52 protein-coding genes and 6 tRNA genes (1 of these 58 running past the window's edge) are annotated in these 57,671 nt (G+C 44.2%); 27 read left to right on the top strand and 31 right to left on the bottom strand.

The features are described 5' to 3' along the window. Together J6I44_RS11460 and J6I44_RS11455 are read left to right on the top strand one after the other, a co-directional pair. Nucleotides 1–1,288 carry the 3' portion of a zinc-dependent metalloprotease gene (locus J6I44_RS11460; RefSeq protein ID WP_265766267.1) on the top strand. Its footprint begins 1,214 nt before the window's first position, so 1,288 of the gene's 2,502 nt are visible here — the last part of the coding sequence; its start codon lies beyond the left edge, outside the window; it ends in the stop codon at nt 1,286–1,288. A 387-nt stretch (nt 1,289–1,675) separates the two neighbouring features. After that, the gene (locus tag J6I44_RS11455; protein ID WP_265766266.1) at nt 1,676–2,776 is read left to right on the top strand and encodes an META domain-containing protein; all 1,101 of its coding nucleotides are present in this window, start codon (nt 1,676–1,678) and stop codon (nt 2,774–2,776) included. Between the two features lie 40 nt (nt 2,777–2,816). On the opposite strand, the gene J6I44_RS11450 is transcribed toward J6I44_RS11455, so the two are convergent. After that, nucleotides 2,817–3,965 (bottom strand): aminotransferase class V-fold PLP-dependent enzyme, encoded by a 1,149-nt coding sequence (locus tag J6I44_RS11450; RefSeq protein WP_265766265.1) that lies wholly within the window; start codon nt 3,963–3,965, stop codon nt 2,817–2,819. A gap of 196 nt (nt 3,966–4,161) precedes the next feature. Here J6I44_RS11450 and J6I44_RS11445 point away from each other — a divergent pair, with 196 nt between their 5' ends. After that, on the top strand, nt 4,162–6,483 hold the full coding sequence (locus J6I44_RS11445) for a TonB-dependent receptor (RefSeq protein ID WP_265766264.1): 2,322 nt from the start codon (nt 4,162–4,164) through the stop codon (nt 6,481–6,483). Further along, the gene (locus J6I44_RS11440) at nt 6,483–7,382 is read left to right on the top strand and encodes a DUF4249 domain-containing protein (protein ID WP_265766263.1); all 900 of its coding nucleotides are present in this window, start codon (nt 6,483–6,485) and stop codon (nt 7,380–7,382) included. The genes J6I44_RS11445 and J6I44_RS11440 overlap by 1 nt, the downstream gene beginning before the upstream one ends. Here the strand turns inward: J6I44_RS11440 and J6I44_RS11435 are convergent. After that, nucleotides 7,360–8,037, bottom strand: a complete 678-nt coding sequence (locus J6I44_RS11435; RefSeq protein ID WP_265766262.1) for a WbqC family protein — start codon at nt 8,035–8,037, stop codon at nt 7,360–7,362. The genes J6I44_RS11440 and J6I44_RS11435 overlap by 23 nt on opposite strands. A 367-nt stretch (nt 8,038–8,404) precedes the next feature. Continuing rightward, nucleotides 8,405–9,388: a putative RNA-binding protein gene (locus J6I44_RS11430; RefSeq protein ID WP_265766261.1), complete on the bottom strand. Its 984-nt coding sequence runs from the start codon at nt 9,386–9,388 to the stop codon at nt 8,405–8,407. A 195-nt stretch (nt 9,389–9,583) separates the two neighbouring features. Here J6I44_RS11430 and J6I44_RS11425 point away from each other — a divergent pair, with 195 nt between their 5' ends. From J6I44_RS11425 to J6I44_RS11415, 3 genes are all read left to right on the top strand, one after another. Next, nucleotides 9,584–10,936, top strand: coding sequence for a Na+/H+ antiporter NhaC family protein (locus J6I44_RS11425; protein WP_265766260.1), 1,353 nt, complete (start codon nt 9,584–9,586; stop codon nt 10,934–10,936). Nucleotides 10,937–11,229: 293 nt separating this feature from the next. Next, the gene (locus J6I44_RS11420) at nt 11,230–11,610 is read left to right on the top strand and encodes a response regulator (RefSeq protein ID WP_265766259.1); all 381 of its coding nucleotides are present in this window, start codon (nt 11,230–11,232) and stop codon (nt 11,608–11,610) included. A 260-nt stretch (nt 11,611–11,870) separates the two neighbouring features. Further along, complete coding sequence (locus tag J6I44_RS11415) at nt 11,871–12,341, top strand: aminoacyl-tRNA deacylase (RefSeq protein ID WP_265766258.1); 471 nt, start codon at nt 11,871–11,873, stop codon at nt 12,339–12,341. 279 nt (nt 12,342–12,620) lie between these two features. On the opposite strand, the gene J6I44_RS11410 is transcribed toward J6I44_RS11415, so the two are convergent. From J6I44_RS11410 to J6I44_RS11370, 9 genes are all read right to left on the bottom strand, one after another. Further along, a tRNA-Leu gene (locus J6I44_RS11410) sits at nt 12,621–12,705 on the bottom strand. 147 nt (nt 12,706–12,852) lie between these two features. Continuing rightward, a complete protein-coding gene (locus tag J6I44_RS11405; protein WP_265766257.1) occupies nt 12,853–13,398 on the bottom strand; it encodes a tetratricopeptide repeat protein in 546 nt (181 codons plus the stop codon). Nucleotides 13,399–13,482: 84 nt separating this feature from the next. Then, nucleotides 13,483–13,752 (bottom strand): hypothetical protein, encoded by a 270-nt coding sequence (locus J6I44_RS11400; protein WP_265766256.1) that lies wholly within the window; start codon nt 13,750–13,752, stop codon nt 13,483–13,485. A 5-nt stretch (nt 13,753–13,757) separates the two neighbouring features. Continuing rightward, the gene (locus J6I44_RS11395; RefSeq protein ID WP_265766255.1) at nt 13,758–14,402 is read right to left on the bottom strand and encodes a deoxynucleoside kinase; all 645 of its coding nucleotides are present in this window, start codon (nt 14,400–14,402) and stop codon (nt 13,758–13,760) included. 2 nt (nt 14,403–14,404) lie between these two features. Continuing rightward, nucleotides 14,405–14,893 carry a 2-amino-4-hydroxy-6-hydroxymethyldihydropteridine diphosphokinase gene (folK, locus tag J6I44_RS11390; protein WP_265766254.1) on the bottom strand — a complete coding sequence of 163 codons (489 nt, stop codon included), beginning with the start codon at nt 14,891–14,893 and terminating at the stop codon, nt 14,405–14,407. Next, nucleotides 14,878–15,240, bottom strand: coding sequence for a dihydroneopterin aldolase (gene folB, locus J6I44_RS11385; protein WP_265766253.1), 363 nt, complete (start codon nt 15,238–15,240; stop codon nt 14,878–14,880). Before folB ends, folK begins: the two co-directional genes overlap by 16 nt. A 6-nt stretch (nt 15,241–15,246) precedes the next feature. After that, nucleotides 15,247–16,698 (bottom strand): chromosomal replication initiator protein DnaA, encoded by a 1,452-nt coding sequence (gene dnaA, locus J6I44_RS11380; protein WP_265766252.1) that lies wholly within the window; start codon nt 16,696–16,698, stop codon nt 15,247–15,249. 398 nt (nt 16,699–17,096) lie between these two features. Further along, the gene (gene prmC / locus J6I44_RS11375) at nt 17,097–17,963 is read right to left on the bottom strand and encodes a peptide chain release factor N(5)-glutamine methyltransferase (RefSeq protein ID WP_265766251.1); all 867 of its coding nucleotides are present in this window, start codon (nt 17,961–17,963) and stop codon (nt 17,097–17,099) included. 15 nt (nt 17,964–17,978) lie between these two features. Beyond that, nucleotides 17,979–18,371, bottom strand: coding sequence for a hypothetical protein (locus J6I44_RS11370; protein WP_265766250.1), 393 nt, complete (start codon nt 18,369–18,371; stop codon nt 17,979–17,981). Nucleotides 18,372–18,570: 199 nt separating this feature from the next. Between J6I44_RS11370 and J6I44_RS11365 the strand changes: the two genes are divergently transcribed. From J6I44_RS11365 to J6I44_RS11345, 5 genes are all read left to right on the top strand, one after another. Further along, nucleotides 18,571–19,386 (top strand): hypothetical protein, encoded by an 816-nt coding sequence (locus tag J6I44_RS11365; RefSeq protein WP_265766249.1) that lies wholly within the window; start codon nt 18,571–18,573, stop codon nt 19,384–19,386. A 250-nt stretch (nt 19,387–19,636) separates the two neighbouring features. Then, complete coding sequence (eno, locus tag J6I44_RS11360) at nt 19,637–20,923, top strand: phosphopyruvate hydratase (protein ID WP_265766247.1); 1,287 nt, start codon at nt 19,637–19,639, stop codon at nt 20,921–20,923. A 90-nt stretch (nt 20,924–21,013) separates the two neighbouring features. Continuing rightward, nucleotides 21,014–22,147, top strand: a complete 1,134-nt coding sequence (recF, locus tag J6I44_RS11355) for a DNA replication/repair protein RecF (protein ID WP_265766246.1) — start codon at nt 21,014–21,016, stop codon at nt 22,145–22,147. A gap of 13 nt (nt 22,148–22,160) precedes the next feature. Further along, nucleotides 22,161–22,463: a DciA family protein gene (locus J6I44_RS11350; protein WP_265766245.1), complete on the top strand. Its 303-nt coding sequence runs from the start codon at nt 22,161–22,163 to the stop codon at nt 22,461–22,463. A 51-nt stretch (nt 22,464–22,514) separates the two neighbouring features. Further along, the gene (locus J6I44_RS11345; protein WP_265766244.1) at nt 22,515–23,522 is read left to right on the top strand and encodes a CdaR family protein; all 1,008 of its coding nucleotides are present in this window, start codon (nt 22,515–22,517) and stop codon (nt 23,520–23,522) included. A gap of 85 nt (nt 23,523–23,607) precedes the next feature. Here the strand turns inward: J6I44_RS11345 and J6I44_RS11340 are convergent, their stop codons facing one another. From J6I44_RS11340 to rplM, 8 genes are all read right to left on the bottom strand, one after another. Beyond that, a complete protein-coding gene (locus tag J6I44_RS11340; RefSeq protein ID WP_265766243.1) occupies nt 23,608–24,852 on the bottom strand; it encodes a 4-hydroxy-3-methylbut-2-enyl diphosphate reductase in 1,245 nt (414 codons plus the stop codon). A gap of 220 nt (nt 24,853–25,072) precedes the next feature. Continuing rightward, nucleotides 25,073–28,594 (bottom strand): chromosome segregation protein SMC, encoded by a 3,522-nt coding sequence (gene smc / locus J6I44_RS11335; protein ID WP_265766242.1) that lies wholly within the window; start codon nt 28,592–28,594, stop codon nt 25,073–25,075. Nucleotides 28,595–28,672: 78 nt separating this feature from the next. After that, on the bottom strand, nt 28,673–29,242 hold the full coding sequence (frr, locus tag J6I44_RS11330; RefSeq protein ID WP_265766241.1) for a ribosome recycling factor: 570 nt from the start codon (nt 29,240–29,242) through the stop codon (nt 28,673–28,675). Nucleotides 29,243–29,310: 68 nt separating this feature from the next. Continuing rightward, complete coding sequence (gene pyrH, locus J6I44_RS11325) at nt 29,311–30,036, bottom strand: UMP kinase (protein ID WP_265766240.1); 726 nt, start codon at nt 30,034–30,036, stop codon at nt 29,311–29,313. Nucleotides 30,037–30,166: 130 nt separating this feature from the next. Next, on the bottom strand, nt 30,167–31,000 hold the full coding sequence (tsf, locus tag J6I44_RS11320; RefSeq protein ID WP_265766239.1) for a translation elongation factor Ts: 834 nt from the start codon (nt 30,998–31,000) through the stop codon (nt 30,167–30,169). Nucleotides 31,001–31,045: 45 nt separating this feature from the next. After that, nucleotides 31,046–31,882 (bottom strand): 30S ribosomal protein S2, encoded by an 837-nt coding sequence (gene rpsB, locus J6I44_RS11315; RefSeq protein WP_265766238.1) that lies wholly within the window; start codon nt 31,880–31,882, stop codon nt 31,046–31,048. Between the two features lie 159 nt (nt 31,883–32,041). Beyond that, on the bottom strand, nt 32,042–32,428 hold the full coding sequence (gene rpsI / locus J6I44_RS11310; RefSeq protein ID WP_265766237.1) for a 30S ribosomal protein S9: 387 nt from the start codon (nt 32,426–32,428) through the stop codon (nt 32,042–32,044). A gap of 6 nt (nt 32,429–32,434) precedes the next feature. Then, on the bottom strand, nt 32,435–32,878 hold the full coding sequence (rplM, locus tag J6I44_RS11305; protein WP_265766236.1) for a 50S ribosomal protein L13: 444 nt from the start codon (nt 32,876–32,878) through the stop codon (nt 32,435–32,437). Between the two features lie 303 nt (nt 32,879–33,181). On the opposite strand from rplM, the gene J6I44_RS11300 reads away from it, so the two are divergent. The 5 genes from J6I44_RS11300 to J6I44_RS11280 all read left to right on the top strand — a co-directional run bounded on the left by J6I44_RS11300 (nt 33,182) and on the right by J6I44_RS11280 (nt 41,468). After that, nucleotides 33,182–35,434, top strand: coding sequence for a TonB-dependent receptor (locus tag J6I44_RS11300; RefSeq protein ID WP_265766235.1), 2,253 nt, complete (start codon nt 33,182–33,184; stop codon nt 35,432–35,434). 12 nt (nt 35,435–35,446) lie between these two features. Then, on the top strand, nt 35,447–36,325 hold the full coding sequence (locus J6I44_RS11295; protein ID WP_265766234.1) for a DUF4249 domain-containing protein: 879 nt from the start codon (nt 35,447–35,449) through the stop codon (nt 36,323–36,325). 54 nt (nt 36,326–36,379) lie between these two features. Then, the gene (locus tag J6I44_RS11290) at nt 36,380–37,267 is read left to right on the top strand and encodes a hypothetical protein (RefSeq protein WP_265766233.1); all 888 of its coding nucleotides are present in this window, start codon (nt 36,380–36,382) and stop codon (nt 37,265–37,267) included. Nucleotides 37,268–37,387: 120 nt separating this feature from the next. Further along, on the top strand, nt 37,388–40,105 hold the full coding sequence (acnA, locus tag J6I44_RS11285; RefSeq protein WP_265766232.1) for an aconitate hydratase AcnA: 2,718 nt from the start codon (nt 37,388–37,390) through the stop codon (nt 40,103–40,105). Between the two features lie 193 nt (nt 40,106–40,298). Then, nucleotides 40,299–41,468: a histidine kinase dimerization/phosphoacceptor domain -containing protein gene (locus tag J6I44_RS11280; RefSeq protein WP_265766231.1), complete on the top strand. Its 1,170-nt coding sequence runs from the start codon at nt 40,299–40,301 to the stop codon at nt 41,466–41,468. Between the two features lie 3 nt (nt 41,469–41,471). On the opposite strand, the gene J6I44_RS11275 is transcribed toward J6I44_RS11280, so the two are convergent. From J6I44_RS11275 to J6I44_RS11260, 4 genes are read right to left on the bottom strand one after another with little or no spacing between them, the layout of a single operon-like run. After that, on the bottom strand, nt 41,472–42,635 hold the full coding sequence (locus tag J6I44_RS11275) for an FAD-dependent oxidoreductase (RefSeq protein ID WP_265766230.1): 1,164 nt from the start codon (nt 42,633–42,635) through the stop codon (nt 41,472–41,474). Beyond that, nucleotides 42,628–43,326 (bottom strand): class I SAM-dependent methyltransferase, encoded by a 699-nt coding sequence (locus J6I44_RS11270; RefSeq protein ID WP_265766229.1) that lies wholly within the window; start codon nt 43,324–43,326, stop codon nt 42,628–42,630. The genes J6I44_RS11275 and J6I44_RS11270 overlap by 8 nt, the downstream gene beginning before the upstream one ends. Before the next feature lie 2 nt (nt 43,327–43,328). Next, the gene (locus J6I44_RS11265) at nt 43,329–44,483 is read right to left on the bottom strand and encodes a type III polyketide synthase (RefSeq protein ID WP_265766228.1); all 1,155 of its coding nucleotides are present in this window, start codon (nt 44,481–44,483) and stop codon (nt 43,329–43,331) included. A gap of 55 nt (nt 44,484–44,538) precedes the next feature. After that, complete coding sequence (locus J6I44_RS11260) at nt 44,539–45,897, bottom strand: MATE family efflux transporter (RefSeq protein WP_265766227.1); 1,359 nt, start codon at nt 45,895–45,897, stop codon at nt 44,539–44,541. Between the two features lie 225 nt (nt 45,898–46,122). On the opposite strand from J6I44_RS11260, the gene J6I44_RS11255 reads away from it, so the two are divergent. Beyond that, nucleotides 46,123–46,827: a hypothetical protein gene (locus tag J6I44_RS11255; protein ID WP_265766226.1), complete on the top strand. Its 705-nt coding sequence runs from the start codon at nt 46,123–46,125 to the stop codon at nt 46,825–46,827. A 110-nt stretch (nt 46,828–46,937) separates the two neighbouring features. Here J6I44_RS11255 and J6I44_RS11250 read toward each other — a convergent pair whose 3' ends face one another. From J6I44_RS11250 to J6I44_RS11220, 7 genes are all read right to left on the bottom strand, one after another. Further along, nucleotides 46,938–50,837: a sensor histidine kinase gene (locus tag J6I44_RS11250; protein WP_265766225.1), complete on the bottom strand. Its 3,900-nt coding sequence runs from the start codon at nt 50,835–50,837 to the stop codon at nt 46,938–46,940. A gap of 42 nt (nt 50,838–50,879) precedes the next feature. Continuing rightward, nucleotides 50,880–51,854 carry a 2-hydroxyacid dehydrogenase gene (locus J6I44_RS11245; protein ID WP_265766224.1) on the bottom strand — a complete coding sequence of 325 codons (975 nt, stop codon included), beginning with the start codon at nt 51,852–51,854 and terminating at the stop codon, nt 50,880–50,882. 2 nt (nt 51,855–51,856) lie between these two features. Next, nucleotides 51,857–52,282, bottom strand: coding sequence for a hypothetical protein (locus tag J6I44_RS11240; RefSeq protein ID WP_265766223.1), 426 nt, complete (start codon nt 52,280–52,282; stop codon nt 51,857–51,859). A 4-nt stretch (nt 52,283–52,286) separates the two neighbouring features. Next, nucleotides 52,287–52,700, bottom strand: coding sequence for a ribosome silencing factor (rsfS, locus tag J6I44_RS11235; RefSeq protein WP_265766222.1), 414 nt, complete (start codon nt 52,698–52,700; stop codon nt 52,287–52,289). A gap of 6 nt (nt 52,701–52,706) precedes the next feature. Beyond that, nucleotides 52,707–53,162 carry a LytR C-terminal domain-containing protein gene (locus tag J6I44_RS11230; RefSeq protein ID WP_265766221.1) on the bottom strand — a complete coding sequence of 152 codons (456 nt, stop codon included), beginning with the start codon at nt 53,160–53,162 and terminating at the stop codon, nt 52,707–52,709. A gap of 14 nt (nt 53,163–53,176) precedes the next feature. Continuing rightward, entirely contained in the window at nt 53,177–53,707 is a 531-nt protein-coding gene (locus J6I44_RS11225) for a hypothetical protein (RefSeq protein ID WP_265766220.1), read from the bottom strand. Nucleotides 53,708–53,912: 205 nt separating this feature from the next. After that, nucleotides 53,913–53,998, bottom strand: a tRNA-Ser gene (locus J6I44_RS11220). 111 nt (nt 53,999–54,109) lie between these two features. Here J6I44_RS11220 and queA point away from each other — a divergent pair. The 9 genes from queA to J6I44_RS11175 all read left to right on the top strand — a co-directional run. Beyond that, entirely contained in the window at nt 54,110–55,156 is a 1,047-nt protein-coding gene (gene queA, locus J6I44_RS11215; protein ID WP_265766219.1) for a tRNA preQ1(34) S-adenosylmethionine ribosyltransferase-isomerase QueA, read from the top strand. A 1-nt stretch (nt 55,157) separates the two neighbouring features. Beyond that, nucleotides 55,158–55,841: a 2-C-methyl-D-erythritol 4-phosphate cytidylyltransferase gene (gene ispD, locus J6I44_RS11210; RefSeq protein ID WP_265766217.1), complete on the top strand. Its 684-nt coding sequence runs from the start codon at nt 55,158–55,160 to the stop codon at nt 55,839–55,841. 11 nt (nt 55,842–55,852) lie between these two features. Then, complete coding sequence (ispF, locus tag J6I44_RS11205) at nt 55,853–56,335, top strand: 2-C-methyl-D-erythritol 2,4-cyclodiphosphate synthase (RefSeq protein WP_265766216.1); 483 nt, start codon at nt 55,853–55,855, stop codon at nt 56,333–56,335. Then, nucleotides 56,328–56,948 carry a DedA family protein gene (locus J6I44_RS11200; RefSeq protein WP_265766215.1) on the top strand — a complete coding sequence of 207 codons (621 nt, stop codon included), beginning with the start codon at nt 56,328–56,330 and terminating at the stop codon, nt 56,946–56,948. The genes ispF and J6I44_RS11200 overlap by 8 nt, the downstream gene beginning before the upstream one ends. A 160-nt stretch (nt 56,949–57,108) precedes the next feature. After that, a tRNA-Thr gene (locus J6I44_RS11195) sits at nt 57,109–57,180 on the top strand. Between the two features lie 49 nt (nt 57,181–57,229). Beyond that, nucleotides 57,230–57,312: transfer RNA gene (locus tag J6I44_RS11190), tRNA-Tyr, on the top strand. Nucleotides 57,313–57,317: 5 nt separating this feature from the next. After that, nucleotides 57,318–57,390: transfer RNA gene (locus tag J6I44_RS11185), tRNA-Gly, on the top strand. 22 nt (nt 57,391–57,412) lie between these two features. Continuing rightward, a tRNA-Thr gene (locus J6I44_RS11180) sits at nt 57,413–57,484 on the top strand. Between the two features lie 60 nt (nt 57,485–57,544). Beyond that, on the top strand, nt 57,545–57,671 hold a 127-nt coding region (locus tag J6I44_RS11175; protein ID WP_265766455.1), incomplete at its 3' end, for a GTP-binding protein.

The following is a 57,671-nucleotide window of genomic DNA, read 5'->3' as shown; positions in this document are numbered from 1 at the left end:
GTACCACAATGTGATGAACCTGCTGCGCAACTGGTATTTTGTGCAGACAGCTGCCGTCAATCCCAAGGCTCGTTCCGTACAGTTTGAGGATGAGGTGATGGGCGAGTTGGTTCGTTTTGTATCTTCGCACGAGGTTGGCCACACGCTGGGCTTGCCACACAATTGGGGCTCAAGCTATGCGTATCCCGTGGATTCTCTTCGGTCGCCATCCTTTACTTCTACGCATGGAACGGCGCCATCCATTATGGATTATGCGCGCTTTAACTATATCGCCCAGCCCGGAGATGGCGTTGAGAACTTCCATCCGGCCATTGGCGAATATGATAACTGGTCCATCAAATGGGGCTACAGCTGGTTCCCGGAAGATATGAGTCGACAAGAGCGTGAAGCCAAGCTTAATGAATGGACCCGTGAGCGTGCTGACGATCCGGCCTATTTTTATGGTCGTCAGACTGGAAACAAAATTGATCCGCGTTCTCAAAATGAGGATCTCGGAAATAACGCTATGGAAGCCAGTAAATTAGGGCTTGCCAATCTGGAACGCATTACCGGCAACCTGATGGAATGGACGGAGCGAGATGGCACCAATTTCGAGGAGCTCCAGGAATTGTATGGCAATATTATAAGCCAGTGGAGCCGCTATATGGGGCATGTCACCAAAAATGTAGGCGGCGTCTATGAAAATCATAAGACTTACAACCAGGAAGGGGCAGTTTATGAGGCAGTTCCTAAAGAAACCCAACAAAAGGCGGTGGACTTTTTAGCTGATCATGCCTTTAAGGTTGACCAATGGATGTTGAATGATGAGATTTTAAGCCGCATCAACCAGTCTACCGTGGTTGATAATATTCGCAGCGCCCAAGTGCGGGTGCTCAATGATCTGACGGATCCTCAGCGGCTGGCACGTCTTGTTGAGTTCAATGCTCGTAATGAAGGTGAAACGTACACGGCCTTCGAAATGATGGATGATGTACGTAACAGCATCTGGAGCGAAGTCGATGAGAATACCGCAATTGGTGTTCACCGCCGGAATCTGCAGCGCGCCTACATAGAGCGGATGGATTATCTCATGACCGAAGAACTTCGGAGTATTCCGAGTGCATTTAAAGAATACTATGGGTGGACGGATGTGGATGTCAGCCAGTCGGATATTCGACCTATTGTTCGCGATCAGCTTGAAACGCTTTTGGATGAGGTTCAGCAAGTGCGGGTGAGTGATCGTGCGACAGAAGCCCACCTGGCAGATGCGGTAGTGCGCATTGAACAGATTCTGAATCCCGAGGAATAACGTTAGCGCAACTAAGAACAACCTTTTATTCAAGCCCCGGCAGCAGTCGGGGCTTTTTTATTATAGTGGAACCCCTTGTATGGTTTTTAACAAGGCTCAGCTAATAGTAGATTATCATATTAGCCTAAAGATAGAGGCTCAATTCTGGAGGGAATTAATAGATTTTGCTCAAAATGCTGTATATAGCACACATAATGAGTTATGTGTTCCTCCTTGCGTGTCCCGATAATTCGGGGGAGAAGGAGGAGGGGAGGATCGACCTATCTTATTAATTTGAATGGAAATGATATTTACTTGTCTGGAGTTCATCCCATATCTTGCGGAACAATATGGATTAAAAACTATCAAAGAGTATCTACAGAAATATTAATTTTTTAATCAAATCATATGCAGAGAATACTAATATTGTTGGTTTTTATATCGGGAGCAGTAATACTTGGTGGCTGTAGTGGCCAGTCCGAGGATACCACAAGTACCCAAACCATTCAATCGCTGGAAGGCGCCACCTACAGTGGAATCATTCCATGCGCCGATTGCCCGGGTATACTGTACGAAATAAGCTTTGATGAGACTCAAAAATACAGCGCTTCCTCTATCTATATTGGCGAGAGCAATCGTCCCTTTACAGAAAGCGGCTCTTGGAGCGTTGAAAACGATACCCTTATTGTGTTAAAGGGCGATTCAGGCGACCAAGCCCGCCAGTTTGCACTGGATGACAGTAGCCTGGTTATGCTGGACCAAGAAGGCAACCGAATTACGGGATCCCTGGCGGATCATTACGTACTCGACCTAAAAGATGCCTCTGACAAGGATGATTCCATGAAATGGGCAGAACTTCGGGAGCAGGGCGTTGATTTCAGGGCTGCCGGCAATGAGCCCTTCTGGGGATTAGCAATCGATTACGATAGCGAGATGAATTTCCACACGTTGGGCGGCGACTCCATCCAGGTACCCGTCCCGGATATGGAACAGGATACGGCTTCGGCGGCGCGTACCCTGGTCACGGAAACAGAATCTGGTGTATTGACAGTAGCGCTACATCCAACCGGCTGTATAGACAATATGTCGGGGGAGGTTTTTACACATGGGGTCGTGGTTGATTATGACGGCACGTCCTATCGCGGATGTGGAAATGTTATCAATGACCGCTATTCGTTGCACGATTTTTGGACTTTACACGCCCTGAAAGGGAAGGAGGTAAGCAAGCAGGATAGCTTGCGTAAAGTGCCCGACTTGCAATTTGACCTCAAGAACAACAAGGTGTATGGCAATAACGGCTGCAATCAAATTAACGGTAACTTGGTAACCGTCACAGATGATAGTTTATCATTTGGACAGATGATCTCAACGAAGATGGCTTGCCCCGGTGATATGGAGGCCCGCTTTATGGATGCCCTGCAACAGGTAAACAGCTATACCATTGAACAGGGCCAGCTGCTGTTACTATCCGATAACGACACGCTGATGACTTTCCATAGAGCAGAGTAAGGGGTAATTGACAGGGTCTGCCTCTGTGGTGGACCCTTTATCATACGGCAGAAAGGACTTCCTGCAGGGCGGTGATATCTGCTTTGTTGTTATAGACATTGGGTGCAATGCGGAGGGCCGACCCGCGCAGGGAAAGGTGGATATTTCTTTTTTCCAGTTGAGGCTGGAGCTCTTCGGTCGTAAGGTGCTCGGGCAGACGAATTCCAAACAGGTGATGTCCCCGCCATTCCGGGTCCTCAATTTGGTAGCCCTTATCTGACAAGGATTGAACCAAATCGGAGGTTAACCGTTCGCAATAGTTCTGGATATTTGCAGGCTCCCAATCAATAATTTGCCTCAGGGCTTCAATCATCATGGGTACGAGGATGAAATTGCTGCGTTCCCCCACATCGAATCGCAGGGCCCCGGGCTGGTACTGCTCTTCATAATTGACAAGCTGACTGAAATTTTCACTGTTCTGACGAACAATCCAGCCTTCTTCGAGAGGAGTACCTTGCTGCATTCGCTCACTAAAATAGCCGAAGGCCATTGAATAAGGTCCCATAAGCCACTTATAACCGGCACAAATGAGTGCATCCGGTTGAATAGCTTGGACATCCAAGGGCAGGGCGCCGACCGATTGGGTTCCGTCGACCAGCAGGTAGGCGTCCGAGGAGCGCGTCTGTTCCGCAATTTCTTTGAGCTTAAAAAGCGTACCGTCAGTCCAGTGGACATTTCCAAGGGCTACCGCGAGGGTATTTCTTCCGATAGCAGAATGGATACGTTCATTCCAGCCCTTTCCACGTTCTTCAAAGGTATTTGGCGGATCAATCATCCTGAGGGTACAGTCATGCTGATCACAGAATCTCTGCCAGGGATAGAAATTACTTGGAAATTGTTGGCCCGCAAGAATAATCTCGTTTCCTTTTTGGGGATCAATATTTTGAGCTACGGTAGCCATTCCATACGAGACGGCCGGCATTAAAGCTACCGACTGCGAACTTTCTGCGCTGATGAGATCAGCAAAAAGTGACCGTAGCCGGTGACTATCTTCAAAAAAGTCATCAGGCTTTATCTCCCAGGGATGGTTTTTCCGCTGAATGCCCTGTATGCCTGCTTCCTCTACGTGTTTTAACTGCGGCGACAAATAAGCACAGTTAAGATAATGTTGATTGGCTGGCAGGTTGAAAAGATGTCGTTGACAATCCATGGTGTCTGTAGAAGATTACATGTTGAAAGTAAGACGGTTAAGCTATCGGTTACAGATCTATAAATACCCTTAGAGAGGTTTTTACTTTACAATTTTTAACCGTGCAGCTTTTAACTAAAATGGACTATTTGCGAATCTGCAAATTGAAAAGTAATATAACTGTTCATTCGCAAAAGCTGAATTTCATTCAATTTTAATGCCAAAAGCGCTACTTTGCGTATCATTATTCATCATTGCTGTCCAACCTTTATTTGCCCAGAAATATACCATCAGCGGATACGTCAAAGATGAAGTAACCGGTGAGGTCTTGATTGGAGCCAATATCTACAATGTGGACAACCAAAATGGGGCATCCACCAATAATTATGGATTTTTTAGTTATACCACTTCCAGGGATAGTGTTGAACTGCTCGTTTCGTATGTGGGGTATCAGTCAGAACGCATTATATTAGATCTGGATAAAGATGTAGAGCTTAATATTGGTTTAACAGCCGGTAAAGAGTTGGACGAAGTGGTAGTTACAGCCGACCAGCCCATCGAGGAGGAGACACGGATGAGTACCGTTACGGTACCGGTTGAGCAAATTAAGTCGATGCCGCAAATTCTTGGTGAAGTGGATGTTTTGAAAGCGTTGCAGATGGTTCCGGGCGTGCAATCGGGTACCGAAGGAACCAGCGGATTATATGTGCGGGGTGGCGGTCCCTCGCAAAATTTGATCCTGCTTGACGGTGTGCCGATCTATAATGCGTCTCATCTATTTGGATTTGTTTCTGTATTTAATGCCAATGCTATCAACAATGTAGAGCTTATCAAAGGTGGATTCCCGGCCCGGTATGGAGGACGCCTGTCGTCGGTGGTTGATATTACCATGAAAGAAGGGAATAAAGAGAAACTAAAAGGTTCGGGATCGGTTGGATTGCTTGCTTCTAAACTTACGCTTGACGGTCCGCTGGGAGACAATACGACTTTTTTGGTATCGGGACGTCGAACTTATATTGATCTGTTGGCACGTCCGATAATTAAGTCACAGTCAAATGGGGATGGAGTGGCCGGTTATTATTTTTATGATGTTAATGCAAAAATTAACCATCGCTTTTCCAATAATGACCGCCTTTACATGAGCAGCTATTTAGGAAGGGATAAGGCATATTCGCGCGACGAGAGTAATTATACCAGTTCGGGAACCACATATTATTCAAAGGACGAATTTGGACTCAAATGGGGCAATATTATTACATCCCTGCGGTGGAATCACATTTATAATCCGCAACTATTTAGTAACGTAACACTCACCTACAGTCGGTACAAATTTAATGTATTTAATACTACTATTGATGAAGAATCTTCGGATGCAAATACGAATCGCGACGAATCCAGCACGAGGTATTTGTCCGGTATCAATGATTTTGCAGCAAAAGTTGATTATGATTTCATTCCCTCTCCAAAGCATAACATAAAATTTGGAGTTAGTGCCACGCATCATCAGTTTAATCCCGGGGTTTTCGCCTATTCATCAAGCTTTGAGTCTGATACCACACTGGGAAAACAGGAAACTTCTTCCACGGAGCTATTTGCTTATGCTGAAGATCAGATGGAACTAACCGATCGCCTTAAGGTAAATGCGGGACTTCACGCATCTGCTTACAGCGTAGATGATGAGCTTTATTATTCTATTGAGCCCAGGGTTTCTTTTAACTATTTGTTGCCAAACCGCATCGCCCTGAAAGGGTCATATGCTCGTATGTCGCAGTATGTGCACCTGCTAACGAATAGTGGGATTGGTTTGCCCACCGATCTTTGGGTGCCAGCCACGCAAAATGTAAAGCCACAACGAGCACAGCAGGCAGCATTGGGAGTGGCCAAGACGATTGAAGATTTTGAAGTCAGCGTGGAAGGATATTACAAAACCATGCAGAACCTGATTGCTTATGAGGAAGGGGCGACATACTTATCCATTGAAGAAAGCTGGCAGGATAAAGTGGTTTCTGGTGAAGGAGAAAGCTATGGCGCTGAGTTGTTCATACAAAAGAAAGTGGGAAAATGGAGCGGCTGGCTGGGTTATACCTTGTCGTGGAATAATCGACAGTTTGATGGTATCAATTTTGGGGAACCATATCCTTATAAATATGATCGCCGCCATGATATTAATGCGGTGGGGAGTTACAGCCCACGTAAAGGGCTGGAGTATTCGGCAAATTGGGTATATGGAACGGGTAATGCAGTGACGCTGCCGACGGGTCGGTATCCCGGAGCCGGCAATAATGGGTCCGTCAAACATTATGAGGGTCGCAACAGTTTTCGGATGCCATCCTATCACCGGTTGGATCTGAATGTAAGCTGGACCAAAGAAAAAAGTTGGGGACAACGGACCTGGACGATAGGTCTCTACAATGGTTACAATCGCAAGAACCCGTTTTTTATTGATATTCAATCCCGGGGTCCTAACGAGGGCCGGCAGTTTGTGCAATACAGCTTGTTTCCAACCATTCCATCTGTAACCTATAGCCTTAAGTTTTAATGATGCGTAAGATAGTTGGCATGTTGATATCAGTTACTTGTTTATGGGGATGCGAGAATGTGGTACAATTGGATGTCCCAAACAAGGAAAATCAGTTGGTGGTAAACAGCCTTTTTCATCCAGATAGTACATTCGGGGTTTCTTTATCACAGAGTCAGTTTGTATTGGATAATGGCGAATTTAAAAAAGTTTCTGGTGCGACGGTTAAGTTGACAGACGAAGAAGGGGATGAACTAACGACTATGCAAGAAGGAGAATCAGGGATTTATACATCTGATCTGAAACCCCAGTCGGGCCGTTCATATCAAATAAAAGTTTCTAAAGAAGGATTCCCATCTGCTACCGCTACAGGTAACGTTCCGGCTGACTCAGCAATGATGACAAAATATGAAGTAAAGCGAAATTCCAGTTCTCAAAGATTTATTAACCTGTCTATTTGGCTTGATGATTCCAATTCTGAGGACTATTACCAACTTTATGGAAAGCAGAAAATTACTTTATATGGTGAAGAGATAGATACGACAACCTATGAGCACGAATTATTTTTTTCTTCTGATGATCCGGTCTTTGGCGAAGAAGTAAATGGGCAGCGACGTCTATTATTGGATGATGTTTTATTTAATGGTAAAACGTACAAAATAAATCTGTCTACAACCGTGGGAAGCACACAGTGTTCTCCTATGTCTGAGATATGCGATCAGGAAACCGAAGTAATACTATATATCAGAAAACTGAGCGAAGCTTATTTTAAATATATGGAGACACTCTCTTTACAGGATAATTTAAGTGAAAATCCCTTTGCTGAGCCTGTGCCAGTATATGACAATATAGAAAATGGAGTTGGAATTTTTGGCGGATATAAGGTCAGCGAATACCCTATTGAGGTTCCTGAGAATTGAGTTGGTCGGTTATTTTAAAACTCTCCGGTCCAAACTGAAACAAGATATCTAAGATGGAGCACCAGGGCTCAAAGTTTTCGAAGTGCTGATGATATTCAGGATGTTCAAATTTAGGCTCGGCCTTCTGTTCGGCCTGCCACTGGTAGTGGCGGCTGTCATGCTCCTGGAATAAGGTGTCGGCTCCCAAGCTTTCAACCAGTGCATTAGGGTTGGAAGTATATTCCTCAACTTCGCTGGCTAATTCATACTCAATGTTGATATCCATAAATCGAAAGAGCCGACTTTGTATATGGAGCACAAAGTCCATCAGGTAGGTAAAGTCATAAGCTGATTTAAATTCGGCCTTAATTTCCGGTTCATAGAAATCATAATAAATGCTGTTGCGATAATTATATTCAATAGTACGCAGCAGTGGCGTCACCCAATCCTCGGAGTGATCCATCCGAACCTCACCCACGGCGTTCTTACGATCTTCGGTACGCAAGGGGATATTGATCCACCGGCTGCCATTGGGAACGCGAATTTTAGCGCGGTGAATACGGCTCTTGCGGGACCACTGTTCAACATCCAGCAGGATAATTCGATTGGCCTGCAACATGATTGATAAATCATATAGATTGGGGGCAAACTGTGGGAAAAGGAGTGCCAGCTTCAAGGAAAAGTAAGTTATATTAAAAGGCCGTTTATGAGCCTTCCAATATATGATTAATTGAATTGTTTAACCAAGCTGATGACATAGATGAAAATCCATAAACCCTTCCCGGAAATGGGAAGGGAATATGGAGTGTATCTTGGTTGGATACTATGACGTAAGTTCGATACAACAAATCACGTAAAGTTTCGGTTTGTTACCCTTTGTTGATCCACTCCTGTCCTCTCCCTACTTAGGCAGGGAGAGGGACGCTTTAATGATTAATTGAATCTGATAAGGCGTCTCTTCCCCTAATTACTTAGGGGAAGAATAAGATGGGGTCCGACAAAGACCGTTATAGTTTTAAAGTTTTTATCTCAAATTCAGGTTATTATATGTTACCTCGGCCTCGACTGCGGCTTCGTCCACCGCTACGGCCTTTGCTTTTTTTGTTGCCGCGTGATCTTTTTACGGTGCCACGCTTCCGCTGGTTGTCAGATCGTTTCTTAACGGCTTTTCGACCACGTCGACTTTTTGCTTTGCGAACGGATCTTTTTTTCCGGTTCTGGGAGCGTTTCTGCACCTTTTTTATACTTCGACGCTTGTTTGCCTTTTGGACAGATCTTCGTTGCCTGGGGCTAGATCGTTTAACCCGTCGAGATTTTCGCTGTGATTGAACTCTTCTGTTAGAGTTAGATTTAAACCGAGCCCTTGATCGTTTTTTACGATCATAAGAAGCTTTTTTACGGTGTCGCTTTTTCATCCTGTGCGCTTTGCGCTTGTAGCGTTTAATTCGCTTTTTATATCGTCTTTCAATGTTTGCATATCGGCGGTAGTCATCATCGTCATAGTAATCATCATCGTATCTTTTTCGATGTCGACGCTGTTTATACCATTTGCGATACTTTTTAAACCGGGGGTGTGCTCTTCGCTTCCAGTGGCGTGGTAACCGGCGCTCCGGGGCGTGCAAAAAGGCCAGGCTTAAACCACTCAGCCAGATACGAACCGAATAGGAGGGAGCATAATAGTCATCGTAGGCGAATCGATGGCGATGGTACCAGTCGTGCCCCCGCAAGCGTATGATCAATGAGCGATCCCTGTATCCATCTTGGTAACCAGTCTCATAAATTCGGGCATCACGTACCATATCGGCATAACGATGATCATAATAGTAGGCGTCGTTCACTCCGTCCATATAGCCCTTTAGATAGGCCGAACGGTAGGAACGATGGTAGGAGTGGGAGCTGAAATCCAGCTGAAAGTGTACAAATGGACGGAAAGATTGATAATCTAATTCAAAATGTACTGATTGAGCCTGTATTGGCAGGTTGCAGATGAGCGTAAAAGATAATATCGTCAGTATTTTCTTGAGCATGGTGCCTCCGGTCTTATTCCTGTTAAACACTGCTTATTAATACCAACTATCTTAGGGGCTCCCAATCGCATATTAATGTTAAATGTCAATTTAGCATGATTAATTAGGGATAGAGGCTCAGAAAAGCTCAATTCAAATTGGCAGCCGTCTTAAATTTCATTATCATCCGTTTCGATTTAAGAAAATAGCCTCTTTATGTTCGACTGGATTGTCATTTTACCCCCTATTGCTGCCATAGCTATTGCGCTTTGGCGTAAAGAAGTCATACTTTCGTTGCTTGTTGCCCTCTTTTTATCGGAATGGATTATCGCTTCTCTGCATCCGGGATTAGCCTTTACACAGCTTTTGGAACGGATTGTGTCCGTATTTGAAAGTTCATCAAATACGAGTGTCCTTCTTTTTAGCCTCATGGTGGGTATTTTGATTGAGTATATCAAAGATTCTGGTGGAGTCAGTGCGGTTGTCCGGCATCTTTCACAGATAGGACTCACACGAACCCCAAAGCAGGTAGGGCTGTTAACCAGTATTACCGGGCTGCTTATATTTATTGAAACGAATCTCAGTATTTTAACGGCTGGTATTCTTTCACGGGGACTTTTTGACAAATTTAAGATGAGCCGGGAACGTCTGGCATACATCGTTGATTCCACCTGTGCGCCGGTAGCCGTACTTATCCTGCTAAACGGCTGGGGCGCTTACTTGCTGGGGCTTATTGGCAATTATGAGATTGAAAGTCCGGTATCCGTACTGGCCTCTACCATACCGCTTAACTTTTATGCAATACTATCTCTGGGTATGGTTTTTTATACCGTGTTAAGTGGAAAAGTCTATGGTCCCATGCGTAAACAAGAGACCTACGATACTGAAACAGATCTGGAGGATACTGAATCTCCAACCAAAGCACGATATATGCTTATCCCCTTAAGCATAATGACGGGAGGTATCCTATTCTTTTTATGGTTAACCGGAGATGGAAATATTATGCAGGGGGAAGGGGCAACTTCCGTTCTGTGGGCCACTTCTCTTGCTATTGCCGTTGGTTATCTGCTTCTTCGGATTGATAAAGTTTATACTCATAAAGAACTGGTTGACCTTTCGTTTAAAGGGATGGGCAACCTGTTGCCATTGGTAACCATTGTGCTCTTGTCTATTGCACTGGGGCTAAGTCTGAGGGCGTTGGGGACCGGAACCTATATTGCGACCCTCATCGGAGATTACCTGCCTCAGTTTCTTATTATACCCCTCATTTTCTTAGCTTCAGGCGCCATTGCTTTTACGACAGGTACATCCTGGGGTACATTTGCAATAATGATTCCCATCGGAATTCCCCTTGCTCTGGATTTATCCCTTTCTACCCCCTTGCTTTTATCTTCAATTATTGGAGGTGGGGTTTTTGGTGATCACTGTTCACCCATTTCTGATACTACGTTAATGTCCTCTCTTGCAGCTGGTTGCGATCACCTCGACCACGTAAAAACCCAGCTTCCCTATGCACTTGTAACGGGAGGGATTACCTTTCTTATCTATTTATTATTAGGGCTCATATAAAAGCACGTGTGCTGTCTGGGTAATTCACCTATCTAAGAATGCTTTACCAGAATAAAAGCATATGGGAGAGGTTGTCGTTTATAAGATAAATCCTGAAACGGATTCTAATAACTATTTTCCCCATAGCTTAATAAGATTTTAGATATGGGACTAAGGGTTGTAGAATATTTGTTTTAGTTTTATTCTTATCTAATATTACCATTCTATTATATTTTATTGTTGTATAAATACCTATCTATAAAATATTTTTTAGTGATGGAGATATTAGAAACGATATTCAAAAATAAAACTACATGCAGGCAACAAAGGAAATAGAATTAATATTTATAGTTGATGATTATGAAGAGCATAATATCATGCTTGAAGAGTTGCTGGGTAGGTTTAATTATAGAGTAGAGACCTTTAATGATGGATACAAATTATTAGAAAGGTTAAGAAAGGAAATACCTACACTTATTATTTCAGATATTAATATGCCCACTATTGATGGCTTTGAGCTATATAAGGAGATACGAGCTTTCACACCCAGCCAAAATGTGCCAGTACTCTTTATTTCTTCGTTGGATGAAGTATTGATAAAAGATAAAATAAAAGAGTTGGGAGCAATTGGATTTATCCAAAAACCGATTCTACCAGAGGCTATTATAAAGTTTTTGAAAACCAGCTATAGTTAAGTTTTTATTATCTTATACGGGATCCATATCCCTTGATGCTAGCTGTGACCACCCCCATCAGATAAAAACATCAATTGCCCTATGTGCTTGTAATAGAGGATCTTATGGTTTGTTTTATTTGTTGATAGGGATGCTATAATTTTGGCTGAGCTTTCAGCAAAGAAAACCCCAAGGCCATTCCAATAATTGAGACAAGCTTGCCGCTTAAACTAAATTTATATAATATGCTAAGTACGCCATAATTTAGCCAAGAGGTCTTTATGCCGTTAGAAAAATTGATAGATTATCTGGATGAACGAGACAAGAAATATGTGGTCGTTAAGCATTCACCGGCATTTACGGCGCAGGAGGTAGCTGCTTCTGCCCATATCCCGGGAAAGGATATGGTTAAAACCGTAATAGTAAAAGCCGATGGAGATATGAAGATGGTGGTACTTCCCTCCACACATAACATTGACTTTGACTCCATAAAGGATACGCTGGGTGCTGACAAAGTAGAACTGGCTACCGAAGAAGAGTTCGGTGATCTGTTCCCGGACTGTGAGCTGGGGGCTATGCCACCGTTTGGTAATTTCTATGAGATGGATACTCTGGTAGCGGAAGTCTTGACAGAGGATGAGGAGATCGCATTTAATGCTGGTACTCATAATGAATTGGTAAAAATGGGCTACAAGGATTATGAGGAGGTAGTCAAACCTCAGATTATTTCGGTAGGGGTAAGAGATTTATAAATGAGAGGTAAAGCAATATTGCTGGATGAGATATGCTAAAAATGGAGCGTGCCTCTTATCTGAGGTAAAGGTTATAAGCCAGGAAATTTGACACTAAGGCTTTAAGTCGATTAATGGCTTAGATTGAACACCAGAAAATTTTGTAAAGGCACCTTCCGCTATTAGTATTGGGGCTGCTCCTTTTAAGTAGACACCGAAGAATTTTGGTGTAAAGGATGGAGAATGGATTTGGGTAAAAATTAAAAACCCTTGCAAGCCAATGACTTACAAGGGTTAGCGTGCCCTGGACTGGAGTCGAACCAGCACTCCCATAATGAGAACTGACCCCTCAAGCCAGCGCGTCTACCAATTCCGCCACCAGGGCATTGAGGGTAATAATTTCAGAGCCCTAATATAAATGATTCATTATTAAATCCCAATGGTAGAAATACAAATTTTGTACCTTACCTCGGAAGGGCAAATTACCTTAGAGAAAGCATCCTAACACCTCAAAATAGATTTTGGGGCAGGACTAAATTTCGGCCAGCTGTTCCTTAACATATTCGTTATCAGGATCCATTTTCTGTGCCTGCTCGTAATATGTGCGAGCTTTGGCACCCTGACCGGCACGCTGCATAAGATCTCCCATCAAAATCCAATTTTCAACGTCTTTGGGATTATTACGAATACGGTCCAGCAGGTAGCTGATGGCTTCGTTGCCGTTATCGCTCATGATCATATGCAGAACCCTGTTACGATGGGCAGCAGGGGAATCATCCAAATCTATGGCCTTATCAAAGTCTTTTTTTGCCTCGTCTAAGTTTTCAAGCTGCAAGTTGGCAAAGCCGCGCAAGTTATAAAATCCACTTTTCTCGTCATTTTTTTGAATGGCTTTAGCCAGTGCATCAATGCTTTTTTCCCACTGATTTAGTTTTTGAAATACCATTCCTTCCAGGTGGTATCCATCGGCAGACTCAGGCTCCATTTTTTGGAGCTGGTGAGAAATATCAAGCGCGTGGTCATAGTCTCCTTCATGGAGCAGAGACAATCCTTCTTCTAACTGTTCTTCAAAATTCATGCGAAATGAAAACTTTCAAATTAAATATTAAAAAGATGATGTCAACAATAATTTTTGACCTTAAAGATAAGCAAAGTTCAGGCGTTAATCAGACGATTTAGCGGTAGAATTATCTTTTTCCGTAACGTCTTCAAATTCAGCTTCTTCAACCTCTTCAAAACGATCACCTCCACGTTTCTGATTAGATCGTTGGTTTTGGTGTTGCTGCTGATTTTGCTGAAACTGACGAAAAGTATCGTAGAAAACCCGAGCCTTGCTTTTACGGCTGTTTTTGCTTCCGGAAGATAAAAATAGACGGCCGATGATTTTTATAAGAAAATACACCAGCACAATGACTAAAAGTGTGCGTATCATTATGGCTAATCAGGAATAATATGAATTTGCGTATTACCGCGAATGGGTTGATTGAAAATTTGTTCGTCTATATAATCTAAGTGTTTTTCATCACTTACGAAATCAATCTCTGATGTATTAATGATTATAAGTGGTGATTTATTGTAGTTATAAAAGAAATGATTATACGCTTTACTTAGTTCCTCAAGGTATGAACGGGAGATTTGCCGCTCATAATCACGATCACGTTGGCGGATATTTTCCATCAGACGATCAACAGAGGCCTGCAGGTAAATAACCAGATCGGGTTTGGCCGCGATGCCGGTCATAATCTCAAAGATTGAGTCATAGAGCGCTAATTCATCATCATCCAGGTTTAAACGTGCAAAGATCCGATCCTTTTCAAAGATATAATCCGAAATAGTCATCTGTTGAAAGAGATCCTTGCTCAGCATTTTTTGCTGCTGTTTAAAGCGGCTGGCTAAAAAGGCCATTTGTGTGGGAAAGGCATACCGTTCACGATCATCATAAAACTTGGGCAGGAATGGATTGTCTTCAAACTGTTCCAATACCAGGCGGGCATTATAACGCTCCGTGATGAGTTTGGCCAGGGAGGTTTTACCGACCCCAATGACACCCTCGATGGCAATAAAATCGAAGTTATTTTCCATGGTTACCAACGCAGATCCAATTTCGTAATTCGCATATCCGGAGCCTGTGCAATAAGTTCGCCTACGGTAGCATGGGATTTTGGATCAATCCACTCTGGCATAAGCTCACGCAAGGGCTCTAGCACAAACAAACGTTTGTGGTATTCCGGGTGAGGAATGATAAGGTTATCCGATTGAATCACCAAGTGGCCGTAAGAAATAATATCCAGGTCAATAGTACGGGCGCTCCAGCGCGGCCGGTTGCCGGATCGACCATGATTCGCTTCAAACTGTTTGAATTGTTGGATCAGGGATTCGGCTTGCTCAGAACTATGGAGCATGACGACAGCATTGTAAAAGTCGCGTGTGGAGGGACCAATAGGTTCGGTAACATAGATAGAAGAGGCCGTAACCGAAGCGGTGGATACATCCGTTAAAAAGGTTTTGGCATCTGAGAGATGTTGGCGACGGTCGCCAACGTTGGAGCCAAGGGCGACTACGACCGTTGCCATGTCATACGAGTTTCGGAGTAAGCAGTTTCTACGTCGAGGGGAGGGTTAAGTTTGCGGACGGCTACTTCCAAGGTCTGTGCTTGTTCAAAACGCTCAAAAAGCTGGTCGCCGATACGTTTGGTGAGTGTCTCTATTAATTTTTGCGGAGGACCCTCCATAATATCCTGTACAATTTGCACCACCTGTTGATAGTCAATGGTATCATCCAGCTGATCGCTTTCGCCGGCGGTCTTTAAATAAGCTGAAAATACCAGGTCCACTTCAAATTCGTTGCCTTCTTGCCGCTCTTTTTCATAAAAGCCATGGTAGGCGGTAAAGTGTAACTTTTTTAAGGTCAGGGTATCCATTTGGGCTTACAGCGTGGCCATTTCTATTTTTTGATACAACTCATCAACCATCCGTTTCTGTTTGGCAGTCGTCTGCATACGCTCTTCTACAGTGGAAATAGCATGGATGACGGTAGAGTGATCTCGCCCACCAAAGTGCAAGCCAATCGTTTTGAGGCTGGAGTCGGTAAATTGCTTGGATAAATACATCGCAATTTGTCGAGCTTCTACAATTTCCTGCTTGCGTGTCTTTTCACGCACCTTATTGGTATCGATTTCAAAGTAATCGCAAACGTAGTTTTGGATCTGCTCAATAGAGACCGTGGTATGCGATTCTTTGATCATATCCCTGAGCACTTGCTTCGCCATTTGAGGTTCAATCTCATCCACATGCTGCAGCGAGGCAAAAGCCAGAAGCTTGATGATTGCGCCTTCCAGATCGCGTACATTCGATTTAAAGTTATGTGCGATAAATTCAAGCACTTCGTGCGAAAGCTCAATGCCATTGTCATTGGCCTTGCGCTCCAGAATAGCATATCGCGTTTCATACTCGGGAATTTGAAGGTCAGCACTGAGCCCCCACCCAAAGCGAGAAATGAGTCGTTCTTCAATGTCGGGTATCTCACGGGGGGCGCGGTCACTACTCAGGATAATTTGTTTACCATCCTGGTGTAAAGCATTAAAAATATGAAAAAATTCTTCCTGGGTCTTCTCCTTGCCGCTAAAAAACTGGATGTCATCGACAATAAGGACATCAATTTGCCGGTAAAACATCGTAAATTCGCTGGCCCGGTTGTTCCGGATGGCCTGAACAAATTCATTCGTAAAACTTTCCGAGGATATATATAGAACAGCTAACTCATCCCCATGTTCCTGTTTGGCTTTATTGCCAATACTTTGGATCAGGTGCGTCTTTCCCAGTCCCGTACCCCCATAAATGAAAAAAGGGTTAAAGGAGTTGCTACCCGGATTCTCGGCAATAGCCATAGCCGCAGAACGAGCAAGTCGGTTACAATCTCCTTCTATGTATCGTTCAAATACATAGTTACTGTTAAGGTTCGAATCAATTTTAGTCTTCTGGATGCCCGGTATAACAAAAGGGTTTTCAATCTTTCCCGGACTGTATTCGGAATAACCGCTCATATCTTGGTTCTGATTATTGTCGGGCGGTGTCGGGCGCTGTGGAAGGTTGACTGATCGGTTGTCGGTTTCATTATCAGATTTTTCAAGAACAACCGAGTATTCAAGCTTTCCATCTTTTCCTAATACCTTCGCAAGTGTTGACCGCAACATCCCATAATAATGTTCTTCCAGCCATTCATACCAAAATTGACTGGGTACCTGAATGGTAAGTGTATTATCCTCAAGCTTAACGGGATCAATGGGTTCAAACCATGACTTATATTTTTGATAGCTGATATTATCCTGAATGATTTCCAGACACTGCTCCCAAGCAGCTTCGGCAGAAAGCGTATTCAACGGTCTGTGACCTCCTATTTCTTAATGAGTTAATGTGCTAATAGGCCTGTAAGTTATCCACACTATCTGGGTGCTGTCACTAATTAGGCTGGAATGAAGATGGCAATTTCGCGGACAGATGTCAAAAAAATGTCGCCCAGTAATTCAAAAGTTATCCACATTACTCTAAACACTGTAATTAACTGCGAGGCATGAGGTTAGTATTTTTCTACCTTTTCTATCAAAAAGTGCTTGACAGTACATAATACTGCGCTAACAATGATTTTACCTTTTTCTAACACGCAGATAACCTTGTAAAAAAAGTTTTCAACAAGTTATCCACACATAATTGTTGATTGTTTCGGGCTCTTTATATTTGGCCGTTAGCAGGAATGTACGCCCCCACTATTTAAGGCCATTTAGGTGGGACGAGCAATTAAAAATCGTTCTTTTTGATCGTAGTCTTTTTGTAGGGTGGTTCTCCAAGTAGATTGGTCAAAAAGCTGCTGAATTTGCTGCGCATAGCGCTCATGCAGTTCAAGGTAGAGTACTCCCTTGGGCGAGAGGTGTTCTTGCGAAAATTGGATAATTTGTCCGTATAGCTTGTTCATGTCTTCAGTGAACAGCGCACCCCTCGGTTCGTAGTTTCGAACCTGGGGTTCAAGGGTCTCCTTTTCTTCCGGAGTAATGTAGGGAGGGTTGGAAACGATGATATGAAGTTGAGAGGGAGAGGCGATGGATTCCGGACTTAAAATATCTCCCTTCTGGAAATTAATCTCAGCATCATTTTGTGCCGCATTTTGTCGGGCGGTATCCAAGGCATCTTCAGATATGTCAATGCCTGATACCTGCCACGATGGCCGTTCTATTTTAAGCGCAATGGGGATGCAGCCCGAGCCTGTACCAATATCCAGCACCGAAAGCTCTTTTTGTTTCTCCTGATGGTCCTCCAGGATGATTTCTACCAGTTGTTCGGTTTCAATGCGAGGGATAAGGACATCAGGATTTACAGAGATGCGGGCATTCATGAAGTCCGAGTAGCCGATTATATACTGCAAGGGCTCGTGATCGGCCCTACGTTTTACCAAAGGGCGTAGCTCATCAAGCTCGGCAGGGGAGAGTGGACGATCGAATTTTAAATACAGATCCAAACGTTTAATATTGAGTATCTCGGCTAATAGCCATTCAATACTATGCCGGGGATCTGGTATATTTTTTTCTTCAAAATAATCGGTGGCCCATTCCAGCATGGAAAGGACCGTCCATTCCTTAACCTTTTGTCCCATACGTAAAAATAGGGCTTATTCAGACTCCTCTTCCGGTGTCTGTTCCTCTTCTTTCTGAACGGTAAGTCCGAAGCGTTTGGCAAAGTCGAGAATAAAGTCGGTTACTTCATCATCGATCGTTCGTTTTTCTTCATCCAGAGAACTGCCGCGAAAGCCCATGCGTCCACCGGTTTTTTTAAGCTCAAAGCGATTTTGTTTGCCGGTGAACTCAATAACACAGGTGAGTGTGACACTGGCATTAATCTGTTTTTCATACTCCTCAAAAACCGCAACATGAACCTCGTCGCTGTTATCAGAAGATTCATATTGATAATAATATTTGGGCTCAATAGTATTAAAAAGTTGTGTCGGCATTCTTTTTAGTGTGCCGGCAGGCCCGAAAACAAGATACTTGCTTACAGAACTCATAATATGTTATACTTCGGTTGCTTAATTACCTAACTTCTAAACAGCCTGAATAAACGCCTTTCTGAATCCATAATCAAATTTAGTGCGTATAAATAACTGAAATATATAAGCAATTTTTAAATATCTTACAATTTATTGAGATTTTAATTGTTAACTGGTAAAGTATAGTAGCGTTGATTGTTAAAAGAGGTCTATGATTATGAAAATTCTCGGAGATAAATATTGTTGGGCTGCGTTGGTACTGGTATTAACAGTAGGTGCTTTTACAAATCAAGCACAGGCACAGCTGGAGGAGCCGGAGGTTGTTGAAAGTCCGGAACCAAAAACTCCTCTGACGGAAGGATATGGTTCCGAAATTGGATTTGATATCATGCTGAATAATTTTGGATTTGGTGTAGGGGGACATTTCAATAAAGTACTGAGTGACTACACAGAATTTACCTTCAAGACCGGCATTACCGGTTTACGTGATGTGAGCGAACAGACCTACCAAAGTTTCTTTACGGGCAATCGCACCATCCCCAATAAATATAAACGTGCGTTTGGGTTTCCTTTTTTGTTTGGATTAGAGCAACGTATCTTTGCGAATAAAATCCAAGACAGCTTTCGGGTTTATGTAGGTGCTGCCGCCGGACCAGCCATGGCCTTTACCTATCCTTATGTGGATGACAGTAATGAAAATGGACTTCGGGACTTTGTGATTCAAGATGGATTTTTATTTCCCAATGAACAGATCAATGATTTCTTTACCGGCTGGAGTGAGGGAAGCACCGAGTGGGGATACGCGGGAGAGATTAAGATTGGAGCTGATATTGGGAGTTCTTTTGGAACGCGCACCAAAGTAGAATTTGGTTATTTCTTTTACTATTTCGATCCGGGCCTGCAAATTATGGAGCCTCGGCGAGCCGTATCCTATAATGAGTCAGGTACTGTTGCAGAAACTGAACCGTTCTTCGATGCCCAAAAATATTTCGGAACTCCTCAAATTAAGTTTAGTTTCGGCGGTATGTGGTAGTAGTGAGTTTTGAGTGGCTATCTTCCTATTTCTGCCAGAGTTTTGTTTAAATATTACGTATTTCGTAGTGCGTATTAACTTGCTCTTTACGGAATACGCAGTACGAACCAAATTTTGAGCCTCTGAACTCTAACTATCCATCTTGGATCCGGTATCAGGCATCTTGCACTCCTTCCTTTTTCTCCTTTATCCATAGGTAAAAACCTTGTACCTTTACCATCAATTTCACCGGAAATTAACATAAAGGAGTATGAGTTTAATAGACGAAATTATTGCACGTCAAATTATTGATTCCCGTGGCAACCCTACGGTCGAAGTCGATGTTGTTTTGAGGAATGGAGTGATGGGGCGAGCAGCTGTTCCTTCAGGAGCCTCAACCGGAGAGCACGAGGCCGTTGAGCTGCGCGATTCAGATTCTGATGCTTACCTGGGCAAGGGTGTTTCCCAAGCCGTTAGTAATGTCAATACCATTATTAATGATGAGCTGGGAGGTTTTGAGGTCTTTAATCAGGTAGAAGTTGATAACACGCTTTTGGAAATCGATGGTACCGAGAACAAGGGAAATTTGGGGGCGAACGCTATTCTGGGCGTTTCGCTTGCCGCAGCTGATGCCGCTGCAAATGCACTGAATATTCCATTATGGAAATATATTGGCGGAGTGAATGCCAAAATGCTGCCACTGCCGATGATGAATATTATCAACGGGGGATCGCATGCCGATAACAATGTTGATCTGCAGGAATTTATGATTATGCCCAATGGCGCAGAAACCTTTTCTGAAGCGGTGCGCATGGGTTCCGAAATATTTCATAACCTGAAGAGCGTACTGGCTTCAAAGAATTATAATACCGCGGTTGGCGATGAAGGAGGTTTTGCTCCTGACCTGGATTCCAACGAAGAGGCCGTAGAGGTCATTCTGCAAGCTATTGAAAAAGCGGGCTATGTACCCGAAGAAGAAGTGGTTATTGCGCTTGATCCTGCTACAGCTGAATTCTATAATGCCGAAAAGGAAGTGTATGAATTTCGCTGGAGCGATGGTAGTGAACGTACCAATGAGGAGATGGTAGAATTCTGGAGCAACTGGGTGGACCAGTATCCTATTGTATCTATTGAAGACGCCCTCGATGAAAATGACTGGGACGGCTGGGAAAAGCTGACGGATGCTATTGGCGATCGGGTGCAGTTGGTTGGTGATGACCTGTTCGTGACCAACACTGAACGACTGGCCAAGGGTATTCAGCAGGGCGTGGCTAACTCGATCCTGATCAAAGTCAACCAGATCGGAACCCTTACCGAATCATTGGATGCTATTGAGATGGCCCACAAGAATGGTTATACGGCTGTCATCTCGCATCGATCTGGTGAAACTGAAGATACAACTATTGCTGATTTGGCCGTTGCGACCAACGCGGGACAAATTAAAACAGGCTCTATGAGTCGTACAGACCGTATTGCCAAATATAACCAGCTGTTGCGTATTGAAGAGCAACTGGGAGACAACGCCATCTTTATGGGCGGTGATGTATTTGGTCTCTAATTAATTAACTATTAGCATTTATGAGGCAGGTTGAAAACGACCTGCCTCATATTTCTTTAGCATATCCGGAAGGGTGGGTAATGTTGTTGGATGCGTATCACAAACTTACAGCTCCAAAATTTTCGAAATCATCTTGAGACCAATATCGATTGGGCTCCACGGATGAATGTCATTATCGGCCAGAATGGGGCCGGTAAAACCAACCTTATTGATGCCATCCACTACCTGTGCATGAGCCGCAGTTTTGTCTCAAACAGTGATCGTTATGTGGTGAGTTACGATGCACCCTATTTTACGATCAAGGGACACTTTGAGGGGAACATACGCTCCAGTTTTGATGTCAGCTGTTCCTATTCGCGTGGAGAAGGGAAGAAAATATTTGTCAACGAAAGTCCGTTGGATCGTCTATCCGATTTGATCGGTATGGTACCGGTCGTTGTCTTAGCACCGAGCGATAAAAAGTTAACCAGCGAAGGGCCCAAGCAGCGCAGATCGTTTATTGATTCCTTCATCAGCCAAATTTCTCCTCGGTATTTACAAGATCTTATTGACTTTCGAAAAGTGAGGAAACAGCGTAATAAGTTGCTTAAGGAGTTTCGTGGCAGCCGAAAAGTGTTGGAAGCTTACCTGGAACCCTGGAACGTTCAGCTGGTGGAATATGGCTCGCGTATTGTAGCCAAGCGCACTGAAGTACTCAATCAGTTTCAGGATTATTTAGCCCGTGAATATGAAGTGATCTCGGGTATGGAACATGAGCCGCACCTTAAATATGAAACGTTTTGTGAGCCTTCCGAAGATGAGCAGATTATTCGCGAGCGGTACGAGGCTAAGCTGGAGCAGAAAGGAGATCACGAAATAGAGCGGGAGCTAACGCTTGTCGGGCCGCATCGCGATGAGATTGTATTCTACCTGGATGATTTTGAAATTCGAAAATTTGGCTCCCAGGGCCAGCATCGTCTTTTTGCACTGGCTTTAAAATTAGCTCAACTTTTATATTTTTCGGAAGAGCTTGATGATTTGCCTATATTTCTACTGGATGACGTGTTTGGCGACCTTGATGCCCAGCGGACGGAGGTGTTGCTGAATGCCCTCATTGAGCATGCGGGGCAGACCTTTGTAACGGCCGCTCATCCAATTCCTTTTGGGGAATATATCTCATTCGATGGGCAGAATAATCGGAAGTATGAAGTTGAGCAGGGAGAAATAACATTAATTAGCAAATAATAGGTGAGTAATAGTGGGTAGATACCGTTCAAATAGTCCCAAGCCATTAAAAGAAGCGCTCAAGGATTTCCTCGATGACTTCCCCCATCGCAAGAGGTTGAAACGAGGTATGGTTTTATCTATCTGGGAACAGACTGTCGGCAAACGTATTGCTGATGAAACAGATAATATTCACTTTGAATATGGGAATTTGGTCGTGCATGTAAAAAATCCGGCCTGGCGGCATGAAATCCATATGAAACGTTTTAGTATCGCCAAGAAGCTGAATGACCGTATAGACGAAAAGATCATTAAAGAGATTGTAGTTCGTTCCTAATACTATTGCAAAGCGAACAGATGCAGAGTATATTGGCAGCACAAGCTTTTCATGAGAATCAAATTCATGCTGGAACAATTTAAGCATAAAGCACTGGACCTATGGGATCGTCTCATCCAGAAATCCAATGAGGATGAGATCGCTGATATGGGGCGTGAGCGTATTGTCGTTTTTATAGTGGCTTTTATATTGGCCGTGTGCCTCTGGTTTATGGTTAACTTAAATCGGATGTACAACCTCAATATTGATGTGCCTATCCAGGGGGGAGCAGTCCCCGAGGACCAGGCCCTTGCCCGGGAACTGCCAGAGACGGCATCAGTGAGCGTAACAGGAGAGGGATGGAAATTGCTCAGCTTTTATAATAATCCGCCTTTGATTAATGTGGATGTTACAGCCTCGCAGGTAAACCTCTATGAGCAGGTTCAGGGACAAGTAAAAGCGGTATCGGATGTGAATGTAAGTAAGGTGCAGCCCCTGATGCTAACGCTCGATCTGGAGCCGCGTATATCAAAAAAGGTTCCCATAAGACCCGTGCTGGATGTCTCTTTCGAAGGACAGTACGGTTTTATTGGGAAGCCTGATCTTCAGCCGGATAGTGTAACCATCAGCGGGGCAAGATCATTGATTGACAGTATTACTACATGGCCAACCGATTCATTGACGATGAACGGGGTAGCTGGTGATATTTCACAATTGGTGCAATTAAGAACCAGTAAATTAATTAGCCTCTCACAACAGGAAATTGAATTTACAGGTACTGTTTCGCAGTTTACAGAAGGAGAGACAAGCGTTCCGGTCAACACTCGAAACCTTCCGGCCGGCCGAAGTATTAGCTATAGCCCTTCCTCCATTACCGTTATATTTGATGTGCCGATCAGCGAATATGCTAATATCGAAGGCAAGAAACTATTCAGATCCTACCTCGATTATCAACAGATAGAAACCGATTCTACGGGCTATGTCAAGCCGAATATTGAGCAGGTTTCCGGGAATAGCCATGTCAAAATACGTTCCTTTAAACCTCAGCAAGTGGCCTACTTTTTAGTGTTGGATGAGTGAGGGAAGACCTAAGAAGACAGTGTGTGAGGTTTTGCAATAAATATCTTGACACGGAGACTCCAAACCCCTCAGCTTAACCTGTAAGCTAATCGAGCTTTTGCTCAAAAGGCTGAATAACGTCCTCCAAGGAGCGATCGGTGTTAAAGTAGGAGAGTATCTTCAGGATTACCTCGTCTACCAACACATCCGGGCAGGAAGCCCCCGAAGTAATGACAATATCGACGGGCTCTTCGTTGGATATGGGTAGCCAGTCCGAAGTCCCTTTCATCTCCTTATCCCACTGATCAAAATGATGGATCAGGGCAGGCCCGTCCATCTCCTCCGCATCTCGGACGTGATAAGTTGGGAAGGCATGCTCCAGAATTTCTACCAGGTGCATGGTATTCGAAGAGTTATAGCCGCCGACGACGATGGATAGGTCGGCATCGATATCGGCCAGGGCAAGCGTGGCCGACTGATTTTCATTGGTAGCGTAACAGAGCGTATCGGAAGTATCTGCAAAATGATCAAGAATATCAGACTTGCCGTATTTCTGGATCGCAGCCTTTTTAAGAATATTCATTACTTCTTCGGTCTCGGTAGCCAACATAGTCGTCTGATTAATAACCCCAAAGTGTTTCAAATCTTCATGAGGGTCGAAGCCATCGGTACTCTTATGGCCAAAATACTTTTCAAAATCAGATTTTGGGCGATCGCCGGTGAGAATATCAGCCAAAATATGCGCCTCCTCAGGATTCAGCAGTACCACGCATGGCGAGTGGTCGGCACTGTGAGAAAAGGTGGCACGCGTCTCTTCATGCCGGTGCTTGCCATGAATGACCAGCGAATAGCCCTTTTTACCCAGCTGGGTGCCCCGTTTCCACACCTTTTCTACAAATGGGCAGGTCGTATTGTACTCATAGGGATCGATCCCCTGTTGCTTAAGCTTTTCCTGGATCTCCAGAGTGGTTCCAAAGGCGGGTACAATTACGATATCATCTTCATCCAACGACTCGATAGGGATAAGCTCGGTGCCATCGGTCTCAAACAGGAACTGCACGCCCCGGTCAAGCAGGTCTTCATTGACCGTTGGGTTGTGGATCATTTCGCTTAACAGGTAAATATCCTTATCCCGATGAGTAGCTACCGTATCATAGGCGATATCAATCGCATTTTCGACGCCGTAACAGAATCCAAAGTGGCGGGGCACATAAAAACGTACCGGACCAAAATCGAGCACGCTGGGATCCAGATCTTTCTTCCGGGGATCCATGACCTTGTTGGCCTCTTTCACCTTGCGAATGATTGGTGAATGATAAATTTCAGGGATATTAAATTGTTTACGACCCATGAATTGGTTCCAAGTTATTGGTTATTAGCGTTCTGTTCCGAGGGAGCTTTGGCTCTCGTAATAGAAAATAAGGAGCAGAACTCCTTCTAAACGTATAATGTTACGACTTTGATCCTCAAATATACGAAGATTGGCGCGAAACATCAGGGGCAAGAGGATCATTGCTTTCGAAGAAGAAAATTCCTAATTCACCACTCCCAATTCTTAATTCCATCAATCCCTACGCTTCAGCTACTTCATCCAGTCTAACTCCAACCAGACGACTGATACCTGTTTCGGGCATCGTAACGCCATACATCATCTCAGCTTTCCCCATCGTCTTCTTGTTGTGCGTAATGATGATGAACTGTGTCTCTTCGCTGAAATTACGGATCATATCCGCAAAACGCTCGATATTGGCGTCATCAAGCGGTGCATCGACCTCATCCAACACACAGAAAGGCGAAGGCTTTACAAGGTAGATTGCGAAGAGCAGGGCAATGGCTGTGAGCGTTTTTTCACCGCCGGAAAGCTGGTTAATGGTAGAAGGACGCTTTCCTTTGGGGTTGGCTTTGATTTCGATCTGGGCATCCAGCGGATCTTCAGCCTCTTTATCAATGACTAAGTCGCAATAATCATCATCATTAAAAAGAGTGTGGAAGACCTTTTTAAAGTTTTCCCGAATCTTTTTGAAGGTATCGTTAAACCGATCGGTAGCCGTTTTATTAATTTCTTCGATTGTCTGCTGAAGCTCTTCTGAAGCCAGCTGAAGATCGGTAATCTGCTCCTCGTAAAAATCCAGTCGTTCTTTTTCTTCTTCGTATTCTTCGATAGCGAGGGGATTAACATCCCCAATTTTTTTAAGCCGCTGCTTTAACCAAGCAATGCGTTTTTTGGCTTCATCAGGCTCCATATCTTCGGGCAGCACCTCATCCACTTGGTCCATCAGCACGCCATACGTCTCCCAGATATGGTCAGATAGGTTTTCAATCTGCATCTCGAACTTCTCTTTAGCCATCGCCAGGTGGTGCACCAGCTCCATATTCACTTCCTTGCGTCGGCGGACTTCCTTCAGCTCTTTTTCAATTTCATTAATGCGTCCCCGTTGCTTACCGGAAGCTTCTTCGGCTTGTTCGAGTTTTTTGTCAGCTTCGCGCTTCTGTTCCTTCAGGGTCTCCAGCTGATCTTCGAGCTGCTCAATAGAAGAGGCATATTTTTTGATTCGTTTTTTGGCTTCTTCCGTCTTCTCAGATCGCAGTTTGAGCCGTTGCTTCAGATTTTTGATGCCCTCTTGTGCCCGGCGGATATCACGTTCATGATTTTCTACTTTATTTTTCAGATCCTGATGCTTGAGCTGTGCATCATTATAGCGGGCTTGTGCGATTGATCGTTCTTCTTCCAGGTCTTCCAGCGCCTTTTTCTTTTCTTTTTGCTGTTTATGAAGATCCTTTAGCTTTTGCTGGAGCTTCTTTTGTTCAGGCTGCAACTGATCAAGCTCATCGCGGGCGGAGTCTTCATTGCCGATTAGTCCATCTCGACGATTATTTAGCTCACCAATATTTTTTTCATAAATCTGGATCTTCGAGTCAAAGTCGTTAATCTTGTTTTCAATAGAGCGTACTTGCTGCTCTTTTTCCTTAAGTTCCGCTTCGATTTCTTGCAGCTTAATATTTTCATACTGCTCTTGAACCTTCTTCAGGGTAGAGGTCGAATCCTGGATATCGGAAGTAAGCTTATCTTTCTTACGGCTAAGTTTTTCAATCTTATCTTTAAGTCCAACCCGGATACCGGCATTTTTGCCTTTGCTGCCGCTTTGCAGAAATTGGCGGCTTGTGATGACTTCGCCATCGAGGGTAACGCCGGTGTTGCGGCTGCCGGAGATAGTTTCCCAGGCTTCCTCGGCGGAATCAAAAATAAGCACATTGCCCAAGAGGAGCGTTTTAAGAGCTTTAAATTTTTGATCCGCGTCAACCTCCCTAGCCATGGAGCCAGGCTCCTCAGAATAAGATTTCGACAGCCTGTCGAGCGGGATAAAAGTCGCTTGGCCCTTGTCATGTTCCTTGAGAAGTTGAGCAGCTTCACGCGCCTCTTCCAGGGTTTCCACGACAACAAAGTTTAGGGCCTCACCTAAAACAGCTTCGAGCGCTACGGCATGTTTTTGATCGGTCGAAAAAAGATTGGATACCACATCCAGGAGTGGGAAATCATCGCTGTATTCTTCCAGTAAAAATTGCACACTGGATGGGAAAGCCTCATTTGAATCGGCAATATCCTGGAGCAGGGCAATCTCCGATTCTACAGAATCAAGGTTACTTTGCTGGCTCCGGATCTGATCTTTTAAGGTATCCTGCCGATCACTGAGCTCTTCACGTTTCTCGCGTGCCTGCTCCAGCTTCTGTTGCTGTTCATCACGGGCCGCAATAGCTTCATCCAGTTTTTTAGACTGCAGCTTCTTTTCGCCCCGGAAGTTGGCAATTTCATCTTCAAGGTCTTCAATCTCTTCCCGAATACGAATGAGATCACCTTCGGTATTCTCTAACCGCGACTCGATCTTAATGCGCTTGGTCTGGAGGTCATTGAGCTGGTTGTTGGTTCTTGAAAACTCCGTTTCCAGTTTGTTTAGCTTTTCTCGGTCAGTGGAGTACTCCTGCTGAATTTCACTATATCGCTCTTTGGATTCGGAGAGATTTTTTTCAGCTTTGTTGAGATTTGAATCGAAGGAATCGAGCTTGGTTTGACTGCTTTTAAAAGCTTCGCGAAGATCCTTTAGATCCTGCTCACTCTGTTCAATATCTTTCTCATATTGCTCAATGACTCCTTCTTCATTGCTGATTTTTTCCCGGGTAATACGCAAGTTGGTTTCACTATCCCGGATTTTAGAATGCAGCTGGCTCACCCGCCGTTGTGCTTCTGACTGTTCTCGCTCCTTTTCGGTTAGTGCTTCGCGAGCCGACTCTTCTTCCTGCTCCAGCTTTTTAGCCTTCGAAAGAATTTCTTTCTTTTCTTTATCTGCATTCTCGATGCGCTCTTTAAGCGGCTTTAACTCTTCCTGGATACTGGCAAACTCATGCTTATTGAGAGCCTTGTCGAGCTGCTCTAACTCTTTGTTATATTTTTTGGCCTTCCGGGCTTTTTCGGCCTGCTTTTCCAGTGACTTGGTTTTTTTTTGGACTTCCACCAGGATGTCTTCCACCCGCTGCAGATCTTTCTGGGTATCTGCCAGCTTACGGAACGTTTTTTTCCGTTTCTCCTTGTAGCGGGTAATCCCGGCAGCCTCCTCAAAGAGTTTACGCCGATCATTGTTTTTATCGTTTAGAATTTCTTCTACCATTTTGAGCTCAATAACCGAATAGGCATCAGAGCTCATCCCGGTATCCATAAAAAGCTCAGTAATATCCTTTAAGCGACAAGTGGTGCCATTGATCAGATATTCGCTTTCGCCGGACCGATAAAGACGACGGGAGATGGTGACCTCATTGTACTCGGTTGGTAGTAATCCTTTATTATTGACAAGCGTGAGTGATACCTCCGCCATACCCAAGGCATTTTTCTTGGCAGTACCATTGAAGATCACGTTCGACATACTGGAAGAGCGTAACAGGGTAGGGCGCTGCTCACCCAGTACCCACCGCATGGCATCCACAATATTTGATTTGCCACAGCCATTAGGTCCAACGATAGCCGTAATACCTTTGTCAAAAGAGACATCAGTATTATAAGCAAAGCTTTTAAATCCCTGGAGTTCCAGCTCAGATATATACATTTAAAAAGGCCTGTTAGATGTTATTTGCTATTGGTGAACTGTGCTGCTAATACCAATAACTAATAAACCAATAACCTATTACACCGTCATTATTTCTTCTTCTTTCTTTGCTAACAGTGTAGATACGGTGTCGGTATGTTTATCAGTAATAGCCTGAACCTCTTCTTCTGCCTCATATTTTGAATCTTCGGGCAAAGACTCTTGCTCAACGGTTTTCTTGATCTCTTCATTAGCATCCCGTCGATAATTGCGGATAGAAATACGAGTGTCTTCGGCAATTTCTTTAATGCGTTTTACCAGCTCTTTGCGGCGTTCCTCCGATAAAATAGGTAGGGGAATTCGAATGATATTACCATCATTATTTGGATTTAATCCCAGTCCGGCAGACATGATGGCCTTTTCGATATCTTCCAGGGCCGACTTATCAAAAGGCTGAACAGTTAATAGGCGAGCCTCAGGAGCGCTTACGTTGGCCAGCTGGTTAAGAGGGGTCATTGAACCATAATAGTCGACTTTAATGCCATCCAGCAGTGCCGGCTGTGCTTTGCCTGCCCGCACGTGAGAGAGTTCTTTTTTATAATATCTGATGGCTTCATCCATCTGTTTCTTGGTTTCTTCAAGAATGCTCTGCAGCTCTGGTGGTATCATAATAATGGGCTCTCGTTTTTTTAATCGTTAATAGTGGCTAACTTGCAATCAAAATGAATTTAAGAAATCTAAGAATCTTCCCAAACTACTGTAGAACCGATTTCATTATCACCTTTTAATACTTTTTTAAGGTTGCCAATGATGTTCATATTAAAGACAATGATGGGCGTTTCATTTTCACGACAGAGGGTAAAGGCGGTAAGATCCATGATAGAAAGCCGGCGGTCGAGCACTTCTTCACCGGTAATGGTCTGGAATTTTTCAGCATCCGGATTTTTCTCCGGATCGGAATCAAAAATACCATCGACACGCGTTCCTTTGAGGATAACATCAGCTTCAATTTCGATAGCGCGAAGAGAGGCCGCCGTATCGGTGGTAAAATAGGGATTACCGGTACCGGCTCCGAAAATTACCACTCGTCCCTTTTCCAGATGCCGTATAGCTCGCCGGCGGATATAGGGCTCTGCAATTTCTTCCATTCGAATGGCTGACATCAACCGGGTATGCACTCCTTTACGTTCAAGTGCATCCTGCAGGGCCATACTGTTAATCATGGTTGCGAGCATCCCCATGTAATCGCCTTGCACGCGATCCATACCCTCGGTGGCCCCTTTGACTCCACGAAAAATATTTCCACCACCTACTACAACAGAAACTTCATAACCTTCGTCGTGAGCAGATTTAATTTCATTTGCATACTGGGTTAGTATATCGCCATCAATACCATGCCCTTGTTCTCCTAACAGTGCTTCACCACTTAGCTTAAGTAAAATCCGATTATAACTTTTTGCCACTATAGTATGATCTGATTTATGTCTATTGGTATTATATTGGTTTACGACTGGTGCCGATCAATATTTGAAATCTCTTAAGCATAAAAAAAAGGCTACCGAAATGGTAGCCTTTTTTTGAGAATCAAAAAGATTAGGAGTCTTCGCCAAGTTGAAGCCGATGGAAGGACTTCACCAAAGGAGTGCTTTGTTCTTTTAGATACTCCTCAACAGAGAGACTGTTGTCTTTGACGAATTTCTGCTGCAATAAGACGCGTTCTTCATAAAAGCGTCGTAACTTCCCCTGGGCAGCTTTTTCAGCAATTTCTTCAGGTTTGCCTTCGTTCAGAAGTTGCTCTTTCGCTATTTCAAGCTCTTGCTCAACAACTGAACTGTCGACATCATCCTTAGTTACAGCAATAGGATTCATAGCAGCTACTTGCATAGCCACATCTTTACCGATCTCTTCGTCGTTAACTTCGCCTTCAAATTCGACGAGTACACCCAACTGGTTACCAGGATGGATGTATGAGATGTAATGACCTCCGGAATTGGCGAACACAATGCGACCGATTTTGATTTTTTCACCAATCTTGCTGACCATGTCCTTCAGGTGGTCCGCAACTGTCAGATCGTCCAGCTTTTCTTCAAGAAGTTCATCAACAGACTGAATTTTATTTTCAAAAACAATGTCGAGAAACTGTTTTGCTCTGTTCTGGAAATCTTCATTACGGGCTACGAAATCGGTCTCACAGTTGATTTCAAGTGCTGCCGCCTCGCTACCATCATCGCTAACGCGAGTAACAATAAGGCCTTGATTGGCTTCACGATCAGCTCTCTTCTCAGAAAGTTTTTGACCTTGTTTACGAAGAATTTCAATCGCTTTATCAAAATCTCCATCTGCTTCCTGAAGGGCCTTTTTACAATCCATCATGCCGGCCCCTGTTTGTTCGCGCAGTTCTTTTACATCTTTTGCAGAAATGCTCATATCGAGTTACGCTGGTTAATTTTTGTGTTGATAGTTTAAATTCTGTTATTCCTCTTCGTTAGAAGATTCTTGGGACTTCCGCTTACGGCGAGAGCGACGTTTGCCAGTGGCTTTCGTCTGTGTCTTGACCTCTTCTTCAGCTTTTTTGGCATCTTGGGCTGCTTGCTGAAGTAGCTCTTCTTCATTTTGAGCCTCACGTTCGGCATTGCCTTCAATAATGGCATCGGCAATGCTTGAAGCAATAAGCTGAATGGTTCGTGCGGAGTCATCATTGCATGGTACAATGTAATCCGGAATATCGGGATCACTATTGGTGTCAACCATGGCAACAATCGGGATATTTAATTTAACTGCTTCGTTGACGGCAATATCTTCCTTAATAGTGTCAACGATGAATACTGCACCCGGCAGATGCCCCATATTGGCAATTCCACCTAAGGTTTGTTCCAGTTTTTCATGTTCCCGTTCGAGCATCAACGCTTCTTTCTTTGTTAATTCATCGAACGTGCCGTCTTCACTCATCCGGTCGATTTCTTCCATGCGCGAAATACTTTTCTTAACCGTGGAAAAGTTTGTGAGCATTCCGCCTAACCAGCGATGGGTAATAAAAGGCATACCGCATCGGATAGCTTCCGTTTTGATAATATCCTGCGCCTGTTTCTTGGTACCTACAAACAGGATGGTTTTACCGGCCCGGGAAAGCTTGGTAACTTCATCAAGGGCTTCCTGGAAGAATTTTTGGGTCTTTTTAAGGTCGATGATGTGAATCCCATTGCGTTCCATGAAGATATATTCCTTCATTTTGGGATTCCACCGGCGGGTAAGGTGACCGAAATGGGCGCCGGATTTCAAAAGTTTTTCTAAATCAGGTGTAGTTGGCATAGGTTAAGTAATTTATGTTTGAGTTAATCCTCTACACAGGTCGCCCCCGGCGCTAATCCCATCCCGAATATTATCGGGATAGAACACTCGGCGCTCTGAGTCGCTGCGTATGTGTGATTGAATTCGTGTGTTGGAAAAGAAAGTAAGTGGCGCGGTATATTAACGCTTGGAGAACTGGAATTTCTTACGAGCACCAGGTTGTCCGTACTTCTTACGCTCAACCATACGGTCATCACGAGTAAGAAGGTCGTTTGATTTTAAGACATCATGCCACTCTTCGTTGTGATCGTCGAGGGCACGGGCCAGTGCGTGTTGGATGGCACCGGATTGGCCGGTAATGCCACCGCCGCGAACGGTTACTTTAATGTCAAACTGCTCTTCAGATTCTGTGACTTCAAGAGGCAGGGAAGCTACATTCTGATGTGCTTTCGTGCAGAAGTAGTCTTCCAATGATTTTTTGTTGACGATAAAGTTTCCAGAGCCCGGTTGAATATACAGACGCGCTGTAGAAGTCTTTCTTCTTCCGATGAAATTTTTCTGTGCCATGCTTAATTAAAGCTCAATTTTTTCTGGTTGTTGTGCTTCTTGTTCATGAACCGGACCAGCATACACCCGAAGATTTGTCATCAGCTTATTAGAAAGCTTATTCTTGGGTAGCATTCCTTTTACTGCATTGGTAACAAGGAATGTCGGGTCTTTGTCCAGCATATCTTCAGCCGAAGTAAACCGTTCACCACCAGGATATCCGGTATATCGGAAATATTCCTTCTGTTGCCACTTTTTGCCAGAGAGTGAAATTTTGCTGGCATTAATGACAACAACATTGTCACCGGTATCCATATGGGGAGTAAATTCAGGCTTATGTTTCCCTCTCAGGTAAGTTGCAACTTTAGTAGCAACACGTCCAAGAGCGTGTCCTTCGGCATCAACAAGAACCCATTTCTTATCGATATCACTCGCTTTAGCAGAGTAGGTCTTGTAACTATTAGTATCCACGGTTAAAAGTTGTTTAAAAATTGCTTTTGTATGAAGTCCCGCAAAATAGGCTTATTTAAATCCATTTGCAATGATAAATTTTTATAGAAACACGCTTCTAGAAGACAATTACATACAAGCTTATAAAAAGTATGCTTTTACAAAGAGGTAAAAGCACATCCCGAGGTGTTAGGATCTGTGTAAGTCTAACATTATCATGCGATTTCTAAGTCTGCAGCTGTAATGAACATTTTATACATTCTTAGTTGTAAGTAAGGGTAGAAAATCACAAGATTTAAACTATTAAAGAATAAAAGAGTTGTGATGGATTATAAAAAAGTTTTGTGTGGGGTGTTTTTATGTTGCGTGTTTATACCCATTCTCAGGGCACAAGAGGTTCAGGTACATGGCATCATTAGTGATCGCCAAACAGGAAATAGCCTTGAGATGGCAAATATTATTTTGAAACAGTTGGAAGGCAAAACGCTGACAACGGGTACCACAACGGATACCAATGGTTTGTACGAAATGGGTGGGTTAACACCTGGAACATACCTTTTTACCGTTCGATATGTCGGTTATGAAACCTATACGGATACCCTTCGGCTTGCAAGTAATCGTAGCTACTTAAAAAACATACGTCTGAACCGTTGGAATGAAAGTTTAGATGAAGTAACAGTTTCGGGTGTTCAGGAAAATGTAGAAGTCGGCAAAGTAAGCATTCGGCCAGAAGATTTGGGACGTATCCCAAGCCCTGCCGCCAGTGGAGACTTGGCCAGCTATTTACAAACACAGCCGGGAGTAGTTGCTACCGGAGATCGGGGGGGACAGCTATTTATAAGAGGAGGGACACCCACCGAAAATTTGGTTCTGGTGGATGGGGTCCAGATTTATCAACCTTTCCACATCTTAGGCTTCTTTTCGATCTTTCCGGAAGAGGTGGTCTCAAAAGTTGATTTATATGCGGGAGGGTTTGGCGCTGAGTATCATGGCCGCACGTCTTCAGTAATGGATATACAGCTCAAAAATGGCAACCTATATGACTATAAATGGTCGGCCTCCATAAGCCCGTTTGTATCAGATGTCTTTTTTGAAACTCCCGTTAAAGAGGGGAAAAGCTCGCTGATGATCTCCATGAAAGGATCATTAATTGAGGAGTCCAGTCAGCTGTATTTGGATGAGAAGCAGCCTCTTCGCTTTAATAGTCAACTTGCGAAATACAGTAGTGTAGGGGAAAATGTAAATTGTTCAGCGCTTTTAATGCGGACTTATGACAGGGGCAGGCTTGACTTTGAAGGGGATGAGTTTTTTAAGTGGAATAATGTAGTAGCCGGCGGGCGCTGTGCCGGGGTCTCCGAAGAGTCGTCTGTATCTTTTTTCGATTTGAATGTGGGATTTTCATATTTTTCAAATGAGGCTGGGAGTGCGGATACACGTGGGCGTTTTTCCAATATTTTCAAGTCTGATGTTGATATCAGCCTAGTGCAGAACCTTGGGGAGGTCAGGTTGGACTATGGGTTCTATACTGATTTTAGAAACCTCCATCATGATATGTCCAGTCGATTTAGAGCCACGGAAGAAAAAAAGAGAACATTTTTAAGTACAGGTTTGTATGTCAAAGCGACTATCCCCTTTGGAAATAAGGTATCTATTGTGCCGGGTGTTTCTGCAAGCTCCTACCTTGGTAAGGTAAAAGCTGGTATAGAACCCAGGTTCCAAATGTCATGGCGCCCAAGGGGTAAAGTTAACGAAGAGGTTAACGTTGCTCTTGGAATTTATCATCAGCCATTGGTTGGTATTTCCGATTTCCGCGATGCTGGAACGGCTTTTACAGCATGGAGGATTATGCCCGATCAAGAACGAAGGATGGGAGCTAAACATGCTATTTTAGGTTGGCATCAACCAATAGGGCGCTATTTTGATTTTTCTGTTGAAGGATACTATAAGCAGATGGATAATATTCCGGTGGCAGCCTGGAGTACGGTTGCTCAATCCCAAACGGAGCTTGCGTATGCCAAAGGTTCGTCCATGGGCACGGATATACGGTTGGACTTTGACAGCCAAAACGTTTATTTCGGCGTAGGCTATGGGTATGCACTGACAGAATATGAAACTGCACAGGACCATTTTAGTACATGGTTTGGGACCCCGGTCCAAAGTTATAACCCTCCCCATGATCGGCGACACAAGCTTAATGTAAAGGGCGGCTTTGACTATAAAGGGTTTACGGCCAATGTAAGTTGGATCTATGGTTCCGGTTTACCCTTCACTCGTCCTCTGGGATTTGACAGTTATTTTAGTTTCGAGGAACGTCCACCAGAAATTAGAGATGATTACGGAGATCCAAGAATACTCATGGAAAAACCTTTTCAGGGTCGGTTGCCAGAGTTTCATCGACTTGATGTTTCGCTGGAACAGGCCATTAAAGTATCCGATGATTTTATAACGCGATTGCAGATTGGCGCGGTCAATGCGTATGACAAGCGCAACTTGTTTTTCTACGATGTCTACAAACAGCAGGGTATTAATCAGCTTTCGTTTATGCCTTATGTCTCTTTAAAAATAGAATCAATGTGATGGAGGAAGGGTATGAATAGCAAGGAGGGATTTTTGGCAATATTAATGATAGGCTTTCTGATCCCAATTGCAGGGTGTGAAAGTAACTTTGAACCCTTGCAGGAAAATGACCAGTATGCCTATTCGGTTTATGGTACGCTGGATGTATATGCAGATACCCAATGGGTGCGGGTGACCCCCATCCATGATACATTCATTTCATCTAAAGTCGATTCTAACAATACTAAAGTCACTTTAACCCAGACAAGTACCGGTAAGACCGTTCAGCTAAACGATTCCCTTTTTGTCTTTGGCGGAGATGCTTACGTTTGGAATTATTGGACGACAGAAGAGATCCATCCCAAGGAAGAATATGTGATAGAGGCAGAGGGCGCTAACGGTCTTTATAGTAGCGCTCAGCTTACCGTTCCGGATTCGTTGTCGTTGCCTTTGGTAAAGTATTCTGTTGAGGAGAATAGAGGGGAGATCAAGGGATCAAGTGGTAGTCCCTTGGTAAGGATGGATATCAAATATTCTATACAGATAATTACAGAGGTCGGAACCCTTACCGAGGAGCTTGAAGTCGTTTCTTCTCTTCTCGAAGAAATAAACAGAACTTCGGATGGAGTTTATCTTGCTGAGTTTGATGGAGAAGAATTGATTTTAGACGAAATAGGCCACAATAAAAGGTATCAAATAAATAAAAGAGAACTGTATGTAGCCACGGGCAGCGAAAGCTGGCTCTCCCTTACTGATTTAAGCGAAGAAGAAATTATGTCTCCTGGTGTTGGTTCAAATATCGAAATGGGAGTAGGGCATGTGGCTGGGATGGCTCAGCGGAAAGGGTTTTTGAGAAGTTGTTATGATGATAGGGGGGATCTGATTTTTTGTGAAGTGCTGACCAAAGAGTAAGCTAATAGTGGTCGTAACGTTTCTTAAGTAGAATCAAATATTATGATGAATGGTATGAGCAGAATAGATGGACTGTTGGCAATATTAATGATAGGCTTTCTGATACAGATTGCAGGGTGTGAAAGCAATTTCGACCCCTTGCAGGAAAATGATCAATATACCTATTCAATATATGGCACGCTGGATGTCCATGCAGACACACAGTGGGTTAGGGTGATGCCCATTCATGGAAAGCTCATCCCATCAAAGCCTGATTCCAATAATACAGAGGTGACGTTAACACGCAAAAGCACTGGGAAGACCCTTCAGCTTAACGACTCTCTTTTTGTCTTTGGCGGAGATGCTTACGTTTGGAATTATTGGACGACAGAAAAAATATATCCCAAGGAAGAGTATATTGTTGAAGCAGTGGGAGCAGAGGGGCAAAAAAGTAGTGTTACGGTAACAACCCCATCAAAGTTACCTTTACCTTTAGTTACGTATTCCGAGGAGGGCGGAGAGGTAAAGGTTAACGGATCGACCTCGGAACCGCTGGTGATGGCAGATGTTGTTTTTCATGTGCAAGAAATTCGTGAATTTCTCGGTGATTTAGGGCCCGAAGTAAAAGTGAGTATCTCATATCTGGATATTTTATATGAAGATCCCAATAGTGAAGACTTTCGGTTGATATTTAATGAAAGAAGCGCAATCGCAGGTGAAACAGGCTATGATGCTTTTATAATTAACAAAAGAGAGCTGCATATAGCGGCAGGCAGTAACGATTGGCCGGACCTTACCGATCTAAGTGAGCAAGAAATGCAGTTGCCGGATGTTGTATCCAACATAGAGAATGGAACCGGGGTTGTAGCAGGAATAGCAAAAAGGGAAGTGCCCATCAAAAATTGTTATGATGCGCAGGATAACTTGATGCCCTGCGAAGAAGCGAAGGGAAAGGAAGAATAAAGGTTGGCAAATTTATCGGCAAGAAAGAAGATATTCTGTAAAATAAGTGATAACTTTGCGCAAACTAAATAAAGGATTCGAAGAATTTTATAACGGATTAACCTAAATACTTCAGAACCGATGAGTAATCAGAGCAAATTTAAAAGTACAAAAACCGAATTTGATACCGGTTCCGGAAAAGCTCACCTATACAGCTTAAAAAAGCTGGAAGAGCACGGATTTGACAATATTAACAAGCTTCCTTTTACCATTCGTATTTTGTTGGAGGCAGTGCTCCGTGAGCATGACGGTTTTATTATTACTGATAAAGATATTGAGCTGCTGGCCAATTATGATGCCAAAAATCCTGAGGGAGAAATACCGTACAAACCATCGCGTGTGGTTTTGCAAGACTTTACAGGTGTGCCCGCCGTTGTTGACCTGGCAGCCCTGCGATCCGCGATGAAACGGATGGGCGGAAATGCTACAGCTATTAATCCGCAGGTGCCGGTCGATTTGGTGATTGATCACTCCGTTCAGGTTGATGAGTTTGGCCAGGAATACGCGTTCATGCATAACGTTGAACGCGAGTTTGAACGCAATCGCGAGCGTTATGAATTCTTGAAATGGGGGCAGAAAGCCTTTGATAACTTTCGCGTGGTACCTCCAGGACGGGGTATTGTACACCAGGTAAACCTTGAGTATTTGGCACAAGGTGTTTTTACCCGTGATGAAGAAGATGGGTCTACTGTTGCTTTCCCTGATACGCTCGTTGGTACCGACTCTCACACTACGATGATTAACGGTCTCGGTATTTTAGGCTGGGGCGTTGGCGGTATCGAAGCCGAAGCTGCAATGTTGGGGCAACCTATCCACATGCTGGTTCCGGAAGTGGTAGGAATGAAGTTGACCGGAAAGCTGCGTGAAGGAATTACAGCTACCGACCTTACGCTGACCGTCACACAGATGTTGCGTCGCCACGGAGTAGTGGGCAAGTTTGTAGAATTCTATGGAGACGGCCTGCAGAATATGAGTCTCCCAGACCGTGCAACCATCGCTAATATGGCACCGGAATATGGGGCTACGATGGGCTTCTTCCCCATGGATAGCGAGTCTATGCGTTACTTACGCCGTACGGGGCGTGATGAAGAGCAAGTACAGCTCATTGAGAATTATATGCGTGCCCAGGGACTCTTCCATAAGCAAGATACTCCCGATCCGGAATATACGGATACCTTGGAGCTCGACTTGGGAGACGTTGAAACTTCTTTGGCCGGTCCAAAGCTGCCGCACGATCGTATTACGCTGCCGAATATGAAGAAGACTTTCGAGAGCAGCCTTACCAGTAATGATCCCACTATGGGCTTCAATCTGGAGCAAGAAAAGCTGGCAAACAAAGGAATTTATAAGAACGGCCAGGAAATTGAGATGAAGCATGGCGATGTAGTCATTGCTGCCATCACTTCTTGTACCAACACCTCGAACCCAAGCGTTATGCTGGGGGCGGGAATTGTTGCAAAGAAGGCACTCGAAAAAGGATTGAAAGTGCCTGCTTATGTCAAGACATCTCTGGCACCGGGCTCGCGTGTAGTTACCGATTACCTAGAAGAAGCAGGGCTGACCGAATACATGGATCAGCTGGGCTTTAACCTGGTCGGCTATGGATGTACAACTTGTATTGGAAATTCAGGACCTCTGCCGGAAGCTGTAGAGACCGCCGTTAAAGAAGGCGACCTGATTGTAGCTGGCGTGCTCTCAGGGAATCGTAACTTTGAGGGACGAATTCACCCTTGGGTAAAAGCCAACTACCTGGCATCGCCCCCACTGGTTGTAGCTTATGCCTTGGCTGGTACCGTTGATATTGATCTGGAACATGAGCCTCTTGGCAAGGATGAAGACGGCAATGAGGTGTATCTGAAAGACATCTGGCCTACATCCGAAGAAATCACTGAGCATCTGGACAGCGCTATTCGTCCAGAGCTGTTTGATAAGCAGTATGGAGATATTTTCAAATCCGAAGAGTGGGATGCTATTCCCGTCGGCGGAGGCGAGCTCTATGAATGGAAAGATGAATCGACCTACATTCAGGAGCCTCCCTTCTTTATGGATATGGGAGAAGAACCGGATCCAATTACATCAATTAATGGGGCGCGGGCACTCGTGAAGGTTGGTGACTCTATCACAACCGACCATATTTCTCCAGCAGGTAATATTGGCGTAGATACCCCCGCTGGAAAGTACTTGATTGAGCATGGCGTTGAGACCAGAGATTTTAACTCTTATGGTTCACGTCGCGGTAATGACCGGGTGATGACACGAGGAACATTCGCTAATGTTCGGTTTAAGAACCAATTAGCACCGGGCACGGAAGGTGGATTTACCAAGTATTTCCCGGATGATGAAGTGACAACCATTTTTGATGCCGCTACCAAATACGAAGAAGATGGTACACCATTGGTTGCTCTGGCCGGCACACAATATGGTACAGGTTCTTCCAGAGACTGGGCAGCAAAAGGAACGATACTACTTGGTGTCGAAGCCGTTATTGCCACGTCATATGAGCGTATCCACCGCTCCAACCTTGTAGGAATGGGGGTTCTTCCACTCCAGTTCAAGGAAGGCGAATCCGCAGATGAATTAGGTCTGGATGGCTCTGAAACATTTGATATAGAGGTATCAGATGATTTACAGCCACGAGATTTAGTACCCGTTACGGCAACCAAAGAAAATGGCGAGACCATTTCTTTTGAAGCAGTATGTCGTATCGATACTCCTGTCGAAATTGATTACTATCGCAACGGCGGGATCTTGCATTATGTGCTGCGTGATTACCACAAAGCTGATAAAGCCCAAAAATAAACGTAGCAGAAGATTAGATAACACTATTCGAAAGGCTCGACCGAGAGGTCGGGCCTTTTTTATTTTTGCACAGAATATTATAAATTGCTAATAATCTTTTCGGGGCTTTAAAAATACCTCAAAAAAGTAGTTATTTGTGTTGAGGTCAAGAGATAAAAAAATAAAGTAATAATAACTGAGAGGGGAATCAGTTATGTTTGAGTTAGAGCAAAAAGAAGATACACAAGGTATATCTACGGAGGCGAGTGAAAGCGAACGGATGGAAATCCTTGTCAAAAGGATGAATAAAATCAGTCGCTGCGAAACCATTGCTTCTGTTGTTGATGAAAGTATTAAAACAGTAAAGTCAATTGTAACTGCTGAATTTGCGAATCTGATATTAATCGATCGCAATAAAGGAGTGTTTAGGTCACCACCTTTGTCGAAGATAAAAAAAGATGGTGAGATTGGTCTATCATGGTCAAAACAGAAGGCTCTTGCAGAAAAAGTATTGGCTACGGGAAAACCATTCACGTTCGATAAGGATGTTCAAGCCTCTTTTCTGGTAAAAGAGATAGACGAGAAAATCCAGCAAGCAATATGTTTGCCATTAAAAAGTGGCAAGGGTAATATCGTCGGGATATTGCAGGTAGTAAGTCTTCGCGAGAGCAATGCATTAAATGAAGAATCTATTAGACTTGTAAAACTGCTTGCCCAACATGTTGCCTGTGTTATCGAAAGTATTGAACAAGCTAATGAATTAGAATCCAGGCTCCGGGAAGATGAGTTATTGATGACAGAAATTCATCATCGGTTAAAAAATAACCTTTCCACTATTACTTCACTTATAGAAGTAGACCTTTCAGAAATTAGCGACCAGAATGCTATTGATACATTACAGCGGACAAGTTCACGTATACAATCCATTACCCAGGTACATAGCTTGCTTTATCAGCTTGGCACTAAGAAAAGTGTGGATTTAGCCAATTATTTTCGCAATCTGACTCACAAGATTATAGATACATTTTCGAATAATGAAGAAACGATATGTATCTCCATCGAAGCCGATGACATCCAGGAGATAGAGGCAGATAAGGCTATGACCTGTGGTCTCATCATGAATGAGCTTATTTTAAATGCTTACAAGCACGCCTTTAGTTCTATGCAGCAGGGAGAGATAAAAATTCTTATTTCTGAAGACCAGGAAGAAAATATTGAAATTGTTGTCTCAGATAATGGGAAAGGAATCGGAAATAACTTTGCTATAGGTAAGGAGGATTCTATAGGGTGCTGGGTTATAAAAGCGTTAGCCGATCGGCTTGAGGGCTCCATCAACGTGAGTACAGAAAACGGAACACGATATTCGTTGCGGTTTAGTCGTTGAGGGTCAGGTGATCCACCGCTCGATACCCCGCATGGCAAATAGTTGAGCCATAAATTTTGATAGGGGAGGAGAGAGCATCATTGCAACCAGCCTATTTCGAAGGCGAGGATAAGTAACTCTGCGGCCAAGGCGCATATTGAATTCACTTCTTCGGGCAGCATTAGCTACCGCTTTTTTTCGTCGCCGTTCAAAAGAATCTAATATTTCTCCAGGATCTGCCTTATTTATGAGAATCTGTTGAAGACATTGAGCCAAATCATCTACCCCGAGCCATCCCAAGTTCATCCCCTGACCACCAATGGGACTCACAACATGGGCAGCATCACCTGCCAGGATAATTCGTCCCCGAACCATATGCTTGGCTATACATCGTTGAACACCAAAACTGCTGACCATAGAATGCTCGGTTTGTGATAAATTACGATTGATTCGCTGGCTAACGGATTCCTCAATAGCAGATCGTTGGTTTGATAGAATATAATGTTTCGTTTTTACTACCCATCGGCGCTGATTATCAGGCAGGGGGAAGGACTCAATGACTCCCTCATCACAGAGATAAATTGCAGCGTCATTACCAAATGAAGTGGTGTCAGTGAAGTCTCCCATCACGTACGTATCGGGATACTTCTTTTCCGCAAAGGTAATACCGGTCGTTTTGCGGACAAAGCTCTCTTTCCCATCACAGCCCACAAGGTAATCTGCTTTGATGGTCACCGGTTGTTGGTCTTTCAGATAGGTAACAAACACCTTACCTCCCTTTTCAGAAATATCAACTACTGTAGCTCCGCGAAGGAGTACTTTCTCCCGAAGTTTTTGGAGGTGTTGCTCAAGTAACTGCTCAGTACGGTTTTGGGGAAGTGAAAGTATAAAGTTGAACGGGCTGGGATAGGAACTAAAAGAAAGTGTTCCCAATGGTTGTGTGTTTGTAAACGCATGGCCGCGTCGAATACAACACCCCTCCTGGACCATTGATTTGGCAAGGCCTATGGAGCTTAAAATTTCGAGAGAAGGGGGATGGATGCCAAACGAACGCGAATCAGGGGTTGGAGCAGCATTTTGTTCAAGAATGCGGCATGAGATACCAGCTTTAATCAGCAGTGCACCCAGCAAGAGGCCCACGGGACCTCCACCAACAATGATAACCGAATATTTGGAATCGTTATCCATTGTGGTGATAAGTTAAGAGTAACCGGAAAGGGAATAGGGTTTGGACCTGCCATCCCTTGGGAACCGTTTGCTGTAATTCTGCTGGGGTATAGCTCTTTTTGATGGAAGTGAGTCCATCATGGGTAATAAATGAACTCCGGAAGGTCGGACGCGCTAAGACATTAAAAAGAGCATAGCCAATATCACTGCGCTTTATATCATTAAAGATAATTGCGTGGTTGCTTAACGCTTTGGCTTCCGACAATACTTTTGGCAGTTCATCCGGCGATAAATGGTGAAGCAGGTGGTTCGATATGACAAAGTCGTAGTTTCGGTTAGAAGCTAATAATTCAGCAGCAGAGCAGTGTAGAAATTTAACATTATTGGGAGAGGCTATTTGCTGCGCGAAATTAAAAGCTCGCTCATCGGGATCTATAGCAGTAACGGAAAGCCGGAGGTTATCCTGATTGGCCCACTGTGCCAGTTTTATCGGGATGTCTCCTCCGCCAAAACCGATATCTAAAATATGGCTGTGAGTTTTGCTTTGAAGGTAGGGGCGAAGCCGGCTTCGATAGATTTTTCTCCATTGAGAGAGAAGAGCATTAATGGTAGAAAATTGCCGATAGGTATTCCAAAGTTCGGTGTGATCACAGTCCGGACGATCCATCTTTTCTGTGCTATCCGTGTCGCGCATGGAAAGGAAAAAAGGCATAACTACGCAGGATCGGTGGTTGTTAGTAGTGCACTTTCGATGGTAAGGCCGGGACCAAATGCTAAAGCTAATGTGGTAGTTTTATTGTTTTCTTCCGTGGAATCCAGAAGCTCTTTAAGCACAAACAAGATGGTTGCACTGCTCATATTTCCATAATTGGCAAGTACCTTTCTTGAAGCTGCAAGCTGCTCAGGCTGAAGGTTACAGCTTTGGTGAACCTTGTCAAGGATGGCCCGCCCACCGGGATGTACGGCCCAACGGTTAATGTCGGCTAACGAAATGTGGTAAGCCTCAAGAAGAGGTTGAATAGCGTCTGAAAGGTTCGATTTAATCAGGTCCGGAACATAGCTTGAAAGTACCATTTCAAAGCCAGTGTCGCCAATCGTCCAGGCCATATCTTCCTCCGTTTCTTCGGCAATGGTTGTGGAAAAATGTTCAAGTTTTAATGCTCGTTTTACAGGTTGTCGGGCACTGACGATCAACCCGGCTGCCCCATCGGCAAATACAGAGGCCGAAATAAGATGGTCGGTGGCTTCGGAATTTTGCAAGTGCAGGGTACAAAGTTCCAGGCATACGATTAATACGTTGGCATCGGGTTGGGCTGCACAAAAGGATTGGGCCATTTTCATAGCCGGGAAGGCAGCAAAACATCCCATAAAGCCCAGGTGGAAACGTTCGGTGGAGGAGGATAAATTGAGCTCTTTGATGATTTCAAAGCCTGGCTCCGGAGCAAAAAAACCAGTGCATGATACCGTGATAATATGGGTAATATCGGTTTTGTTAACAGAGGGATTCTCCTCGATTGTTTTTCGGGCTGTTTTAACCCAAAGAGGTTTAGCCTTTTCGATATAGAGTTGATTTCGCTTCCCTGTTGAAGGGGTAGACAGGCTTCCGTCCTGTTGAAAGAATACTCTGGGATCTCCGTTGGCCCGGAAATCATCAATAACCGTATGCCGCTTTTTAATGCCTGACTTGGCATATATCCGATGGATGATGTGCCGGCTGATATCTCGCTGGCCAATATATTTTTTCATCTGCTCACGCAGAAAATCTTGCCGGTACGAGCGTTCAGGAACAACGGTTGCAATATTGTGAATATAGGCCGCCATGAATCGATATGGATTCTCTTGTCGGGAGTGTAATGTAGCAATACTCAAATTTGGCGGTAAAAAATCCCAAATCCTAATCTAAAGCGGAAAAATGTTGTCCAGATTATGTTTGGGAACGCCGGGTGAGCTTGTAAAATCGGATGTTATGAAGAATAGCGGCAATAGTGAGTCCGGCTATGAGTCCCATCCAAAGCCCCTGTGGACCAATCCCTCGCACGAGGCCGAGATAGTAGCCAAGAGGCAGCCCTACCAGCCAGTAAGCTACAAAGTTAACAGCCATGGGCAATGTTGTATCTTTCAATCCCCGTAAAGCACCATAACCGCTTACTTGCAAGCCGTCGGATATTTGAAAAATAGCTGCCATATACAGAAGGCTGATAGCGACTTCCTGAACGTCTGCATTCTGGGTATAAATACTGGTGATCAGATCTGGGAAAAGGTACATGATCATGGCGGTAACACACATAAAAAGAGTGGCCAGGCCAATGCCAACGTAGCCACGACGACGCGCTTCATAGATCGACCCCTTGCCGATAGCGTTGCCGACCCGTGTAGTAATAGCCGTTGAAAGACCAAAGGGAACCATGAAGGTCATCGCTGAAAAGTTGATGGCAACTTGATGACCCGCTACGGCAATGGTGCCGATGGATCCCATCAGCAGGCTGACAAGCGCAAACATGCTCACTTCCATGGTAGAACTCAGTCCGATAGGTACGCCAACCTGTAAGAGCTCTTTAAGATAGGGCCAGTTCGGTTTACGAAAAGAATCGAAAATGTTAAACCGCTGATAAGATTCATAATTATAGGTGAATAGGAGCATTCCAACAAACATGACGACACCGACAATAGCCGAAGCATACCCACAGCCCCGGGCCCCCAGTTCGGGCAATCCGAATTTGCCGTACATCAGAATGTAGTTGCCTGCAATATTTACGAAGACGCCAAGTAGTGCAAAGTACATGCCGGGCCGGGTTGCGGAGAGGCCCTCATTAAAGAAACGGAGCGCCATATAGCCTGCAACGGCAAAAACACCCCATGATATTGCATTTAAGTAACCCTGAGCAATAGGAATGATGGCCGGCTCTACATCCAGAAAAACCATTGCAAATTCGAGGTTTCTGATCAGGAAAAAAATAGGAATGGCTAACATTTGGCTGAGCCAAAGAACCTGACGCACATTGATTCCTACCTCACGAAATTTGCGGGCCCCGATAAGCTGGGCGATGACGGGAGTTACGGCCATTAGGATTCCCGCCGCGAGCATCATGAACGGCATAAAGATCGCGCCACCTACGGCTACAGCAGCCAGGTCCTGTGCCGATAAGTTTCCGGCCATTACCGTATCCACAAAATTCATTGACATTTGCAGAAGCTGCGCAATGATGACAGGCAGGCCGACTTTGAGCGTCTGACCGGCCTCTTTACGAATATTATACTTTTCTGATTTTAGATATGAGAGCACTACAGAGTCGAAACTAAGAATTTTTGAAAAAGTGGATTATAGTACGAAAAATGAGGCGCAAAAGATAGTTAAAACAGATTTTAATATGTCTCTCATGAGTATCAGTAAAAGGGCATTTTTGTTTTAATGTTTGGCAGTATTAATAGATAGAAGAATAGTTATGCTCGCTCTTTTGGGTGTACTATTAATAAGAAGTAAAAGATTAACGGTCAATACTTTTACATCGTGAGATATGTATTTGGAGTATTGGGAGGGGTGCTATTCTTGGTTGGTTGCGGTATCCAGATGCCAGTGACTGAAGGACTGGTCTTTTCTTCCAGCGATCCATACGGGCAGAAACATGAAGAGATTCTTCCTTTTATTCGCTACGGAGGAGCAGTGACCGTGGTATCGGCTATGCCAATGCATTCTGCATTAGAAGAAGCAGCTGTTGGTGAACACGGAAGCGAGCAGTCGCCATATCTGAGTCAAGATTTTATGAGGAACGTTGTTAATCCGGGTTTTGGGTTTTCTTTTGGGAACGGTCGTCGGGTTGCAGTGGCCTTTAGCCCGGGTCTTATCCTTACCGGTATGCATATGGATGCTACTGTTCGCACCATTGAGAAAGTCTTTGCTACCGTCAATTATCGGTTAGCAGTGGAGAATGGAGGAGAACTGATTATACAGCGACCGATACTGGAAAAAGCCGGAGGCGGATTAAGTGTAGGGGCTTTTTTTAGAACTCAGCCGATGCAGTTTGTGGAAAAGGAAGGTCAATGGTCTGGTGGAGAGCCCACCTTTAATGTTCAGTGGTATGGATTGCGATTAATGGGACAGAGTCCTGATCTGTCGGGCAGTAAAATCAATGTCCGTGGATTTATAAATGCCGGATATACCCGAAAATACCGCACGCCGCTGATGGCTGTAGGTGTTACCATTGCCTTTGATTAATGTTGATAGCAGAAGTGTTAAGTATAAGGTTGAAGGTTAAAAAGTTGAAAGTTATTGAAATAAATGCTTGATAAGGAACCTATAAATCGTCAGGCTTTACCTACAACCTGCTAACTGAGCGCAAGCTTTATCACAAAGGTGGTACCTTCTCCTTCAACGGAAGCAAAGGAGATGCTGCCACCGTGTGCGTCTATAATTTTTTTACAGATGGCAAGGCCCAGTCCCGTACCACCAGATTTCGTTGAAAAGCTGGGTACAAATACATTGCCCCGGTTTTCTTCGGGGATGCCTCGGCCGTTGTCTTCCACTTCTACAAAAGCGTGCCCCTTTCGTTCATAAAGTGAAAGAGCAATGTGTCCGCCTTCTCCATCCATCGCTTCGTATGCATTTTTCACCATATTGATGAAAACCCGCTTCAGATCATCGGTCGCGCCCTGAACTTTAATAGGGCGTGAGGATAATTGCAGGGAAATATCCATCTTCTTATCGTGCTCATAGAGCTGGGCTACGGATGTTAAAAGGGCACCAAGATCTACAGTTGTAAAATCTTCTTCCACGGGCTGGGAAAACTTAGAGAAGTCAGAGGCAATATTACTGAGAGACTGGATTTGTTCAATCAGGTTGCCGGTTATTTTTTGGATACGAGCTTTGAGCTCCGGTCCCTCATTATTGCCTGTTTTCAACTGTCGTTCCAAGTGCTGAACGTTAAGTTTCATGGGGGTAAGTGGATTTTTTATCTCATGGGCTACTTGCTGGGCCATCTCTTTCCACGCTGCCTCTCGCTCTGCCTCAGCTAACTCTTTTTGTAATTTTTTAAGCCTGAATACCATCTTATTATAGGCTTTCGCCAGGTTCCCAATTTCATCATGACTGGTGACGGGAATGGTGGTATCCAGGTTACCACCCGAAATTTTATTAAGTCCACTTTGGATATAGTTCAATGGCCGCGTCAGTGACTTGGAGATAAAAGCCGAACCCAGAATAAAGAGACCAAATACCAGAAGATACGCGAGGATCAGGTAGCTTGTGGTTTCCAGAAGCTGTTGGTCATATTTGGGAGATTCCAGGAAGGTCGGAATAGCAAGGGTTGCAACCGGCTCTCTCTCTTGGTTGAGGATGAGCCGATAACCGATAAGCAGTGATTGCCCTGCAAGGTTGACCGTAGCAAATGCATCGCGCTGTTGCTGCACATAGAGTTGGTTGAAAATTTCATAAGGCAGAGCTGTCGGCAACAAATGTTGTTGATAAATTTGTGGTGTCGTGGTTTCACTGACTTTATGCTGAGCATTATGTTTAGTATAAAGGGTGGCATCGGCATTCCAGGGAGTGGCAAGTGATTCTAAGGAAAAAGAAGATCCGAGATTTAAGTGATTGCGGACCATTTCGTTCGATTCAATAGAACCGGCCAGTCGTTCAAGTTTATCAAATAGCTCTTGGCGGACAATATCCTGGTTCTGTTGCTTGATGGCATAGTGAGAGGTAGCAATAAGAAATCCCAGGAAAATAAGTGTAGCCAGCAGAAAACTGTCAAGGATACGATCCTGAAAGCGTTTCTTTTCTCCAAGAAAGGGAAGGTAGCCTCCGCTCAAAAGGTGCAGGATAAGGGCGATAAGGCATCCTACAATCAGGAGGGTAAAACAGAACCGGAAGAAAGAGAACAATATGACCCGGTATTCGGCCAACGAAGTACTGATTTTTATCGACGCCGCTTCTGATTCTTTCCGCAACAGTGTGCGATAGGTGGATTCGGCAGTATTATTGGTAAAATAAATCAGGGAATCGCTGGCCAGGGCTTGAACTTCCGATTGGTTTAGTCGCTGATATTTTGGAAAGTAACCGGCAAATCCCTGCTGGCGGGTATTGACGAGTTGTTCATTCTCATACTTTTGCATCAGGAAAGCACTATTCCAATCCTCGTAGGTGAGCGAGGCCATGACTGCCCGGATGGGTTTATTAAATTGCGGACGTTCTTTATAAACGGAACAGAGTATCCATGCTATGGGCGTCTGCGTGGAAGGTCCATAAACGGGAATCCATCCTCTGTAGAAGGTGCTGTAATCTTCCTGGTTAACAACATTGGGTTGCTGAACGACCGGACGGATAGCGGATTTTGTGATCTGCAGGATTTCAGTAGCCAACTCATAGGAGTTGATACTAAAGTCATCAACCCACTCTGGGGAATTTAAGTTGGTAGAATAATCTGCTATAAGTTCTTCGTAGCGATTGACAAGCTGAAGATCAAAGGAGTAGGAGTTCCATTGGGGCTGAAGGAAATTTTGTATTGTTTGGGTAAAACGGGCCTGCAGAGAAGAAGGATTGTTTCGGATATCATCGTAAGTGACAGATCGAAATTCTTTTTCAAGTGTTATCAGCAGCTGTTCAGTGAGTTGTTCAGCCTGGTTGTCTTCTTCTCTTGCAAAGTTGCGGGCCGTTTTTAACAGTTCTTGATCCAGGTTTTGCAGGTAGGCTTGATAAAACATCGGCATACTGATGGCTGCAATAAGAGTACTTGCCAACACAACGTGTCGAAGCGGAGAAAGAGAGTAGATCCATACGTTACGTTTTGAATGGCCCAAGGCAATGCCTGCAATACAGATAAAACTGCAAATGCTTGAATAGAATATCCAGTTTAGAGCAGCCTGTTCGAGCACAAGTATTTGAACTGCAAAAAGGCTGATGATAAATGAGATACTAAGTATGGAAACCGAAAGTTTTATATGGCTTCGGGTTGTGCGGAAAAGAAATCGATTGAGGGTTATCAGCAGAATACCCAAGGCTAACAAGCTGATGCCTACAACCAGATAGAGTACAATGGTTCGGCCATAGGGGAAAATTCGTAAATCGAGGAGGCGAATATTACCGATAATGGTGTATTGGTAGATCCAGTTGAATACGGCGGGTATTGCCAAGGCATTTATCGTTCCAAAGAGGCTTGCAATACCGATAGAGCTCAAATAAGACGTTGCTTTAAGTTTTCGGTTGAAAAAGGGAAGTTTCCGGGCAATAGCAATGGTGGCAAGCAGGGCAAAAACGACATTGGTAAAGACCTTGCCTAACTGCTGAACCACCGAAGTTGTTAAGCTGGTATTCGTAGTCTCTGCCAGCGATTGCGCCCAATAAAAAAGCAGGTCAGTGTAATTAAAGATGAGCCAGCCAATTCCAATAAACAGGAGTTGGATTAATAGCGCAAAAGACCAGCTGATGGTATCCACTGCTCCAACAAAGAACAAAAAGACGAAAACAAGGAAACACAATACAATATATGAGGAACGCCAGAACTGGTTGTCTTGGCTCCATTCCTGCTCCATCTGATTAAACCTGTTGTCGGTTGCATAAACAACGCCTACAGAATCACCGGCAAGATTGGAAAGCTGTTGAGATTTTAGGGTATCGGAAGGTGGTGTGCTGAAGATACTGAAATCCAGCGGATAATTTTTTGCTACCTCTGATCGGAATAAGTTGTATTCGCTGGAGTTTCCGATAGCCAGTGGGTTGCTTTGCTCAATGCGATAACTGGTAAACAGGCGATACCAGGTCGTATTGTCATCTTGTTGTAAGCTGAATGGGACGTGGCACTCCCAGAATATGGTATTATTTTTTTGGCGGAGAACAATACTTGACTCAAATGGTTCATCAAACAAGTCTTCTTCTCGTTCCTGAAGAGCAAATCCTCTCCATACAATGGGCTGGTTATTTTGAAAAAGGGCGATACTCCAAAGGTCTGTATAGGGAGATAATAGCTGGTAGAGGTCCGATGGAGGCTGGCTGCGGATTAGGGGTGTTTGCAGGGTAGCGGCTAATTTTTCAGATCGCTGAAGCAGCTCATGTTGTTTGGTTTGAAAGCGCTGTGCCGCCGTGGTAAGCTGTTGCTCTATCCGCTGTAAGTTGTCTTCTTCTGAAGGTTTGACGCCATAACGCCACCCCTCGAGGGCAAGAAGAACCAACAGCAAACCCACTAGGGTCCATCCTAACAAATAGTAGGTCCGCTGGGTATTCAAGGAGTTTTTCATGAAAAAAATCGGTTCATCTGATGGTGTTAATATGAACCGAAATTAGGCCTGAATCAAGTTAGGAATTTCTGAAGCAGGGTTTCCCTGCAGTATTTTTATAATAGCTTGGGCTGCTAACATTCCGATATCTTCCCGTGTTTTATGACTGGCACTGGCAATATGAGGCGTTAATAAACAGTTTGGAGCATTTTTGAGCTTGGGATGCACTTTCGGTTCTTCCTCAAATACATCGATACCGGCTCCACCTATAGTACCATCATGTAGGGCCTGTGCAAGGGCTTCTTCATCCACTACCGGCCCCCTGGATGTGTTGATGAGGATCGCATGATCCTTCATAAGGTCCAGCATGTCTGCGTCAACTAAATGTCGTGTTTCTTCGGTGAGAGGGCAGTGGAGGGAGACGACATCTGCCTGGGGAATCAGCGTCTTAAGATCGGAACAGTAGTCTGCATCGAGCTGGCTTTCGATATCTGACGAAAGCTGGCTTCGGTTATGATAGATGATATCCATCCCCAGGGCGTTGGCTCTTTCTGCCACTGCTTGTCCTATGCGTCCCATGCCTATAATGCCGAGGGTACTGCCTTGTAATTCTGTCCCTAAAAAACCCAGGGGTTCCCAGCCATCAAATTTTCCTGCAAGCAGATATTCTTGCGCCTGGCATAACCGGCGACCTACGGCCAGCATCAAAGCCAGGGTGAATTCTGCACAAGAATCTGTTAATACACCGGGGGTGTTGGCTACCTGTACCTTATGTCTGTGAGCAGCTTCTACGTCAATATTATTATACCCTACCGCATGGTTAGCAACAATTTGAAGTTTGTCACCGGCTTTAATCACTTCCTCGGTGATCGGGTTGGAAAGCATGGGCAAAATCGCATCATAATCGGGTATGGCTGCTATGAGTGCTTCTTCGGTATTGTAGGCACCCCGTTTACCGACATCTACGTTAAAATGTTCCTTGAGTTTCTCAATGACAGAAGGAATAATGGGTTCGGTAATTAGAATACGCTTTGACATAATCAGAAAGAGTAGGTTTGGCCGTTTATACTAACTTGAGAGTAGCTGTTCAATTGCTGTGAGGATAACTTGTCATAAATAAAAGAAAATGGGACCAGTGCCTGAGTACATACCGCCTCCTTGTTACGCCACGCAGAAATTTTGAGGCTAAGGGAGTCGTCTTCAATATTATGTAGTACGGCTTGTAAATGTGTACATCCATCGGAAAATGATCCTGAGATCAACAGGCCATCGGAAGCCCCCGTCGATATTTGTTTAATAGCATCGATATACACCTTGCCCGGGGTATAGGGTATAGCCCCCGGCTCTGTCAATTGTACTTGGTTCGGGTAGGTAGTATGTTGTTTATTATCAGAAGATGCACAGCTACAGATACTACAAGCCAGTGCGAAAGTGACTGCCAGTAGCTTTAGATGTTGTGTGAGCATAAAATTATGCGGTCTCTTCAATTTTGCGGACAGGGGCATCATTCCACATTCGTTCGAGCGCATAGTATTCCCGCAACTCTTTTTTGAAGATGTGAACCACTACATTTACATAATCTAAGATCACCCACCTGCGGCTTTCCCGTCCTTCTTCCTTCCAGGGTTTTTCTCCCAACTGTTCTTTTGTCTCCTGGCTTATGTGGTTGGCAATGGCTTTAATTTGTACATCGGTTGAAGCATGACAGACTACAAACTTGTCGGTAAGTGTGGTAAGGCCGTGTACATCAATAACGGTAATATCCTCAGCCTTGCGGTCGAGCATTGCTTCGGTAATAACATCAATTAGTTTATCAGAGTCAGCTGTTTTGGTATTGTTGACGCTGGTAAATTGCTGGTCTTTTTGGGGAGCAGTATCGGTCATATATGGTTAGTTAAGAGTTAAAGATTCGTAATCCGATCCGATGACTACAGTGGCATCGAGGTAAAAGTCTTCTGATGCCTCTACAAACACATTTTCCGGATCGACCCCGATAGCATCAGCAACACGCTGGGCATTTTCGGCGCTGATGGTTCGGGCTATAATAACAGTATTGGTCATATTAAAGTTTTCAAAATTGCCCGTTTCTACAACATCGAATCCATTTTTTCGAAGTGTGGAGGTAAAACGGTTAGCTAAGCCTGGAACGCCACAACCGTTGAGCACTTCCAGTTGTATCACTTTACCGATAAGCTTGGCATCTTGATTGGCTCGCTGGCTTTCAATCCGTGGATAAATAATCCGGGTGAATAGTCCAAAAACCAATAACACCAAGAGCAGACTCAAGAAGCCAATAGCGGCGTTAAGGACAAAAGAGTTGGAATCTTCGGTATTGCGTTCGCTCATGCGCTCTTTAATTCTCAGTCAAAAACGGGTGGTCGTTGTAGATGACGGTATCCGTAGCCTGATTGCCCCATTCCCCAGGGGCTTATCCCGTAGTTATTAGGCAATTGCTGGAATTGAAGCCTGATGTTGCTATTTTCGCTGAGTTGATAATTGAGTTCAGCGTTTCGGATAATCAGCTCCGTATTCATCCCTCCGTTATTATTAGACATATACGAGCTTCCTCCAAAGGGGGAGTGCAGTAGCGAGAGGTCAACACGTCCCGTCAGGTTCTCAGAAAAAAAGAAGCGCATGGTATTAGTATACGCATTCATATTTTGCATCTGTCCTCCAAAACTGGAAAACATCATGGAATAGGAATGATCCATCTGCATGTTGAACAGGTTCCCAAGGTTGGCTCCCTCGCTGGGGTCGGATTTAACTAAGGGGCCCGTTAGGGCAGAGGAATTGTTCATATTCTCCCGAAGCTGCGCCGATGCCAGAGAATGGATACCAAATGTTAATACGAGAAACGCTAAGAGAAATGGGAAGTAAGATGTTTTTTTCATAACGATAGTCCGAGATTGAAGAAAATCTTAGAGGCTAATATAACGAATTAGCTCTATATAAAGTATAACAAAGTATAGCTCTACAATAAAGAGCTTTTGTGAGGAAACACATTCTTTGATTTGCCCGGTAACGGTCTTTAAAACTGTAAGTTGAAATAAAAAGATGGGATGGAAATCTCTTTCATCAGGGGTGATTATCGGTGGGAGGAGCTCGAAAAGATTCGAACCCTTAGAATTGAAAAACGGCTCAACGGTTTTCGAGACCGCCCCATTCGACCGCTCTGGCACACCTTTGTGTAAATATTGAACTTGTCCTCCGCCGGAAAATAGAGTATATTTGAAGGCTTTGAATCCAATAAAAATACGGGTTAATAAAACCAAATAAAAGGCTGAAGTTCGATAATGAAATTAACCGATTTTAAATTTGATATAGATGATTACAATATTCCTGAAGAGCCTGTAGAGCCGCGCGACGACTCAAAACTGATGGTTCTTGATCGGGAAGATGAGTCCATTACTCATGAAAAATTTTCCGATATTCATAAGTATTTGAATGAGGGAGATGTGCTCATTTATAATGATACCAAAGTATTCCCTGCGCGGCTGAAAGGAAAGAAGGAAAAGACTGACGCCGACATTGAGGTGTTTTTATTGCGTGAGTTGGTACCGGAAAATATGCTCTGGGACGTGCTGGTAGAGCCGGCTCGAAAAATCCGTATTGGCAATAAGCTTTACTTTGGGCCTGACCTAATGGCGGAAGTGATAGATAACACCACATCACGCGGTCGGACGATCCGTTTCTTATATGAAGGAACAAATGAAGAGCTCTACCAACTGTTAGATGAGATTGGTGAAATGCCATTGCCTCCATATATCGAGCGGGAAGCCAAAGAGAAGGATAAAGAACAGTATCAAACTATTTTTGCCAAGGAGCGAGGTTCTGTTGCTGCTCCTTTTGCAGCTATGCATTTTACGCCTGAGTTGGTCCAAAAGCTTGAGGATAAAGGGGTAGAAATGTTGCCTATTACACTACATATAGGCTGGGGTACCTTCCGCCCGGTAGAGGTAGAGGATTTGACCAAGCATCGGATGGATTCAGAGAACTATCATATATCCAAAGAAACATCTGACAAGATAAATAAAGCCCTTAAGAGTAAGGATAATAAAGTGGTAGGCTGTGGGACGACTTCCGTGCGGACCATTGAAACTAGTATCACCGCCAGTGGTATTTCCAAGCCCGGTACAGGTTGGACGGATAAATTTATCTATCCGCCTTATGATTTTAAGATTACCGAAGGTGTTATTACAAACTTCCACCGTCCTGAATCTACTATGCTGATGCTGGGCGCTGCTTTTGGAGGGTATGACTTTTTCATGCAGGCTTACGAAGAAGCGAAAGAGAATGATTACCGCTTTTTCGGTTTCGGTGACTCTATATTAATTGTATAACGTGACTAAGAAGGCATTGATCATACCGGCTGCTGGTTCTGGTCGCCGGATGCAAAAAGAAACGCCCAAGCCTTATTTGAAAATCGGGGGTGTTTCTATCTTAGAGCAAACGCTTCGTCCCTTTGTCTTGCTTAGTGGGTTGCGCCAGGTAGTTGTTGCGACATCAGATGAATATTTAGGTGTTGCACAACAAATTTTGGAAAGCATTTTTCCAGAAAAAGTTGAAACCTGTGTGATATCTGGTGGGGAGGAACGCCAGCATTCCATTTATAATGCTTTGCAGGAGTTGACAAGTGTTGATTTGGTGTTGGTCCATGATGCGGTACGCCCTTTTGTAGCGAAACAGCATATTGAAGAGTGCTGCCGGGTAGCCGATCAGTTTGGTGCAGCAGTGCTCGGGGTTCCGGCCAAAGATACTATCAAGAGAGTGGATGATCAGCAGTTTGTGCAGGAAACGCCAAACCGTGCCTTCTTGTGGCAAACACAAACGCCACAGATTTTTAGAAAGGAGTTGCTTGAAGAGGCGTATGAGGATGCTATTCGCCATGATTTCATCGGAACGGACGATGCTTCTCTGGTTGAACGCCTGGGCAAGCCCGTTAAAATGGTGAAGGGCAGTCAGTCTAATTTTAAGATAACCTACCCGATGGATTTGGAACTGGCAAAGTTGAGGATTAATAACTAAAGAAACACAATATGCGCATTGGTTACGGATATGATGTTCATGGTCTTGAAAAGGGGCATAGTCTGATATTGGGCGGGGTTGCTATTCCCCACACCAAAGGCTTGGTGGGACATTCCGATGCGGACGTACTTTTGCATGCTATTACTGATGCTCTGCTTGGCGCTTGTGCATTGGGAGATATTGGGCAGCACTTCCCCGATACGGATAATGCATTTGCCGGGGCCGACAGTCGAGTATTATTGAGAGAAGTTGTTGATCTTATTCGCCAAAAGGGATTCATGGTTGCCAATGTTGACGCTACAATTGTAGCCGAGCGGCCCAGACTGGCATCTTATATCGACGATATGAGAAAAAATATTGCTGATGATCTTAGTGTAGATGTCGACCAGGTTTCTGTGAAGGCAACAACCTCAGAGGGTATGGGCTTTGAAGGCAACGAAAAAGGTATTTCGGCACGGGCTGTTTCATTATTAACAGAGCAGTCCAATGGTTGAGCAATTTATTCAGGAGACTGTTCAGTTGATTCAAACACTGCCCCCGGTCAGTATTTACCTTGTATTCTTTACAGTTGCTTATGTAGAAAATGTGCTACCTCCTATTCCTGGTGATGTGCTGGTTGCTTTCGGTGGATATTTAGCAGCCGAATCGGTTATTGGTTTGCTTCCCATTTTACTGCTCACTACCATTGCCTCGGTATTTGGTTTTATGAGTATGTACTGGATTGGAAGTAAATGGGGCGAGCAAATAGAAGGTAGTCCCAAAGGAGTTAGGTTATTGCGGTTTATTCCGGTAGAATACCTCAATAAAGTTCGTTCCTGGATGCAGCAATGGGGGATGGGGGTTGTCTTGGCCAATCGGTTTTTGGCAGGCACAAGATCAGTTATTTCTTTAGCAGCCGGACTTGGGCATACCAAAGTGAGTGCAACGATCTTATGTTCGGCAATTAGTTCTGTTTTATGGAACAGTATTTTGCTTGGTTTTGGGTGGGTCGTGCACGAGAATTGGCGACTTATTGGAGAATATCTTTCGATATATGGACGAATCATTTTGGGCGGTGTTGCTCTATACCTGTTAATCAGGATTGGAATCTATTATTATAGAAAATGAGAGCATGTTTTTTAATATGAATAGTCTTGTAAAGAAATAGTATTTTTATTTGGTTTATTTGTTGACAAAAATAAAAAGTGTCCGTAGCTTTCGAGTCTTTCGACTGGGGCTGATGGGTCGACACATTTGTTGGCATAATTATCAGACTTTATCTTGACAAGCCAGCGTAGCTCAGGGGTAGAGCAGCTGTTTTGTAAACAGCCGGTCGTCGGTTCGAATCCGGCCGCTGGCTCTAAGGTTTGTCAGGGTAGCTGTCGAAATTTTGACATTTTGATTTCGCTGGGGGGATACCAAAGCGGCCAACTGGGGCAGACTGTAAATCTGTTGTCGTGAGACTTCGTAGGTTCGAATCCTGCTCCCCCCACTCAAGCGGGCGTAACTCAATTGGTAGAGTGTCACCCTTCCAAGGTGAATGTTGCCGGTTCGACTCCGGTCGCCCGCTCATCCCACTGGGATTTGCACAAGCCGTTATAGCTCAGGGGTAGAGCACTTCCATGGTAAGGAAGGGGTCGTCGGTTCAATTCCGACTAACGGCTCTCGACGTGCTGCTTAAACATCGATGTGATTCTGAACATTAAATTGTAAATATTGTAGTCATGGCAAAAGAGACATTTCAGCGAGACAAGCCACATGTAAATATAGGAACGATCGGCCACGTGGACCACGGAAAGACGACCACGACGGCGGCGATAACGACCGTAATGGCGAAGCATTTCGGCGGCG

The sequence above is a fragment of the Fodinibius salsisoli genome (assembly GCF_026229185.1).
Taxonomy (GTDB): Bacteria; Bacteroidota; Rhodothermia; order Balneolales; family Balneolaceae; genus Fodinibius; species Fodinibius salsisoli.
This window is presented reverse-complemented; position numbering and strand designations above follow the sequence as displayed.

Bases quoted from the DNA above. Each gene is read 5' to 3' on its own strand.
- acnA (WP_265766232.1), top strand. From the start codon at position 37,388: ATGAGTAATCAGAGCAAATTTAAAAGTACAAAAACCGAATTTGATACC.
- J6I44_RS11415 (WP_265766258.1), top strand. From the start codon at position 11,871: ATGCCGTTAGAAAAATTGATAGATTATCTGGATGAACGAGACAAGAAA.
- J6I44_RS11250 (WP_265766225.1), bottom strand. From the start codon at position 50,837: ATGAAAAACTCCTTGAATACCCAGCGGACCTACTATTTGTTAGGATGG.
- queA (WP_265766219.1), top strand. From the start codon at position 54,110: ATGAAATTAACCGATTTTAAATTTGATATAGATGATTACAATATTCCT.
- prmC (WP_265766251.1), bottom strand. From the start codon at position 17,963: ATGGGACAAAAGGTTAAGGAATGGACGGTCCTTTCCATGCTGGAATGG.
- J6I44_RS11430 (WP_265766261.1), bottom strand. From the start codon at position 9,388: ATGCTCAAGAAAATACTGACGATATTATCTTTTACGCTCATCTGCAAC.
- J6I44_RS11340 (WP_265766243.1), bottom strand. From the start codon at position 24,852: ATGGGTCGTAAACAATTTAATATCCCTGAAATTTATCATTCACCAATC.
- J6I44_RS11200 (WP_265766215.1), top strand. From the start codon at position 56,328: ATGGTTGAGCAATTTATTCAGGAGACTGTTCAGTTGATTCAAACACTG.
- J6I44_RS11400 (WP_265766256.1), bottom strand. From the start codon at position 13,752: ATGATACGCACACTTTTAGTCATTGTGCTGGTGTATTTTCTTATAAAA.
- J6I44_RS11280 (WP_265766231.1), top strand. From the start codon at position 40,299: ATGTTTGAGTTAGAGCAAAAAGAAGATACACAAGGTATATCTACGGAG.
- J6I44_RS11240 (WP_265766223.1), bottom strand. From the start codon at position 52,282: ATGCTCACACAACATCTAAAGCTACTGGCAGTCACTTTCGCACTGGCT.
- folK (WP_265766254.1), bottom strand. From the start codon at position 14,893: ATGGCAACGGTCGTAGTCGCCCTTGGCTCCAACGTTGGCGACCGTCGC.
- J6I44_RS11395 (WP_265766255.1), bottom strand. From the start codon at position 14,402: ATGGAAAATAACTTCGATTTTATTGCCATCGAGGGTGTCATTGGGGTC.
- recF (WP_265766246.1), top strand. From the start codon at position 21,014: ATGCGTATCACAAACTTACAGCTCCAAAATTTTCGAAATCATCTTGAG.
- J6I44_RS11345 (WP_265766244.1), top strand. From the start codon at position 22,515: ATGAGAATCAAATTCATGCTGGAACAATTTAAGCATAAAGCACTGGAC.
- tsf (WP_265766239.1), bottom strand. From the start codon at position 31,000: ATGAGCATTTCTGCAAAAGATGTAAAAGAACTGCGCGAACAAACAGGG.
- J6I44_RS11425 (WP_265766260.1), top strand. From the start codon at position 9,584: ATGTTCGACTGGATTGTCATTTTACCCCCTATTGCTGCCATAGCTATT.
- rsfS (WP_265766222.1), bottom strand. From the start codon at position 52,700: ATGACCGATACTGCTCCCCAAAAAGACCAGCAATTTACCAGCGTCAAC.
- J6I44_RS11450 (WP_265766265.1), bottom strand. From the start codon at position 3,965: ATGGATTGTCAACGACATCTTTTCAACCTGCCAGCCAATCAACATTAT.
- J6I44_RS11440 (WP_265766263.1), top strand. From the start codon at position 6,483: ATGATGCGTAAGATAGTTGGCATGTTGATATCAGTTACTTGTTTATGG.
- J6I44_RS11270 (WP_265766229.1), bottom strand. From the start codon at position 43,326: ATGCCTTTTTTCCTTTCCATGCGCGACACGGATAGCACAGAAAAGATG.
- rpsI (WP_265766237.1), bottom strand. From the start codon at position 32,428: ATGGCACAGAAAAATTTCATCGGAAGAAGAAAGACTTCTACAGCGCGT.
- smc (WP_265766242.1), bottom strand. From the start codon at position 28,594: ATGTATATATCTGAGCTGGAACTCCAGGGATTTAAAAGCTTTGCTTAT.
- rpsB (WP_265766238.1), bottom strand. From the start codon at position 31,882: ATGCCAACTACACCTGATTTAGAAAAACTTTTGAAATCCGGCGCCCAT.
- J6I44_RS11295 (WP_265766234.1), top strand. From the start codon at position 35,447: ATGAATAGCAAGGAGGGATTTTTGGCAATATTAATGATAGGCTTTCTG.
- J6I44_RS11420 (WP_265766259.1), top strand. From the start codon at position 11,230: ATGCAGGCAACAAAGGAAATAGAATTAATATTTATAGTTGATGATTAT.
- J6I44_RS11405 (WP_265766257.1), bottom strand. From the start codon at position 13,398: ATGAATTTTGAAGAACAGTTAGAAGAAGGATTGTCTCTGCTCCATGAA.
- J6I44_RS11225 (WP_265766220.1), bottom strand. From the start codon at position 53,707: ATGAAAAAAACATCTTACTTCCCATTTCTCTTAGCGTTTCTCGTATTA.
- J6I44_RS11300 (WP_265766235.1), top strand. From the start codon at position 33,182: ATGGATTATAAAAAAGTTTTGTGTGGGGTGTTTTTATGTTGCGTGTTT.
- J6I44_RS11275 (WP_265766230.1), bottom strand. From the start codon at position 42,635: ATGGATAACGATTCCAAATATTCGGTTATCATTGTTGGTGGAGGTCCC.
- J6I44_RS11445 (WP_265766264.1), top strand. From the start codon at position 4,162: ATGCCAAAAGCGCTACTTTGCGTATCATTATTCATCATTGCTGTCCAA.
- J6I44_RS11370 (WP_265766250.1), bottom strand. From the start codon at position 18,371: ATGAGTTCTGTAAGCAAGTATCTTGTTTTCGGGCCTGCCGGCACACTA.
- eno (WP_265766247.1), top strand. From the start codon at position 19,637: ATGAGTTTAATAGACGAAATTATTGCACGTCAAATTATTGATTCCCGT.
- J6I44_RS11365 (WP_265766249.1), top strand. From the start codon at position 18,571: ATGAAAATTCTCGGAGATAAATATTGTTGGGCTGCGTTGGTACTGGTA.
- folB (WP_265766253.1), bottom strand. From the start codon at position 15,240: ATGGATACCCTGACCTTAAAAAAGTTACACTTTACCGCCTACCATGGC.
- J6I44_RS11455 (WP_265766266.1), top strand. From the start codon at position 1,676: ATGCAGAGAATACTAATATTGTTGGTTTTTATATCGGGAGCAGTAATA.
- ispF (WP_265766216.1), top strand. From the start codon at position 55,853: ATGCGCATTGGTTACGGATATGATGTTCATGGTCTTGAAAAGGGGCAT.
- frr (WP_265766241.1), bottom strand. From the start codon at position 29,242: ATGATACCACCAGAGCTGCAGAGCATTCTTGAAGAAACCAAGAAACAG.
- J6I44_RS11230 (WP_265766221.1), bottom strand. From the start codon at position 53,162: ATGAGCGAACGCAATACCGAAGATTCCAACTCTTTTGTCCTTAACGCC.
- J6I44_RS11290 (WP_265766233.1), top strand. From the start codon at position 36,380: ATGAGCAGAATAGATGGACTGTTGGCAATATTAATGATAGGCTTTCTG.
- J6I44_RS11245 (WP_265766224.1), bottom strand. From the start codon at position 51,854: ATGTCAAAGCGTATTCTAATTACCGAACCCATTATTCCTTCTGTCATT.